52 protein-coding genes and 1 pseudogene (1 of these 53 only partly in view) are annotated in these 57,671 nt (G+C 42.2%); 30 read left to right on the top strand and 23 right to left on the bottom strand.

The genetic code is table 11. From position 1 onward, the window contains the following. Positions 1–1,988, top strand: partial view of an ATP-dependent Clp protease ATP-binding subunit ClpA gene (gene clpA, locus MY523_RS08120; RefSeq protein ID WP_250658285.1) — the 3' portion only. It extends 283 nt beyond the left edge of the window; the window shows 1,988 of its 2,271 coding nt (coding positions 284–2,271); its start codon lies off the left edge, out of view; the stop codon is at positions 1,986–1,988. Positions 1,989–2,117: 129 nt separating this feature from the next. Here the strand turns inward: clpA and infA are convergent, their stop codons facing one another. The 9 genes from infA to MY523_RS08075 form a co-directional block, all read right to left on the bottom strand. Beyond that, positions 2,118–2,336 carry a translation initiation factor IF-1 gene (infA, locus tag MY523_RS08115; RefSeq protein ID WP_250658284.1) on the bottom strand — a complete coding sequence of 73 codons (219 nt, stop codon included), beginning with the start codon at positions 2,334–2,336 and terminating at the stop codon, positions 2,118–2,120. Between the two features lie 112 nt (positions 2,337–2,448). Further along, positions 2,449–3,171 carry an arginyltransferase gene (locus MY523_RS08110; protein ID WP_250658283.1) on the bottom strand — a complete coding sequence of 241 codons (723 nt, stop codon included), beginning with the start codon at positions 3,169–3,171 and terminating at the stop codon, positions 2,449–2,451. 37 nt (positions 3,172–3,208) lie between these two features. Next, entirely contained in the window at positions 3,209–3,937 is a 729-nt protein-coding gene (gene aat / locus MY523_RS08105) for a leucyl/phenylalanyl-tRNA--protein transferase (protein WP_250658282.1), read from the bottom strand. 149 nt (positions 3,938–4,086) lie between these two features. Then, entirely contained in the window at positions 4,087–5,037 is a 951-nt protein-coding gene (gene trxB / locus MY523_RS08100) for a thioredoxin-disulfide reductase (RefSeq protein ID WP_250658281.1), read from the bottom strand. A gap of 166 nt (positions 5,038–5,203) precedes the next feature. Continuing rightward, positions 5,204–6,109, bottom strand: coding sequence for an AAA family ATPase (locus tag MY523_RS08095; protein WP_250658280.1), 906 nt, complete (start codon positions 6,107–6,109; stop codon positions 5,204–5,206). Positions 6,110–6,152: 43 nt separating this feature from the next. Beyond that, on the bottom strand, positions 6,153–7,076 hold the full coding sequence (locus MY523_RS08090; protein ID WP_250658279.1) for a carbon-nitrogen hydrolase: 924 nt from the start codon (positions 7,074–7,076) through the stop codon (positions 6,153–6,155). Beyond that, entirely contained in the window at positions 7,073–8,158 is a 1,086-nt protein-coding gene (locus tag MY523_RS08085) for an agmatine deiminase family protein (RefSeq protein ID WP_250658278.1), read from the bottom strand. Before MY523_RS08085 ends, MY523_RS08090 begins: the two co-directional genes overlap by 4 nt. Next, the gene (locus MY523_RS08080) at positions 8,151–8,468 is read right to left on the bottom strand and encodes a hypothetical protein (protein ID WP_250658277.1); all 318 of its coding nucleotides are present in this window, start codon (positions 8,466–8,468) and stop codon (positions 8,151–8,153) included. The genes MY523_RS08085 and MY523_RS08080 overlap by 8 nt, the downstream gene beginning before the upstream one ends. A 157-nt stretch (positions 8,469–8,625) precedes the next feature. Beyond that, entirely contained in the window at positions 8,626–9,192 is a 567-nt protein-coding gene (locus MY523_RS08075) for a PilZ domain-containing protein (RefSeq protein WP_250658276.1), read from the bottom strand. Positions 9,193–9,379: 187 nt separating this feature from the next. On the opposite strand from MY523_RS08075, the gene MY523_RS08070 reads away from it, so the two are divergent. Further along, a complete protein-coding gene (locus MY523_RS08070; protein ID WP_250658275.1) occupies positions 9,380–10,621 on the top strand; it encodes a lipoprotein-releasing ABC transporter permease subunit in 1,242 nt (413 codons plus the stop codon). Further along, positions 10,614–11,297 carry a lipoprotein-releasing ABC transporter ATP-binding protein LolD gene (lolD, locus tag MY523_RS08065; protein ID WP_250658274.1) on the top strand — a complete coding sequence of 228 codons (684 nt, stop codon included), beginning with the start codon at positions 10,614–10,616 and terminating at the stop codon, positions 11,295–11,297. The genes MY523_RS08070 and lolD overlap by 8 nt, the downstream gene beginning before the upstream one ends. A gap of 110 nt (positions 11,298–11,407) precedes the next feature. Here lolD and MY523_RS08060 read toward each other — a convergent pair whose 3' ends face one another. Next, positions 11,408–11,932, bottom strand: a complete 525-nt coding sequence (locus tag MY523_RS08060) for a DUF2062 domain-containing protein (RefSeq protein WP_250658273.1) — start codon at positions 11,930–11,932, stop codon at positions 11,408–11,410. A gap of 116 nt (positions 11,933–12,048) precedes the next feature. Between MY523_RS08060 and MY523_RS08055 the strand changes: the two genes are divergently transcribed. From MY523_RS08055 to murB, 9 genes are all read left to right on the top strand, one after another. Next, on the top strand, positions 12,049–14,439 hold the full coding sequence (locus tag MY523_RS08055; RefSeq protein WP_250658272.1) for a DNA internalization-related competence protein ComEC/Rec2: 2,391 nt from the start codon (positions 12,049–12,051) through the stop codon (positions 14,437–14,439). 88 nt (positions 14,440–14,527) lie between these two features. Further along, on the top strand, positions 14,528–15,154 hold the full coding sequence (gene pocA, locus MY523_RS08050; protein ID WP_250658271.1) for a flagellar polar localization protein PocA: 627 nt from the start codon (positions 14,528–14,530) through the stop codon (positions 15,152–15,154). A gap of 5 nt (positions 15,155–15,159) precedes the next feature. Beyond that, the gene (locus MY523_RS08045) at positions 15,160–15,582 is read left to right on the top strand and encodes an ExbD/TolR family protein (protein ID WP_250658270.1); all 423 of its coding nucleotides are present in this window, start codon (positions 15,160–15,162) and stop codon (positions 15,580–15,582) included. A 147-nt stretch (positions 15,583–15,729) separates the two neighbouring features. Next, positions 15,730–17,490, top strand: coding sequence for a lipid A export permease/ATP-binding protein MsbA (msbA, locus tag MY523_RS08040; protein WP_250658269.1), 1,761 nt, complete (start codon positions 15,730–15,732; stop codon positions 17,488–17,490). Positions 17,491–17,504: 14 nt separating this feature from the next. After that, entirely contained in the window at positions 17,505–18,542 is a 1,038-nt protein-coding gene (gene lpxK / locus MY523_RS08035; protein ID WP_250658268.1) for a tetraacyldisaccharide 4'-kinase, read from the top strand. 15 nt (positions 18,543–18,557) lie between these two features. Further along, positions 18,558–18,743: a Trm112 family protein gene (locus MY523_RS08030; protein ID WP_250658267.1), complete on the top strand. Its 186-nt coding sequence runs from the start codon at positions 18,558–18,560 to the stop codon at positions 18,741–18,743. 106 nt (positions 18,744–18,849) lie between these two features. Further along, positions 18,850–19,638 carry a 3-deoxy-manno-octulosonate cytidylyltransferase gene (gene kdsB, locus MY523_RS08025; protein WP_250658266.1) on the top strand — a complete coding sequence of 263 codons (789 nt, stop codon included), beginning with the start codon at positions 18,850–18,852 and terminating at the stop codon, positions 19,636–19,638. Beyond that, entirely contained in the window at positions 19,639–20,121 is a 483-nt protein-coding gene (locus MY523_RS08020; RefSeq protein ID WP_250658265.1) for a low molecular weight protein-tyrosine-phosphatase, read from the top strand. Positions 20,122–20,164: 43 nt separating this feature from the next. After that, positions 20,165–21,178 carry a UDP-N-acetylmuramate dehydrogenase gene (gene murB / locus MY523_RS08015; RefSeq protein ID WP_250658264.1) on the top strand — a complete coding sequence of 338 codons (1,014 nt, stop codon included), beginning with the start codon at positions 20,165–20,167 and terminating at the stop codon, positions 21,176–21,178. Between the two features lie 82 nt (positions 21,179–21,260). Here murB and MY523_RS08010 read toward each other — a convergent pair whose 3' ends face one another. Then, complete coding sequence (locus MY523_RS08010) at positions 21,261–21,995, bottom strand: PEP-CTERM sorting domain-containing protein (protein WP_250658263.1); 735 nt, start codon at positions 21,993–21,995, stop codon at positions 21,261–21,263. A gap of 324 nt (positions 21,996–22,319) precedes the next feature. After that, the gene (gene tviB / locus MY523_RS08005) at positions 22,320–23,597 is read right to left on the bottom strand and encodes a Vi polysaccharide biosynthesis UDP-N-acetylglucosamine C-6 dehydrogenase TviB (protein ID WP_250658262.1); all 1,278 of its coding nucleotides are present in this window, start codon (positions 23,595–23,597) and stop codon (positions 22,320–22,322) included. Between the two features lie 357 nt (positions 23,598–23,954). On the opposite strand from tviB, the gene MY523_RS08000 reads away from it, so the two are divergent. The 17 genes from MY523_RS08000 (at position 23,955) to MY523_RS07920 (ending at position 44,071) form a co-directional block, all read left to right on the top strand. Beyond that, positions 23,955–25,367, top strand: coding sequence for a TIGR03013 family XrtA/PEP-CTERM system glycosyltransferase (locus MY523_RS08000; protein WP_250658261.1), 1,413 nt, complete (start codon positions 23,955–23,957; stop codon positions 25,365–25,367). 722 nt (positions 25,368–26,089) lie between these two features. Further along, entirely contained in the window at positions 26,090–27,709 is a 1,620-nt protein-coding gene (locus MY523_RS07995; RefSeq protein WP_250655547.1) for an IS1182 family transposase, read from the top strand. A 330-nt stretch (positions 27,710–28,039) separates the two neighbouring features. Then, the gene (locus MY523_RS07990) at positions 28,040–28,672 is read left to right on the top strand and encodes an XrtA/PEP-CTERM system exopolysaccharide export protein (RefSeq protein WP_250658260.1); all 633 of its coding nucleotides are present in this window, start codon (positions 28,040–28,042) and stop codon (positions 28,670–28,672) included. 22 nt (positions 28,673–28,694) lie between these two features. Next, positions 28,695–30,212 (top strand): XrtA system polysaccharide chain length determinant, encoded by a 1,518-nt coding sequence (locus tag MY523_RS07985; RefSeq protein WP_250658259.1) that lies wholly within the window; start codon positions 28,695–28,697, stop codon positions 30,210–30,212. Beyond that, positions 30,205–31,056 (top strand): P-loop NTPase family protein, encoded by an 852-nt coding sequence (locus MY523_RS07980; protein ID WP_250658258.1) that lies wholly within the window; start codon positions 30,205–30,207, stop codon positions 31,054–31,056. Before MY523_RS07985 ends, MY523_RS07980 begins: the two co-directional genes overlap by 8 nt. Beyond that, on the top strand, positions 31,049–32,365 hold the full coding sequence (locus MY523_RS07975) for an outer membrane beta-barrel protein (RefSeq protein WP_250658257.1): 1,317 nt from the start codon (positions 31,049–31,051) through the stop codon (positions 32,363–32,365). Before MY523_RS07980 ends, MY523_RS07975 begins: the two co-directional genes overlap by 8 nt. Positions 32,366–32,394: 29 nt before the next feature. After that, the gene (locus MY523_RS07970) at positions 32,395–33,297 is read left to right on the top strand and encodes an XrtA system polysaccharide deacetylase (RefSeq protein ID WP_250658256.1); all 903 of its coding nucleotides are present in this window, start codon (positions 32,395–32,397) and stop codon (positions 33,295–33,297) included. Between the two features lie 134 nt (positions 33,298–33,431). After that, positions 33,432–34,580 carry a glycosyltransferase family 2 protein gene (locus MY523_RS07965; RefSeq protein WP_250658255.1) on the top strand — a complete coding sequence of 383 codons (1,149 nt, stop codon included), beginning with the start codon at positions 33,432–33,434 and terminating at the stop codon, positions 34,578–34,580. Further along, entirely contained in the window at positions 34,580–35,929 is a 1,350-nt protein-coding gene (locus tag MY523_RS07960; RefSeq protein ID WP_250658254.1) for a phenylacetate--CoA ligase family protein, read from the top strand. The genes MY523_RS07965 and MY523_RS07960 overlap by 1 nt, the downstream gene beginning before the upstream one ends. A gap of 25 nt (positions 35,930–35,954) precedes the next feature. Beyond that, on the top strand, positions 35,955–36,839 hold the full coding sequence (locus MY523_RS07955; protein ID WP_250658253.1) for a glycosyltransferase family 2 protein: 885 nt from the start codon (positions 35,955–35,957) through the stop codon (positions 36,837–36,839). Between the two features lie 20 nt (positions 36,840–36,859). Beyond that, complete coding sequence (locus MY523_RS07950) at positions 36,860–37,819, top strand: polysaccharide deacetylase family protein (protein WP_250658252.1); 960 nt, start codon at positions 36,860–36,862, stop codon at positions 37,817–37,819. Between the two features lie 5 nt (positions 37,820–37,824). Continuing rightward, on the top strand, positions 37,825–39,477 hold the full coding sequence (locus MY523_RS07945) for a glycosyltransferase family protein (protein WP_250658251.1): 1,653 nt from the start codon (positions 37,825–37,827) through the stop codon (positions 39,475–39,477). Continuing rightward, positions 39,467–40,630 (top strand): glycosyltransferase family 4 protein, encoded by a 1,164-nt coding sequence (locus MY523_RS07940; protein WP_250658250.1) that lies wholly within the window; start codon positions 39,467–39,469, stop codon positions 40,628–40,630. Before MY523_RS07945 ends, MY523_RS07940 begins: the two co-directional genes overlap by 11 nt. After that, positions 40,617–41,723, top strand: a complete 1,107-nt coding sequence (locus MY523_RS07935) for a glycosyltransferase (protein WP_250658249.1) — start codon at positions 40,617–40,619, stop codon at positions 41,721–41,723. The genes MY523_RS07940 and MY523_RS07935 overlap by 14 nt, the downstream gene beginning before the upstream one ends. Beyond that, positions 41,720–42,097, top strand: a complete 378-nt coding sequence (locus tag MY523_RS07930) for a GtrA family protein (RefSeq protein ID WP_250658248.1) — start codon at positions 41,720–41,722, stop codon at positions 42,095–42,097. Before MY523_RS07935 ends, MY523_RS07930 begins: the two co-directional genes overlap by 4 nt. Beyond that, positions 42,094–43,077: a glycosyltransferase family 2 protein gene (locus tag MY523_RS07925; RefSeq protein WP_250658247.1), complete on the top strand. Its 984-nt coding sequence runs from the start codon at positions 42,094–42,096 to the stop codon at positions 43,075–43,077. Before MY523_RS07930 ends, MY523_RS07925 begins: the two co-directional genes overlap by 4 nt. Positions 43,078–43,117: 40 nt before the next feature. Then, positions 43,118–44,071, top strand: coding sequence for a glycosyltransferase family 2 protein (locus tag MY523_RS07920; RefSeq protein WP_250658246.1), 954 nt, complete (start codon positions 43,118–43,120; stop codon positions 44,069–44,071). Positions 44,072–44,241: 170 nt separating this feature from the next. Here MY523_RS07920 and MY523_RS07915 read toward each other — a convergent pair whose 3' ends face one another. The 5 genes and pseudogenes from MY523_RS07915 to MY523_RS07895 form a co-directional block, all read right to left on the bottom strand. After that, entirely contained in the window at positions 44,242–45,336 is a 1,095-nt protein-coding gene (locus MY523_RS07915; protein WP_250658245.1) for a hypothetical protein, read from the bottom strand. 135 nt (positions 45,337–45,471) lie between these two features. Further along, positions 45,472–46,839 (bottom strand): O-antigen ligase family protein, encoded by a 1,368-nt coding sequence (locus MY523_RS07910; RefSeq protein ID WP_250658244.1) that lies wholly within the window; start codon positions 46,837–46,839, stop codon positions 45,472–45,474. A 119-nt stretch (positions 46,840–46,958) separates the two neighbouring features. Then, a protein-coding gene (locus tag MY523_RS07905) for an IS3 family transposase (protein WP_370301450.1) occupies positions 46,959–48,106 on the bottom strand; the annotation gives its coding sequence in 2 pieces (ribosomal slippage) (positions 46,959–47,866 and positions 47,866–48,106; 1,149 coding nt in all). A 123-nt stretch (positions 48,107–48,229) separates the two neighbouring features. Continuing rightward, complete coding sequence (locus MY523_RS07900) at positions 48,230–48,928, bottom strand: hypothetical protein (protein WP_250658242.1); 699 nt, start codon at positions 48,926–48,928, stop codon at positions 48,230–48,232. Between the two features lie 509 nt (positions 48,929–49,437). After that, a pseudogene (locus MY523_RS07895) lies at positions 49,438–49,635 on the bottom strand (IS982 family transposase); the annotation flags it as partial. 41 nt (positions 49,636–49,676) lie between these two features. Here MY523_RS07895 and MY523_RS07890 point away from each other — a divergent pair. Further along, complete coding sequence (locus MY523_RS07890; RefSeq protein WP_250658241.1) at positions 49,677–50,834, top strand: GNAT family N-acetyltransferase; 1,158 nt, start codon at positions 49,677–49,679, stop codon at positions 50,832–50,834. A 320-nt stretch (positions 50,835–51,154) separates the two neighbouring features. Here MY523_RS07890 and MY523_RS07885 read toward each other — a convergent pair whose 3' ends face one another. The 6 genes from MY523_RS07885 to MY523_RS07860 form a co-directional block, all read right to left on the bottom strand. Then, a complete protein-coding gene (locus MY523_RS07885) occupies positions 51,155–52,171 on the bottom strand; it encodes an ATP-grasp domain-containing protein (protein ID WP_250658240.1) in 1,017 nt (338 codons plus the stop codon). A 314-nt stretch (positions 52,172–52,485) separates the two neighbouring features. Next, a complete protein-coding gene (locus MY523_RS07880) occupies positions 52,486–53,082 on the bottom strand; it encodes a PEP-CTERM sorting domain-containing protein (protein WP_250658239.1) in 597 nt (198 codons plus the stop codon). Positions 53,083–53,125: 43 nt separating this feature from the next. Further along, positions 53,126–53,551, bottom strand: a complete 426-nt coding sequence (locus tag MY523_RS07875; RefSeq protein ID WP_250658238.1) for a hypothetical protein — start codon at positions 53,549–53,551, stop codon at positions 53,126–53,128. Between the two features lie 404 nt (positions 53,552–53,955). Beyond that, positions 53,956–54,936 (bottom strand): glycosyltransferase family 2 protein, encoded by a 981-nt coding sequence (locus MY523_RS07870; RefSeq protein ID WP_250658237.1) that lies wholly within the window; start codon positions 54,934–54,936, stop codon positions 53,956–53,958. A gap of 38 nt (positions 54,937–54,974) precedes the next feature. Further along, on the bottom strand, positions 54,975–56,507 hold the full coding sequence (locus MY523_RS07865) for an oligosaccharide flippase family protein (protein WP_250658236.1): 1,533 nt from the start codon (positions 56,505–56,507) through the stop codon (positions 54,975–54,977). A 19-nt stretch (positions 56,508–56,526) separates the two neighbouring features. Then, positions 56,527–57,504, bottom strand: coding sequence for a glycosyltransferase family 2 protein (locus tag MY523_RS07860; RefSeq protein WP_250658235.1), 978 nt, complete (start codon positions 57,502–57,504; stop codon positions 56,527–56,529). Positions 57,505–57,671: the final 167 nt, after the last annotated feature.

Below are 57,671 nucleotides of genomic sequence, written 5' to 3'. Positions count from 1 at the left end.
TCCAGTCCTCTGGCAAAAAAGAAGTAACCGGCGCCAATGTGCTGGTTGCAATATTTAGCGAGCAGGAAAGCCAGGCCGTATACGTTCTGAAAAAACAGAATGTGGCACGTATTGATGTCGTGAATTTCATATCTCATGGGATTTCCAAAGTACCAGGGCATCATGATCATGACCACGAACACCCCGGTGAGAATGAAAACCAGGAAGAAGTCACAGAAGACGGAACAGCAGCAAACCCTCTGGAAAGTTTTGCAACCAATCTGAACGAGTTGGCAAATAAAGGAAGGATCGACCCTTTAATTGGCCGAGAGTCCGAGGTCGAGCGTGTTGTTCAGATACTTTCAAGGCGGCGCAAAAACAACCCACTGTTGGTCGGTGAAGCCGGTGTTGGTAAAACAGCAATTGCAGAAGGGTTGGCGAAGAAAATAGTAGATGGTGATGTGCCGGATATTATAGCGGATGCTGATGTTTACTCGCTGGATTTGGGAGCGCTGTTAGCGGGTACCAAGTACCGTGGTGATTTTGAAAAACGATTCAAGCAGTTGTTGGCTGAATTGAAGAAGCAGGATCACGCCATCTTATTTATTGATGAAATACACACCATAATCGGTGCAGGCTCAGCGTCAGGAGGTGTGATGGATGCGGCCAACTTGCTGAAGCCACTATTGAGTTCTGGTGAGATTCGATGCATCGGTTCTACTACGTTCTCTGAGTTTAGGGGGATTTTTGAAAAAGATAGTGCGCTGGCACGACGTTTTCAGAAGATTGATGTGAATGAACCTGATGTCGAAGACACCTATAAGATTCTAAAGGGGTTAAAGACACAATTTGAAGCGCATCATGACCTAAAGTACACCGACAAAGCGCTTAGAGCGGCATCTGAGCTGGCTGATCGCTATATTACTGATCGTCATATGCCTGATAAGGCGATTGACGTTATTGATGAAGCGGGTGCTAGTCAGCGGCTGAAGCCTGCCAACAAGCGTAAAAAGGTGATAGGTGTTCAGACTATTGAAGATATTGTTGCTTCTATAGCGAGAATTCCACCGAAAAGTGTGTCAACGTCAGATAAGGATCAGCTGAAAAATCTTGAGCGTGATTTGAAGATGGTTGTGTTTGGTCAGGATCCCGCTATCGAGTCATTGTCGACGGCTATAAAGCTGGCCAGAGCTGGTCTCAAGTCGGTTGAGAAACCTGATGGTGCATTTTTATTCTCAGGTCCTACCGGAGTTGGTAAGACTGAGGTGACAAGACAGCTATCGAAAGTGCTGGGTATTGAACTGGTTCGATTCGATATGTCCGAATATATGGAGAGACATACTGTTTCTCGCTTGATCGGGGCACCCCCAGGTTATGTTGGTTTTGACCAGGGTGGTCTATTGACCGAAGCAGTTAACAAAAGCCCTCATTGTGTTTTGTTGCTGGACGAAATTGAAAAGGCGCACCCTGAAGTATTCAACTTGTTGTTGCAGGTAATGGATCATGGCACGCTGACTGATAATAATGGAAGGAAAGCCGATTTCCGTCATGTGATCTTGGTCATGACAACTAATGCCGGGGCTGATCTGATTAGCAGGCGCTCTATGGGCTTTAGTGAGCAAGATAACAGTACAGACGGGCTGGAAGCTATCAACAAAATGTTCACGCCAGAGTTTAGAAACAGGCTTGATGGCATTATTCAATTTGCACCGTTGGCCAAATCATCGATTACTTATGTTGTCGATAAGTTCTTAACGGAATTACAGGCTCAGCTTGACGACAAACGTGTGGTTTTGCATGTTGATAACGAAGCAAAACTGCTATTGGCAGAGCGTGGTTACGATGTCAATATGGGAGCGAGACCGATGGCGAGAGTGATACAGGATGTTATCAAGAAGCCTTTGGCAGAAGAGATCTTGTTTGGCGATCTGTCCGAAGCGGGTGGAGATGTGTTTGTAACGGTAAGGGATGGTGAGATTGTCTTTAATTATGAGGCTGTAGCAGTTTAGCTTCTATATAGATCAGGCAAAAAAGTAGATAAAAGAAAAGGGTGCGAACGCACCCTTTTTAATTCTAACCGTTAAAATTAATTGAACACGGTTTTCGTACTAATGTATTCAGATCTTAACGTCTAGGTATTAACGCGCTCTGTATACTATACGGCCTTTACTCAGATCGTAAGGCGTTAGTTCTACTTTCACTTTGTCGCCAGTCAGGATTCGAATATAGTTCTTTCTCATCTTGCCGGAAATGTGAGCCGTTACGATGTGGCCGTTTTCCAGTTCTACACGAAACATGGTGTTTGGAAGGGTATCGACAATTGTCCCTTCCATTTCGATCACGTCTTCCTTCGCCATTAAGCAAAAACCTCGTTCAACAATTCGGTCAGAAGCAATGGTCTAATTGACCACGGCCTGAAAAGAGCGACATTTTGCCTGAATTAGATTGAATTGGCAAAATATTTGTTGATTAAATGGTTTTATCAGGGTTATAGAGAGTCCACTGGCCATTTATTAAGAATTCGACGGGCTTATAGAGTGTTTTATACTCCATTTTACGGCAGTTTTTGATCCAGTAGCCCAGATAGAGATGATTTAGAGCGCGGCGTTTACACTCTTCAATCTGCCATAAAATTGAAAAAACGCCCAAACTTCTATCTGACGACGCTGGGTCAAAGTATGTATAGACCGATGAAAGGCCATCAATCAGCTCATCAATGACGGACACACCAATCAATTCGCCCTTATATTTAAATTCCAGAAAAAATGTTCCCGGGTTGCATTCCACTAAAAAGGATCGATATTGCTCTTCATTGGGCGGATACATATCTCCGTCCGAATGCCGTGCAATAATATATTTCTCATAAAGGTCGTAATGCTTCTGGTAAAATTCCGGGGGGGTTATTGATGTTTCGATGCCGATATTTTTCTTTAGGTTTCTCTTTTGATTGCGACTTGGTGTAAAGCTATTTACCGGGAGCCTGATTGGGATACACTCTTGGCATTGCCCGCAATGCGGCCGATAGTAGTGGTTTCCACTTCGCCTAAAACCAAGCACTGACAGCTTGGAGTATAGATCTTTATTGATCTTTGCCCTGGGGTCTACGAACATGGTTGTTGCCTTTTTTCCTTCAAGGTAACTGCAGTCATGTTCTGGCGTTGCATAGAAAATAAGTGTTTGAAGGCTAGACACAGTAAACCACTCTCACTATTTTAGACCACTTGAACCACTATTTTTGATCACTTGCACCCGTATTTCTTGGCCACTCCCAATCAAATGCCCATTTGTGTTGAGCAGGGTGAGCATTAACGTTGTTATCTAGTATAGTTTGAAATTCCGTGCGTTGAATAGTTTCTGCACCAAGGGTCAGTAGGTGTGGGTTTTGAACCTGGCAATCAATGATACTGTAGCCCCAGCTATCTAGCTGCTTACATAGATAGACAAACGCAATTTTTGATGCGTCGGTGGCATATGAAAACATAGACTCTCCAAAAAAACACCGGCCGATGCTAAGCCCATAAAGACCGCCAATTAGCTGGCCCTCTTGCCATACTTCTACTGAATGAGCGACGCCTCGTTGGTGTAAGGCAATGTATGCCTCGAGCATGTCTTCTGTAATCCAGGTTCCGGCTTCTTCGCTACGTGAGTCTGAGCAGCATTGAATAACGGCCGGAAAATCCTTATCGAACGTAACGGTAAAGCTTTGCTTGTTAAGTTTTTTTCTAAGGCTTCTGGATATGTGGACTTTCTTGGGAAAAATGACGCAGCGAGGATTAGGTGACCACCAAAGTATTGGTTGATCGTCGCTAAACCAGGGGAATATTCCTTTTTTGTAGGCTTTAATGATACGGCTTGGAGAAAGGTCTCCACCCGCTGCCAACAAACCATCCGGGTCGGTCAAGGCGGTAGAGGGATCAGGGAACTCAAGAGAACTTGTTAGCCAGGGAATATGAGACATAAATGTTGCGATCTATATTACAAGAGCTGGTCTTGTATAAATAAAAGCCTGATAGTCAGAAAGAGATTATTTATCTCCCTCTGACTATGCACTTAAAGCCCAAGTACGTTAAACCTGGCTACTTAAAGTCAAAGCACTTGAAACCCGGTTTATTCCGAGTCCAGGAATTTTTCAGCGTCAAGTGCTGCCATGCAGCCAAACCCTGCTGATGTGATGGCTTGACGGTAAACCTGATCGGTTACGTCTCCCGCTGCGAACACCCCTGGAACGCTGGTCGCGGTCACATTCCCGTTCAGACCGGTTTTGATCGTAAGGTAGCCATTGCTCATCTCAAGCTGTCCTTCGAAAAGATCGGTGTTGGGTTTGTGTCCAATTGCAATAAAAACGCCTGATAGATCGAGATCTTCCGTTTCTCCGCTTTCCGTGCGCTTGATTCTGATTCCGGTTACACCGGTCTCATCACCCAACACCTCATCAAGTGTTGTGTTCCATTCAATCTTTATATTGCCGTTTTTGGCTTTTTCAAATAACTTGTCCTGTAAAATCTTCTCGGAGCGAAGCTTGTCTCTTCGGTGAATAAGCGTGACCTCGCTTGCGATATTCGAAAGATATAGTGCTTCTTCAACGGCTGTGTTACCGCCACCAATAACGGCGACCTTTTTGTTTCTGTAGAAAAAACCATCGCAGGTAGCGCATGCACTAACACCTTGCCCCTGGAATTTCTCTTCGGATTCAAGTCCGAGATATTGTGCAGATGCCCCAGTAGCGATTATTAATGCATCACATGTGTAGGTGCCTGAATCACCTTTTAATGTAAACGGGCGTGAGGATAGGTCAGCTTCGTTTATGTGATCAAAAATAACTTCGGTGTCAAATCGCTCTGCATGCTCTTGCATGCGCTGCATCAATTCAGGGCCTTGAACGCCTTGGGCGTCACCCGGCCAGTTGTCGACATCAGTCGTTTGAGTCAGCTGGCCACCTGCCTGAATACCTGTAACGATAACAGGGTTTAGATTAGCCCTGGCTGCGTATACTGCTGCGGTATAGCCGGCAGGGCCGGACCCTAGAATTAGTGTTTTACAATGCTTAACTGCGCTCATGGGGGTCTATCTTCTCCGAGTAATGTTGGTCTAGCAGGTGGTGCGATAATAAATGATCGTGGCCATTCGCGTCAAAGTAGTCGCTGCTTGGACATAACCTGTGTGCCATTGCCATGGGCTTGAAACTAAACTGTTCTCAAGCTAATGCTATTAGATGGGTTCTATATTAGAAAATATCAACAGTTTGAATAATTTTATTTGATGCGGCTTGGCTTATTGAGCTATTAGAACCGAGTCTATGCTCAACGACACTGGGCAGAACGGCTTGAACATCATCCGGTAATACGCTATTTCGCCCTTCGACTAGGGCCCATGCCTTTGACGCCTTAAGTAACGCTAGTCCGCCTCTGGGAGACAGCCCTTGACCGTAAGGTGCGTTTTCCCGAGTATATAGAATTATTCGCTGTATATAATCAATTAACGGTTCTGTAGCAGTAATGCTGTCAACTTTTGTCTGGAGCTCAACCAGCGAGTCATATGTTAGCAGCGTCGACAGGGTTTTGATTATATCCCTTCGGTCTACGCCGAGGAGTAACTCTTTTTCTGATTGAGGAGCCGGGTAGCCTAGACTAATTCTCATTAGAAAACGGTCGAGTTGTGATTCTGGAAGCGGGTATGTTCCAGACTGCTCTAGAGGGTTTTGGGTAGCTATAACAAAGAAGGGAAGTGGTAACGACCTGGTTACACCTTCAATCGTAACCTGGCGCTCCTCCATTGCTTCTAAAAGAGCGCTCTGTGCTTTAGGGGTCGCTCTGTTTATTTCGTCTGCAAGCACTATTTGAGAAAAAACGGGGCCAGGGTGAAAAACAAACTCGGCCTTGTTCTTGTCGAATATATTGATACCCAGTAGATCAGACGGCAAAAGGTCACTGGTAAACTGAATTCTGTTGTAGCTTAGGCCAAGGCAGCTTGCGAGTGCATGAGACAGTGTGGTTTTGCCAAGTCCGGGTATATCTTCGATTAGAAGATGGCCTTTTGCCAGTAAGCAAGTAAGCGCAAGTTTTACTTGATGACTTTTTCCAAGCAGTACCGTGTTAAGTGTGTCTATCGTTTGTTTTAGTGGATTAGACATGGTTGTCCCTATTTCTTAAAGGATGGGCGTTTAGTCTGGGGCTTCAGTCTATATACCGACGCGTTATTTGAGCATAAGCATCGACTCTTCTGTCTCGAAAATATGGCCATATCCGCCTAACATTCTCAGAGCGGTCCATATCGATATCTGCAATCAGTACATCTTCATTGTCTGAACTGGCGCGGTTAAGTACCTCTCCTTGTGGGCCGGTAATAAAGCTGTTTCCCCAAAACTGAATACCTTCTGATTGCCCGGAAGGGTCTTTTTCGACGCCCACTCTGTTTGGCGTAATAATAGGGAGGTTATTCGCGACCGAATGGCCTCGTTGTACGGTAACCCACGCATCTAACTGGCGTGCCTGCTCGTCTTTATCATCGTTTACGTCCCACCCAATAGCCGTTGGGTATATCAATATCTCTGCGCCAGACAGTGCCATTAAACGAGCAGCTTCTGGATACCATTGATCCCAGCAAACCAACACCCCAAGCTTTCCAACGCTTGTCGAGATAGGAGTGAAACCGCTATCTCCTTCATTGGTAATCGCATCACCGGGGGTAAAGTAAAATTTTTCATAGAAACCAGGGTCGTCAGGTATATGCATCTTTCTATAAGTGCCTGCGATGTTTCCGTCGGTCTCAATGACCACTGCAGTATTGTGATATATACCAGTGGCTCTTTTCTCGAATACTGACGCGACAATGACGATATTGAGTTCTTTTGCCAAGTTGGACAGAAACGCGGTGGTATAACCAGGAATCGTTTCTGCGAGATCAAACACGCTAACATCTTCTGTTTGGCAAAAGTAAAGTGTTGCGTGAAGTTCTTGTAGTACCACTAGTTTTGCGCCTTCAGCGCTAGCGAGTCGAATTTTTTCCTCGGTTGACTTAAGGCTAATATCTTTATCGCTAGAGCAGCGTTGTTGAATAGCTGCAACTTTAAGTCGTTTCGTCTTTGCGGTAGTGGTCATCCGTTGGGGATCTCCATAGCAGGTTTTTGCTGAGCTCTAATTTGGGTCGTGTTCAGTTTAGGTGAGGGAATTTGCATGGTTATACAATGCAAACTTCCGTGCTGTTTTATTAAGGTTTTGCAGTTGATGGGGATTATTTCCCGGTCTGGGAAGCAATGCTGTATCGCCTTTATCGCTTCTTCGTCTTGTTTTACACCGTAAACAGGAAACAAGACGGCCCCATTGATAATAAGAAAGTTTGCGTAGGTTGCAGGTAATCGCTCTCCTTTTTCAATAATGGGTTCTACCATCGGGAGCGGGACTAAACGATATGGTTCTCCCCCTGGTTGCCTGAAAGACATTAGTTGCGCTTCCATGTTGCTTAGTGCTTCAAAATGCTCGTCATTTTTGTCATTACACTTAACGTAGCAAATGAGGTCGTGCGCACAAAAGCGAGCGAGGGTGTCGATGTGGCTATCGGTGTCGTCACCAGAAAGGTAACCATGATCTAACCACAGAACCTGCTTTACACCTAACAGCTCTTTTAGCTTATGCTCGATCTGGGATTTAGATAGTTCGGGGTTTCTGGTTGGTGACAGAAGACACTCACTTGTTGTGAGTAGCACGCCTTCTCCGTTGGACTCAATCGCTCCGCCTTCCAAAACCATATTAACTTTACTGTCTTGGTATTGCTGCAAAGCATCTATCTTTGCAAGGTGGGTGTTGATAAGGTTGTCTTTTTCGAAACTGAACTTTCCGCCCCAGGCGTTGAAATTGAAGTCAAGAAGCCTGGCCGTTTCTTCATGGTATACGGTGATAGGGCCATGATCTCTGGCCCATGTATCATTGGATGGTATATAAGATACATGCAGCGAATGAAAAGCGTGCTTGCTTAGCACGGATTTAATAACATCAACCTTTTCACTGTCACCGCAGCTGATAATTAAACTTTCTCTCTTTAGAATTTCCTTGGCTAATTGGAAATATAGTGTTTCCACTTCATCCAGAATAGGCTTCCAATCAGTATTTTCGTGTGGCCATGTTAGTAAAACTGCGTTTTGATCTGTCCACTCGGGAGGGAGTTGGAGTTTAGCGTTACTCATTTTGTTTCTTTTCTGTTTTTGAAGGGTGGAGGACACTGTGTATCACGTATTCTCCCTCAAAATAGACGGTAAAGTCAGCATATTTCCACTGATAAATAGCAGGTTTTCCCGTTGGGCCACTTATTTTGACAGGGTTGCCAAAATACTCTTTCACCTTTTCCATCGTCATGCCAACTTGTGGCCGGTTAATACTCTTGTTCTCAGAAGCTTGTTCGGACACGCCGATTTTTATTGTTTCTGCAACGCTAGTCATTGAAAAAAGGCAGGTTGATAATATTCCGCACGCAATCAGCGTAATTTTTTTGTTCATGGGATGCTCGTTATTATGTGAAGTTGTTATGTTTGCTTACTAGCAAACTGATAAAGCTAAGTATACGTTTTATATAGGATCTTCTAACATCAGAATAGATGCTATCTAAAACATTGTGTAACTTTTTGTGCTGGAAATAGCGGTATAGTGGAGGGGGCTAGTTAATTCTCGTAACTTTTCTGTCTCTACTCTGCTTTCGGATTATATGCCTGGCGATGAGTTGCTGGTTGAATTTGTCTGGTTCATGGAATTTAACGTGGAGGGTGTGGCCGTCGCTTTGATCGTCGCTACTGATAATGACGCCTTTCAATATGAGGCTAGTGAAGGATGGCAATAAAATAAATTGAATGGCGACGGGGGTGTTATCAGGTAGCGGGTTGGTGGTGCGAACAGATACCCCACCTTCACTCAGGTTTATATCGGTTAGGTTGGACTCGTCAATAGAGTGATTATTAAGCGCAATGCCTCTTGCGAGTGCATCCAGCTTTGTGTTCAGACTTTTTAAGTACAAACCCAGGCTTTTGTCCTTGTCGCTAATCTGGCGAAGAAGGTGTTTTGACTCCAGGTCTACTTGATGAAACTCCCGTAGTACCGAAAAAGTCGGAGTTAGACTAAATTGGGACTCCGCATCAGCATCAATAGTGTCCAATTTTTTAATGTCTACTATTGCTCTATCACTTACCCGATAGAATTGTCGTCGCTCGATAGCTTGTGGGTTAGACATGGTGTTTCATACCGCAAAATTCTTGGTTCTTAATATTGTGAGTGCTTAAAATTGTGAGTTCTTATTTGTTAAACATCGACGATTTTAGCTGGGATGTTATTTTCGAATAACGCCTAACTAAAGTTTAACACTTATTTTTAAAAGTAAAGGTCTATTGTTTTGAATTTATGTGTGTTTTAATTCCGCCATGTTTAGACCTTACCCTATATTTATCGGCTTACGCTATACAGCCGCAAAGCGAAGTAACCACTTCATTTCCTTTATCTCGTTAACGTCAATGATCGGGTTGACATTGGGGGTAGCGGTTCTCATTACGGTCATGTCAGTGATGAATGGATTTGATCGGGAGCTGAAGGAGCGCATTCTCGGCATGGTTCCTCATGCGGTTATTAAGCACTATGGCAACATGGAAGAGTGGCAATCTATTGATGAGGCCGCGACTAAAAGGCCGGATATTGTTGCTGCGGCTCCTTTTATTAAAGCCCAGGGAATGGTAACTCATGGCAGTGGTGTTCGAGGGATTCTGATGAACGGAATCCTGCCAGAACAGGAAGATGAAGTCTCCATTATATCTGACCATATGGTGGCAGGCTCCATACATGATCTGCAAGCAGGTGAGTTTGGAATCGTCATTGGTAACCTCCTGGCCAACTACCTTAGGGTAGATTTAGGCGACAAGATTACTATTGTGTTGCCTGAAGCGTCGATAACGCCAGCGGGTGTTTTCCCCCGACTAAAGCGCTTTACGATTAAAGGTATATTCAAAGTAGGTGCTGATCTTGATAGTACGTTGACGCTGGTGCATATGGAGGATGCGGCAAAAGTACTACGGCTGCAGAATGAGGTTCATGGTATTCGTCTTAAAATGATTGACTTGTTTAAGGCTCCGAGGATTGCCAACGAAATTGCCAAGGAGCTGCCTACAGGCTATTTCAGCAGTGACTGGACCAGAACGCACGGCAACCTGTTTCAAGCGATTAAGATGGAAAAGACCATGATTGGATTGCTTCTAATGATGATTGTTGCTGTTGCGGCGTTTAATATCGTCTCAACGTTGGTGATGGTTGTCACCGATAAAAAGTCGGATATCGCAATTCTTAGAACAATGGGGGCAAGCCCCGGTGCGATCATGACTATATTTATTATGCAGGGTACATTTATTGGCTTAATCGGAAACTTGCTTGGTACGGCGGCGGGTATTTTGCTCTCACTTAACGTTAGCTCGATTATTAAGTGGGTGGAAACGGTTATGGGGCATCAGTTTTTAAATGCAGATGTTTACTTTATTAGCTATCTGCCGTCCCAGTTGCTGTGGAGTGATGTCTTTCTGGTCTGTGGTGCGGGCTTCGCTATGAGTGTATTGGCGACTATCTACCCCGCGTGGCGTGCTTCAAAGGTGGATCCGGCTGAGGCGTTAAGGTATGAGTAACTATATTCTAAGAGCTCAGGGACTGTCTAAGTCGTACAAAGAAGGGAAGGGAAGACTCTCTATATTCGATGCAGTTGACTTTTCCCTGAATGAAGGAGAGTCTGTTGCAATTCTGGGGAGCTCCGGGTCTGGCAAAACAACGCTGCTAAACCTGTTGGGAGGGCTTGATAAGCCTAACAGCGGCAGTGTTTGGGTTAATGGTCATGATGTTCATGCGTTGACCGAGCGGAAAAAAGGGCGTGTTCGAAACGAGTATCTGGGGTTTGTATACCAGTTTCATCACTTGTTGCCAGAGTTTTCCGCGCTTGAAAATGTTTGCATGCCGCTACTTATTGGTAAAACACGCAAAGAGCATGCGATAAATAAGTCAAAAGAGTTGTTGGCCCGTGTTGGGCTGGAGGAACGCTTTGACCATAAGCCTTCCGAGTTATCAGGGGGGGAAAGGCAGCGGGTAGCCATTGCTAGAGCGTTGGTTAATGACCCGAATTGTGTGCTGATGGATGAGCCTACGGGGAATCTCGATGAAGGAACCGCAGATAAAGTTCAGGCGCTTATACTTGAACTTAAAGCGCAGCTGAAGACAAGTTTCGTGGTGGTTACCCACGACCTGTCGTTGGCTAGAAAGATGGATCGCGTTTTGCACTTGGAAGACAAGTCACTCACAGATATTACTTGAACTACTGGCTTGTATAGCTAACCAGCAATTAAGCGCTGTTAGTTTGTTAGAGACTTTTTACTAACGCCAAGCTTTTTCAGTTGGTCGTTTGGTTTGATTATTTATGATGGTCAGGCTTGAGACCGACGCTTCTGTTGACGATCGTGCCAGTTTTTTCTTACCTTTTTCTTCCAAAAAAACTGCACCAGCGTATAGCAAGTGACTGCGAAAAATACTCCGCAAATAATTGACCCAAAATAGAGTGGAATTCCAACTTCAATAACCTTATCGCTGATCCATTGCCAGCTTAGCTCAAACTCATATCCTATCAGTGGCTTGTTAAGGATTGCTGCTCCAACCCAGTAATTGAAATAAAACATAGGGGGCATGGTTAACGGGTTGCTGATCCAAACGAGCGCAACTGAAATCGGTAAGTTGCAGTTAAGCCAAATTGCAAATACTGCTGCGACAACCATTTGAAAAGGGATAGGGATGAAGCACCAGAAAATCCCTACTAGAAAAGCTTTAGCTACTGCATGGCGGTTTATATGCCACAAATTAGGTTCATGAAGAACATCACCTAAAAAATGAAGCGCTTTAATCTCTTTAATTTTCTGTGGATCAGGGAAAATACGTTTGAGAATTCTCTTTGGCATATAAAATGACGCATGGTTGTTAGTAAGGTTAACCCAATTTTAGAGTTACAAAACAAGATTGGCTATTGGTTTTAGTCAATATTTACTATTTATCTTAAATTTTTTGAGGCCCAACTATGCGCTCATGGATGATCGCGTACTTGGCTGGCGTAGTTGCTTTTCATCTGTGGGGAACGCTTCTACCGGCTGCTTGCAATATTTCACTTCTTATCTCATCAATAGTTATTTTTTTGTTTTTGGCAAGAATCAGGTGGGTATCATTTTTTCTATTGGCCATAGTCTGGTCCAGTTTTTATTCTGAAACAATCAAAAACGATGCAATAGAATCCCAATACGAGGGGGTTGACCTTTACGCTACTGGCTATGTTTGCTCTGTCCCTAAAAGAAAGGAGCTGGCTACCGTATTTGAATTGTGTGACGTTTCTCTTCGTTTAGCCGCTGGCGCAAGTGATAGTAGTAATGGTGATAGTAGTAATGGTGATGGTAGTAATGTCGCAACCGGTCTCCGAATAAAGTTGTCGTGGTACACACGCGACCAGATTGACTTGGAGGGCGCTAAGGAGCTGGTGGTTCGACTAAAAAGGCCGCACGGTATGGTAAATCCATACGGGTTTATATATGAAAAGTGGCTTTTCCGAAAAGGAATAAGTGCTGTAGGTTATGTAAGGAAACCCACGGCCGATGCAGACTCTCTTCCTACTGCTAACAGTTGCTTGAGTCGATGGCCTGGGTGTCAGATAACAGCATTAAGAATACGCGTTAGTTCATATCTGGAGAGACTTTCGAATGATATCGAACATGTTGCGCTCATTAAGGCGCTGTCGATTGGTTTTCGTGGTGATATAGATTCAAATCACTGGGCTACACTGAAGAGTACTGGCACACAGCACTTGATAGCTATCTCCGGGCTACATATCGGGCTGGTATTCGGCTTCGCTCTGGGGGCTGCGACGATGATATGGCGCAGTTTGAAACGAGTGGTAGGCGATGCCGTTTATTCGAAGGTGTATTTTCTAAAACCTCTATCCTGCATATCATTTGCCTTGCTGTGTGCGCTTGCCTATGCAGCAATGGCCGGTTTTCTTGTCTCCACGCAGCGGGCGTTGATCATGTTGCTTGTTTATTCGCTGTGCGGTTTGGCCAGGCGGCGGCTTCGCCCAAACACTCGGTTGTTATTTGCAGCCGCAGCGGTTTTACTCGTAGACCCCAATGCAGTCCTGGATTATGGGTTTTGGCTGTCATTTATCGCTGTTTGGGCACTATTCTTTGCATTCTCTATTACCATCAAAGCTGGCTCAAAAAATAATATTTTGTGGATAAAGCAATCAGCTCTGATGCAGTGGGTTATTTTTGTGGGCTTGAGTCCTGCGCTATTGGCTACGGGAATTGGTCTTAGCTATACGTCTTTGATTGCTAATTTTGTTGCAATCCCTTTAGTTGGCGTGGTGACCGTGCCTCTGATTTTCGCGGGGCTTATTGCTAGCCCGTTTTCAAGTTGGGTTTCTGTAAAGCTGTTATATATGGCAGATAAGTCTTTAGAGGTGTTGTTTCATTTTCTTGAGTTATTTGATGGTTTCTCCGTGCTTGAGGTTGAGGCTGCACCGCTGCTGCTAGTTGCACCCGTGGCAATCTTTACGCTATGGCTGTTGTTACTGCCGACGCTTAGAGGTGTTAAAGTCTGGTTGGTGCTGGTTGCAGGGTTTCTGTTTTGGTTTAAGTCAACTACTAGCCATGAGAACGTGACAGAACTTGTGGTTTTTGATGTTGGGCAAGGGTTGTCTTTTGCAGCTGTAAATGGTCGTAGCGCGCTGGTATATGATACGGGGCCAGCATACCGTCAGGGTAGTGCGTCACAAAGATCACTGATTCCATACTTAAAGGCTAGAGGGATAAAGCATATCGACGCGATGATTATAAGTCACGGAGATGAGGATCACGCAGGCGGGTTAAAAGATGTCGAATCTGAGTTTACAATAGGGAATTTGATATCCGGTCAGCCAGAGCGACTTGAGACGTCAAATAAGACTAAGTATTGTAAAGATGGTGAATACCAATCAACAGGCTGGTATTCGGTGCAGTTTCTCTATGTTCCTGGTTTCTTAAACAGACCGCTATCAGCCAACAACCACTCCTGTGCTGTGAGACTCGAACTGAATGGCATATCCATTCTTTTGATGGGAGATATTGAAAAGAAAGCCGAAAAACTCATCGTCAACCGTTACAAAGAAAGGCTTAAGGTCGATATCTTGGTAGCAGGCCACCACGGGAGTAAGAATGCGACAAGCAGCGCTTTGTTAAACTATGCCGACCCTGATGTAGTTGTTTTTTCATCAGGCTATAAGAACAGGTTTCATCATCCCCACCCTGATGTTATTGAGCGAGTTGAAAATTCTGGCGCAAGAATTTCGAATACTGCGACAGATGGCGCTGTTGTTTTTCGAAAGGAGAATGATAGCTGGTTGTTTGAAAAACAAAGAGAGCTAAAAAAAGCATTTTGGCTATTTTAAAAGTTGGATTCAGAGAGTCAAATAAGCTACTGTTAACAATTAACTTTATGGTAGAGTATTGCCGAAATCTTATCTAGGGAGATAGTGTGTGTTTGAGTTGTTAAGGCCTGGTGGCGCCATAATGATCCCCATATTGCTTTGCTCTGTGTTGGCGCTGGCAATTATATTGGAGCGTTTTTGGACCTTGAGAATCGGCAAGGTTGCGCCCAAGCAAGTTGCTAATGAGTTGTGGGGCTGGATTAAAAATAAAGAATTAAACTCAAAAAAGATGAAGGCTCTTAAAGAGTCGAACCCCCTAGGGCGTATTTTGGCAGCTGGCTTAAGTAATGCAAAGCATGGCCGGGATATTATGAAAGAGAGTATCGAAGAGGAAGCCAGTCATGTGGTGCATGAGCTGGAACGATTTTTAACGGCTCTGGGGACTATCGCTGCTGTTACGCCTTTACTTGGACTGCTCGGTACGGTCATTGGTATGATAAAGGTCTTTGCTCAGTTGCAGCTGGAAGGGACGGGCAATGCAGCTGCATTAGCAGGGGGGATCTCCGAGGCGTTGATTACAACGGCGGCGGGTTTGGCAGTAGCAATCCCTGCGCTGATTTTCCATAGATACTTCATTCGGCGAGTGGAAGAAATTGTAATCAGCATGGAGCAAGAGGCGGTAAAACTCGTTGAAGTGGTTCATGGTGACCGCGAAATAAACTCAAATGGAGTTTGATCGTCGTGAAATTTAAACGTCAGGTCGATGAAGATGTATCCGTTAACCTAACACCGCTGATAGATGTTGTGTTTTTGCTGTTGATATTCTTTATGGTATCAACCACTTTTACTAAAGAGAGTCACCTCGAGATTGAACTGCCAGAAGCATCGGGTGAAAAAAGTGCGAGTAATGTAAAAGAAATAGAGTTGATTATTAGCCATAAGGGAGAGTTCTCAATTAATGAACGTCCATTGGTCAATAACAAAGAAGATACCATCAAGAAAGCGGTGATGAAAATTTCAGGTGGTGATAAGAAGTTACCATTTGTGATTACTGCGGACGCCAAAACGCCTCATGAATACGTTGTCAGGGCAATGGATGTAGCAGGTAAACTCGGGTTTGTTCATTTGAGCATTACAACACAGAGGTCGGGCTCTAGCGAATAGTAGGCGCCGTCCTGTTACGGATAGCAATGCATAGCAGAATGCCAGAAACATAAAATCTGGCATTTTTTCGTTAATAATTCGTCTAATTTGCTACTCAGTAGCTTATCTTTGCATGCTATTTGTTAGTGTGCCATAGAGCAGTTAAATATGTCGACACAAGAAACAGTAATGCCAAATAATGCATCTAACTGGCAGGTGTATAAACGCCTTCTGGTTTACTTGAAGCCTTTGAAAGGCATTTTCTTTTTAAGCTTGCTTGGCAATGCTATATACGCTGCTGCGAGCGCCTTGATGCCCAAGTCGCTTGATTATGTTGTTACAGCTGTGGAAAACCCCACTGACCAAGACCGCTTGTTTGTGCCGGCATTGATCGTTGGCATTTTTGCGTTGAGAGGGGTGGGTACGTTTCTGGGAGGCTACTACATAGCCAAAGTTGGACGCCAAATAGTGCACACTTTGAGAACAGAGATATTCAACAATATTCTGACGCTTCCTAATCGTTTTTTTGATGGAAGCTCATCAGGCCATTTGGTGTCCAAAATTACATTCAATGTTGAGCAGGTAACCGGGGCTGCGACCAATGCGATTACCATAACTGTTCGCGAGGGGTTGACCGTTGTGGGCCTGCTCGGTGTAATGCTTTATGAAAACTGGAAACTAACGCTTATTTTTATCGCAATAGGGCCAATAATTGGTTTGGTTATTAGTGCAGTGAGTCGGCGTTTTAGGAAGCTTAGCCAGCGGATCATGAACTCTATGGGTGATGTAACTCACGTCTCGTCTGAAGCGGTAAGTGGGTACAGGGTTGTTCGCATATTTGGTGGTGAGGCTTATGAGCGTGAAAGGTTTAATCAGGCTAGTCGCTATAACTTGGTGCAGAGCTTAAAAATGGAGCTGACAAAATCGTTAAGCACTCCCGTCGTGCAGCTGCTTGTTTCATTTTCTATCGCGATACTCGTTTGGCTTGCTTTAGCTCCAGAAGTTAGAGGCAATATGACCGCCGGTGGATTCGTGGCGTTTATTGCAGCAGCTACTACCATGGCAAAGCCCATTCGCCAGCTAACGAGCGTCAATGCAACTATCCAGAGCGGAGTCACTGCTGCTAAAGATTTGTTTACAGTCATAGATGAAGAAACAGAAGTAGATAATGGCAGTGTGGTTGCTGAGCGCGTTAAAGGAAATATCGAATTTAAAAATGTTAGCTTCAGCTATGCTGATGATAAGCCGTCAGTTTTGAGAGATATTTCATTAAGCGTCAATGAAGGGGAAACAATCGCCTTAGTAGGGCCTTCTGGTAGCGGAAAATCGACACTTGCAAACTTGCTTCCTCGATTTTATGAACCTTCCTCGGGCTCTATTACATTAGATGGCGCGAATATTAATGACTATCAGCTATCATCGTTAAGAGATCAGATTGCTCTGGTTACGCAAAATGTAACCCTATTCAATGATACTGTTGCAAACAATATTGCATACGGGGCTCTAGCCGGGGCAAGTGAAGAGGATATCATCGAGGCGGCTAGAAAAGCACATGCACTTGAGTTTATAGAGGAAATGCCAGACGGCATACACACTCTAATTGGTGATAATGGGGTTTTGTTGTCGGGAGGACAGCGCCAGCGTTTAGCTATTGCTCGCGCGCTGTTGAAAGATGCGCCAATATTGATACTTGATGAAGCAACATCTGCATTGGACTCCCACTCTGAGAAGCTGATCCAGGACGCGTTAGAAACCGTAATGAAGGGGCGTACAACGATCGTTATTGCTCACCGTTTGTCAACGATTGAGGGGGCAAATACCATTGCAGTTATTGAAGGCGGTAATTTGGTTGAGTCAGGCAGTCACGAAGCGCTATTAGAGCGTGGTGGATTGTATGCTCAGCTACACAAGCTTCAGTTTAGTGAATAGGTTGATTGAATTTTATGTCAACAATCTCGGAAGCTGTTACACGAGCATGGTACCAGAATAAAAAATGGGTGCTTTTATTTCTACCTCTTTCCTTTCTGTTTGGCATTGTCAGTGCAGTGAGAAAGATGTGTTATCAATGGGGCTGGCTTAAGCGTGTAAGAGTCTCTGCGCCTGTTATCATTGTTGGAAATATCTCGGTTGGAGGGACGGGGAAGTCTCCAGTCACCGGGTATTTAGCTGCTGAGCTTAAACGAAGGGGTTATAAACCAGGGATAGTTAGCCGGGGCTATGGGGGTAAAAGCAACCACTATCCAACCATAGTCGAAAAGGGAGCACTGGCTGCTGAGGTTGGGGATGAGCCCATCATGCTACATCAAATGACCGAGTGTCCTGTTGCGGTTGACCCTGTTCGTTCGCGTGCTGCTGAAAAGCTCTGCGTCGAATATGGTTGTGACTTGATCATCTGCGATGACGGTTTGCAGCATTATGCGCTTCACCGGAATGTAGAGATATGTGTAATTGATGGTGAACGAGGGTTAGGTAATGGTCATCTATTACCTGTCGGGCCCTTAAGAGAGTCTGAATCAAGAATATCCAGTGTTGACTTTGTGATTGTGAATGGCAGGAGTGGCCCGCTGTCAGTATTTGAAAATATGCCTCACAAGCATACTGTATTCGAAATGTCCCTAAAGCCTGTGAAGCTGGTTAATGTGTATGATGACAGAGAGCTTCCTATAGCGTACTTAAAAGGAAGAGAGGTTCATGCAGTAGCAGGAATTGGTAATCCCGAGCGTTTTTTTCTCGCGTTGAAAGGGCTTGGTGCTAATGTAAATCCACACAGTTTTCCTGATCATCACGATTTTGGTTGTGAAGACCTACAGTTTGATGATAACAAAGACGTTATCATGACTCATAAAGATGCAGTTAAATGTAAATTGTTATTCCGGGGAAACAAACCTGAAAATGTTTGGTACATGCCCGTCGCTGCCGAGTTGAATAACACCTTTATGGATACCCTTTGTAATAAACTAGATACTATCGACGACGGTTAATACCCGGGAGAAGAAATGGATAAGAAGCTTTTAGCAATATTGGCTTGTCCTTTGTGTAAAGGCGAAGTTAATTATGATCGAGATAGAGAAGAGCTTATTTGCAGGGCGGATGGGGTCGCTTACCCTATTCGAGACGGAATACCTGTTATGCTTGAAACAGAGGCAAGGACATTATCCACAGACGAAAAGCTTGGAAAGTAGCTAAAGTTATCTTACCGGCCTCTCATCAACCTGGTTGGGCGATATAAGCGCTTAACTCAAGTTTTGAAATAATACTTATCATCAATATATACATCAGGTTTTATCTATGTCTTTTTCAGTTGTCATACCTGCTCGCTATGCTTCAAGTCGGCTCCCTGGAAAGCCTTTGCTGGATATCGCCGGAAAGCCCATGATTCAGCATGTATATGAGCAAGCTTGCCTGTCTGAGGCTCAAGAAGTTATTGTTGCGACTGACGACGAGAGGATTCGCAGCGTGTGCGAAGGTTTTGGCGCAAAAGTCGTTATGACATCGCCGGATCATCCTTCAGGTACAGACAGATTGGAAGAGGTTGTATCTCAACTAGGTTACTACCTGGATGACATTGTTGTAAATGTACAAGGGGATGAGCCTCTTATTCCGCCGCGAATTATTAATCAGGTCGCTCACAACCTGGCTGCTGAACAAACGGCAAGCATCGCGACTCTTTGTGAAGACATTGGTGACTTAGAGAGCGTACTCAACCCCAATGTCGTTAAGGTCGTGTTTGATGAAAAGGGGCTGGCATGCTACTTCAGTCGAGCGCCGATACCTTGGGCTAGAGACCATTTCGGGCCCTTGTCAGATATCAAGCATCAAGCAATGCCAGATGGTGTTAACTATTATCGCCATATAGGTATCTATGCATACCGGGTTAAATTCCTTAAGGCCTATGTAAAGTGGGATCCGTGCCCAATGGAGATGGTGGAGTGTCTTGAGCAATTAAGGGCACTTTGGAACGGTGAAAAGATACATGTCTCAATTGCGGACGAACAACCTCCAGCGGGAGTTGATACGCAGGAGGACTTGGATCGGGTGAGACGTATAATTGAGAGCCAGAATGGCGGGCGTTCATAAATGGTTAGGGTGCTGTTTGTCTGCTTGGGAAATATATGCCGATCTCCAACTGCGCATGGAGTATTTGAACATCTGCTTGAGCGGGAAGGGCTTGCTGGTGCGGTTATGGTTGACTCCGCAGGAACCGGTGCTTGGCATGCCGGAAACCCGCCAGACAAGAGGGCTCAGCTTGCAGCTCAGGAAAGAGGGTATGATCTATCAAGTATCAGGGCGCGCCAGGTAGAAGAGAAAGATTTTGAGGTGTTTGATTATATCCTGGCGATGGATAAGTCTAACCGCACAGACTTGTTTGAAATGGCTGATCACTCAACCAAGGAAAAGATTTCTCTACTGTTAGATTTTGCTGACAATGCAGCGCAAGAAGTCCCCGACCCTTATTACGGTGGTGATAGGGGGTTTAATACGGTGCTTGACCTTGTTGAAGAGGCCTGTGAGGGGCTGCTTCGAGACATAAAGAATAAATACCTATTGGATTTAAAGTGATTGATTTGTGCTGCTTCCCTTATTGCTCGTTGTGCTGGCTTGAATGATGCTGTGTAAACGAAATGTTGACTTAACGACCTTAAACACCCTGTCTGTCCATTCAACTGCTGAGTATTACTGCGAGGTTCATGATCTTGAGCGGTTATGTGAGGTTATTTGCTTTGCAAGGGATAATGGCTTGGCGCTTCATCTGCTTGGAGGAGGGAGTAATGTAATTCTATCTCCATATATTTCAGGTGTTGTGATCCGTATGTCAATTATGGGGCGTGAAATCGAGCATATTGATAGCCATACTGCAGACTTCACTGTCGGGGCGGGCGAGAACTGGCATGATTTTGTGCTTTTTACATTAGGTCAGGGCTACAGTGGCGTTGAAAATTTATCGCTAATCCCCGGAACTGTTGGGGCTGCACCTGTTCAAAATATTGGTGCCTATGGTGTAGAGATTAAAGACGTACTGGTTGAAGTGTCTGTTGTCGACCTTGAGGCCGACAGTTTGGAACCGATTACTTTAATAGGGGCTGATCTTGACTTTGGGTATAGAGACAGTCTGTTCAAAAGGCTGCCCGGTAGATTTATTATTGTCTCTGTGAAGGTGCGGCTTAATAAAAATGGCCAGCTAAAAACGTCTTATGGTGATATTAAGAACAGGCTGCCAAAGGCGGCAATAACGGCTAAAGATGTCAGTAATGCAGTTATTGAGGCAAGGAAAAGTAAACTGCCTGATGTGCAAAGTACGCCCAATGCTGGGAGTTTTTTCAAGAACCCGGTGGTAGAGAAGGCTAAGCTGGACTTGCTGCTTGAGACATATCCCGATACGGTATTTTATGATATCGGCAGTGGGTTGTATAAGTTGGCTGCTGGCTGGCTCATTCAGGAGGCAGGCTGGAAAGGGTATCGTGAAGAACGAGTGGGGGTTCACTCGATGCAGGCGCTAGTGCTGATAAACCATAATAGCGGCTCATCAACAGATATTCTTAATCTCGCCGAGCGGATAAATAAATCTGTAAAATCTAAATTCGGTATTTCGTTAGAGATTGAGCCGGTTTTATTGTAATTAGGTTTTTATGCAATGGCGGTCGTTGTTTTTAAAGTAAAAAACCCAGCATAAAGCCGGGTTTTTACTATCCAAGTGCTGATTAAGCTTTCTTGTTGCGACGAGCCATGCCCGCTCCAAGAAGGCCTAAGCCTAAAAGAGCGACACTGCTTGGCTCTGGCACTTTACCAACGATAATGTCGTCAATACCCCAGCCATCGTTATCAGCCCAGCTACCGTCTGCTAGCAAGTTGTTAAAAACAATTTTTGCATAAGTTACGCTTGGGTCAAAGTGCGCAGTGACGTACTGAAGATTACCGTTTGGTGTGTTACCCAAAAGGTCGATTGATTGAGTGGTTCCATCGTCAAACTCAACATTTAGGAATGCTTCAACATCGCCTACATCGCTTAAGTAGAAGCCGATATCGCTGAAAGATGAAACAGGATCAAGAGCCAGTTCCCAAACAACCTTGGTTGAATCGTTGCTGTCTAGCCAGTTTGTACCGCCTGCTGTAGTGTTTTTACGGCCAGAGAATACTGTTGTAGATGCTTCAGAAACAGCCAGTGTTGCCCCATATGACCCTGGTGTAGCAGTTGCTTCTGATGTAAACGAGCCAACTGAGGTGTTTACCGTTGTACCGCTGTTGTCTGCGCCGCCAGCAACGGTTGTAAAACCATTTTCAAACGTTTCTTTCGTCGAAGTTATAAAGTTGCTTTCGTAAAAGGCACCGTATGCAAGTACTTCTGCATCGGTTCCTGTTATTACGTTGGTAATTACTGATGCGTTAGTAGCCGCTGATGCTGCAGTGATTGCTGCTGCCAGTACTAGTCTTTTCATGTCTTTAATTCCTTTTTTAGTTATGAGGATTATGTTTAATCCACTGCTTTATACATAACCTAATTAAGCAAGTCATGGGCCATAATTGTAAAATGCAATGAATACAGCTAGATAGGTTTGTTTTTTTGTTGAGGTAGGGAGTGGTAATTGTCTGGGTGTAAAAAAAGCTGACTGCGGTTGGTTGGGCAATGAAAGGCTTAGGGCGAGTGTTACCAGGGAGTGTGAAGGTGTATTACTAGGGTGTGTGAAGGTGGGAGTTAATAGAGAGGGTGCAGTGTAGGTATTTTCTGCACCCTCTCTTTGTTCCCAGGTAAACTTATTGGTTTAAAGTCTTGCGTCTATCTGTTCTTTATCAAGCAGTGATTTTACGTCATAAAGGACTGAGTTCGTGTGGCCAAGCGCTTTGATTGCCGACGTTCCCATGTTTTTAAAGTGGTCATGTGATACCGCCAGAATAACAGCGTCGTAGGTGTCTGCCTCAGGTTTGCTAATGAGGTCGTAGCCATACTCTTCGCTTACTTGCTCTTTGTTGGCCCAAGGGTCAAAAATATCGACATTGGCGTGATATGTTTTTAGCTCTTCGACTATGTCGGTCACTCGCGTATTGCGAATATCCGGGCAGTTTTCTTTGAAGGTAAGGCCTAAAATCAATACCCTGGAATCGACTACGTGAATTTTACGTTTCATCATCAGTTTTACAACTGATTCAGCAATATGGGCGCCCATTTGATCGTTAATTCGTCTTCCAGAGAGGATTACCTCTGGATGATAACCGATAGCCTGTGCTTTGTGGGTAAGGTAATAGGGGTCAACACCGATGCAATGTCCGCCAACCAGTCCGGGCCTGAAAGGCAGAAAATTCCACTTTGTTCCGGCGGCTTCAAGTACTTCAAGGGTGTCTATATTTAGCTTATTGAAAATCAGAGAAAGTTCATTAACCAGTGCGATGTTAACGTCGCGCTGTGTATTCTCGATGACTTTGGCGGCTTCTGCGACTCTTATGCTGCTGGCCAGGTGTGTGCCAGCTGTGATGACGGATTTATATAGATTGTCAACGAACCGCGCGATTTCCGGTGTGGAGCCTGAGGTTACTTTCAGAATATTGGTGACTCTATGCTCTTTGTCGCCAGGGTTTATCCTTTCAGGACTATAGCCTGCAAAAAAATCCTCATTAAACTTGAGTCCGGATGCAGCTTCCAGAACCGGAATACACTCTTCTTCAGTCGCTCCAGGGTAAACGGTTGACTCATATATGACGATATCGCCTTTTTTTAATACTGCGCCAATCGTTTTACTGGAGTTGATAAGGGGGGACAGGTCTGGGGTTTTGAATTCGTCAATTGGAGTAGGTACGGTGACAATGAAGACGTTGCACTCTTTTATGTCATCGGCTGAGCTTGTAAAGTTGAGTTGCGTTGCTGTTGATAAAAGCTCACTTTCCACCTCAAGTGTTGAATCAACACCGCTTTGGAGTTCATTAATTCGAGGCTGGTTTATATCAAAGCCAGTGGTAGGGTACTTTTTACCAAATTCTACCGCAAGTGGAAGCCCGACATAGCCAAGTCCGACCAAACATACCCTGACGCTACTAAGATCCTTCATGAAGTGTAAGCTCCTGTGTAAAGCTTTGCATATTTAATAAGATGACTGTGTTCTGATTAGGTTTGCAGTGTGCGTAGTCTTTGCTACCCCTAAAACTCCAAATCTTTTGATAAAAGGAGCCGGATTATACCCGAGAATAAATAAAAACTGTAAGGTAGTGACTGAAATTTAATTTTATATTTTAGAGTTGGTTGGAAATGAAAAAAAGAATTGTAAAAAAATGAAAACAATTACCAATTACAAATTGCATTCTTGATGTAGAGCTATAGAATTGTCTACGGTTTTGGTATGCCTTATTATTAGAGCCGCAAATGTAAGGCAGTGTTGATAATGGATTTCCACTAACTAGGAGTTGCAGTGGCTCATATACGAGTTTTTAAGCATTACGTTCACCTTCCTTTCATTGTTCTTGGGTTCATCGATTTTGCCGTATTGATGAGCTGTTTCTATGTATCTGCTTTTTTTCTATTTTTTACCGATGCAGGCTTGTTCATAAAGTACTGGGATCAAGTGGTTTATTCGGCCCTTTTTTACACTCTTTTGATTCAGCTCATCATGATTGCCACCGGTGTTTATGAAGCGCAAATAGAAGAGGGTCTAAGTGGCATGATGCTTCGTAGTATACTAAGCATCATTATTGCAATAGCCATGTTGTCATTCTTTGTTTACGTTTCTGGCGATACACTTTGGTATTTTACTAAGGGGCAGTTATCTTTAGCCTCCGTCTTGGCGGTATTTAGCGTTGGTATTTTTCGCGCGCTATTTTTTCTTTTTGCCAATGAGGGTTTTTTCAAACGTAGAGTGGTCGTTCTCGGGGCTGGTGAGCGAGCTCGCAACTTAGCCACAGATCTAACAGCCCCTCTCGATCGAAAAGGGTTTGATATCATCGGTTATATTCCTATGGTTGATGAGCAGGTTAAGGTAGATGAGCACTGCCTGTTACCTATGCCTTCAAATATTCAGCAGTATGCAGAAGATAACCGCATTGAAGAGATAGTCGTTGCCGTTGATGACCGCAGAAAAACCTTACCACTCGATGATCTTCTCAACTGTAAGATGGAAGGCATCAATGTTATTGATGGATCCAGCTTTTATGAGCGTGAAAGCAAAAAGGTTCCGCTTGAGTTGATTCAGCCAAGCTGGATGATTTTTTCTGACGGTTTTAACGTAGGGAGTTTTAACGCACTGGTGAGACGGTCGTTTGATATCTTTGCCAGCTTGCTTTTGTTAGTGGTTTCCTGGCCGCTAATGTTAATAACGATTGTTTGTATTAAGCTAGAAGAAGGACTTAAGGCGCCCGTTATCTATAGCCAAGAGCGAGTTGGTTTAAACGGGCGCTCGTTTTTTGTTCACAAATTCAGAAGTATGCGTGTTGATGCGGAGAAAAAAGGTGAGGCCATCTGGGCACAGAAAAACGATAGTCGGGTAACGCGAGTAGGGGAATTTATCAGGAAAGTGCGAATAGATGAGTTGCCACAGATATTTAACGTGTTGGTGGGTGATATGTCTTTTGTCGGGCCTAGACCAGAAAGACCTGTATTCGTAAACCAGCTAAACGAAAATATCCCCTACTACAGCGAGAGGCACCGTGTAAAACCAGGTATAACAGGGTGGGCTCAGCTCTGTTTTGCCTATGCTGATAGTGAAGAAGACAGTAGAGAGAAGTTGCAATATGATCTTTACTATATAAAAAATCAAAGCTTGCTACTGGATATACTTATACTGATTCAAACCGTAGAAGTTGTTTTATTTAAGAAAGGGTCGCGGTAAATAGTTGTAGCCCTGATGAAATGAGGTACGACTGTAATCAGGGTTGGGTTATTTGAGATTTTAGTGTAGCGGGCTCCTTGATTCCGCTACGCTGCATCACGGCTACGGGTATCTCGGAGTCTTTGGTGCGTAAGCGTATATGAGTTGTAGCCTTGATGAATGGAGGTACGACTGTAATCAGGGTTGGGTTATTTGAGATTTTAGTGTAGCGGGCTCCTTGATTCCGCTACGCTGCATCACGGCTACGGGTATCCCGGAGTTTTTGGTGCGTAAGCGTATATGAGTTGTAGCCTTGATGAAAGGAGGTACGACTGTAATCAGGGTTGGGTTATTTGAGATTTCAGTGTGGCGGGCTCCTTGATTCCGCTACGCTGCATCACGGCTACGGGTATCTCGGAGTCTTTGGTGCGTAAGCGTATATGAGTTGTAGCCTTGATGAAAGGAGGTACGACTGTAATCAGGGTTGGGTTATTTGAGATTTCAGTGTGGCGGGCTCCTTGATTTCGCTATGCTGCATCACGGCTACGGGTATCCCGGAGTCTTTGGTGCGTAAGCGTATATGAGTTGTAGCCTTGATGAAAGGAGGTACGACTGTAATCAGGGTTGGGTTATTTGAGATTTTAGTGTAGCGGGCTCCTTGATTCCGCTACGAGGCTGTGAAAGTATCCATAGGCTCCCCGCTGTATAATATCGTCGCCTAACGACTTCGAAGATATAAGAAAATGGGAAGACAATACAAGAAAACACACTCCCGCGATCAAGGGGATTTGTTTCCGAGCCATATGGATGACTACGTGCATGAGAGGCATCCCATCAGAGCCCTTGATGCCTATGTTGAATGTTTAGACTTAGGAAAGCTCGGCTATCAACATACCTTAGAAAACAAGGTTAATAGCGGGCAGCCTGCCTACCCTCCCGGTGCGTTACTCAAGCTTTACCTCTACGGATATCTAAACCGCATTAAGTCGAGTCGTCGGTTGGAACAAGAGTGCCACCGTAATATAGAGGTGATGTGGTTAGTTCAAGGGCTTAAGCCAAGCTATAAGACGATCGCTAATTTTCGCAGCCAAAACCGGCGTGCGATTCGGGAGACTCATAAAGAGTTTATTTTATTCTGCAAGAAACTTTCGTTGTTTGGAGGCCAGTGCATTGCTATTGACGGCAGTTTCTTTAAAGGAAGCGCGAGCCGCAAGAGCTTTACGACCACCACAGGTCTCAAGAAGAAGCTCAAAAAGCTAGAGGCGCATATCGAGCAATGGCAGAACGAGCTAGATCAGCAAGATGCGCAGGAAAAGGAAGAAGAAAACAAGCCCAGTGATATTGAACTGGAAAAAGTGCTTCAGCAACTCGAAGACTGGAAAAAAGAAAAACAAGATAAAGAGAGCGAATTAAAAAGGTTAGAAAAATCTAAAAAAACACAAGAGAGCAGTACAGACAAAGATGCCCGTTTACTGAACAAAGGAACTCAAAAGGTATCCGGCTACAGCGTACAGATAGCAGTAGATAACAAGCATCACTTGATCGTTTGCGAAGAAGTCACAACGGAGCCAAACGACCTTAAACAATTGCACCCAATGTCGCTAAAAGCAAAGAAAATACTGAATTCAGATGAGTTAGAAGTGCTTGCTGATGCGGGCTATTACAGCGGGGCGCATATTGCTAAGTGTGTAAAAGATAAGATAACACCTTATGTTCCCAAGCCTAAAACGGGGGGTAAAGGGAAAAAGGGAAGGTACACAAAAGACCAGTTCATATATGATGCGAGGAAAAATCATTATGTGTGCCCTGCAGGAGAGTCATTAAACCAACGAGGGTCGCCCCGCACACAGAACGGACAAGTATTTCATCGCTTCAGTGCATCAGAAACAGTCTGTAAAAGCTGCCCCCAAAAAGCAAGCTGTCTTGGGGAGAAAATACCTTGCCGAGTCGTGTGGCGAAGTGAGAATGCAGACCTGCTCACAGCTCATCAAGAACGAATGAAGGTAAGCAAAGGAAAAATGCGCGAGCGAAGTACACTCGTTGAGCACCCATTTGGCACGATGAAATCTAGAGCAGGTTGGAGCCACTTCCTGCTAAGAGGCCAAGAGAAGGTAGCGGCTGAGTTTAGTTTAATGGCGTTATGTTATAATCTCACACGTGCACTTAATGTGTTGGGGTTCGACAGGCTCCTTGAGGAGATAAAAAATAAAGCTCTGTTTCGCCTTAATAGAAGGAGCCCAGAGCTATATTTAAAGGCCTATAAGTATTACCTGTTTCTACAGACAATAATTATAAAGGCCGTTGTAATGACGCCAGATTCGCTTCGAGTTCGTTTTGAAGTCAAAGAATCTCTTGCTTGTTAATACTTTCACAGCCTCTACGCTGCATCACGGCTACGGGTATCCCGGAGTCTTTGGTGCGTAAGCGTATATGAGTTGTAGCCTTGATGAAAGGAGGTACGACTGTAATCAGGGTTGGGTTATTTGAGATTTTAGTGTAGCGGGCTCCTTGATTCCGCTACGCTGCATCACGGCTACGGGGCTCGGAGTTTTTGGTGTGCAGCACATCCTGTAAATTTGAATAACTTGGCTTAAGTAAGTGTCATTCGGACCAGAATAAATTATTAGCATAATGAGCCAATTTACCCGTTAGGGTAATAACTTACGAAAACTAAATGATTAAGAGGCTATATAATGAAAAGGAACCTGTTTAGTGTCACGCTGATGTCTGGTGCTATTCTGTTATCAGGGTGTGCGAGCACCCAGTTTTCGTCAGATGAATTAATAGAACAGGCGTTGAACTCAAAGGCCGAATTAATATCGGCGTACAAGCTTGGCCCGACAGATGTTGTGAGTGTGAATGTCTGGCGAAATGCAGAGTTGTCGATCAGTGTTCCTGTTCGGCCAGACGGTATGATCTCTGTGCCTCTGGTGGGTGATATCGAGGCAAGCGGAAAAACACCTGAAGCACTGGCGGATGACGTTGCCAAAGCGCTGTCCAAATTCGTCAAGAGTCCTAAGGTAAGTGTTGTTGTTAGGAATATGGGGAGTTATGAGTATATTGGCCGGGTACGTGTAACAGGGGCTGTTAACAATGCAATATCTGTTCCTTATAGAGAGGGTATGACGGTTATGGATTTAGTGCTGAGTGCGGGTGGTTTAAATAACTTTGCGTCAGCGAATGATTCGGGGCTATATCGGAAGTTCGGTGATACTGTGGTAGCTATACCCGTTAAATTAGACGATATATTGTTGAAGGGTGATATATCCACAAACTATACCGTCAACCCCGGTGATATCATCACAATCCCAGAAAAGACATTTTAATTTAATTGGTTGGAATTGATTAATGCAAGCTCCGTTGGGTAGTGTTGTAAGGGAAGTCATTCGCGAGTTGAGAGGCCGAAAATGGTCTTGTCTATTTGTTTTTATGCTGGTTAGTGCCACTGGTTTAGTGGTCGGGATGTTTTGGCCGCATCAGTACAGTGCCTCGGTCACCATATACATAGACGACCAAAATATAATAACGCCTTTAATGAAAGGCTCTGCTGTAGAGTCAAAAGCTAAAGACAAGGTAGCAGAAGCGAAAGATATCATAATGGGAAGAAAAAGCCTGGGTAGGCTGGTCGATTATATCGAACAGATGGAAAATAAAGCACTAACCGAGGAAGGGCGGGAAAAAGAGATTCTCCGGCTAAGAAGGGCTATCACTGTTAGGAAAAGAGGGCGACAGTTTTTCCAAATCTCTTATACAGACCGAAAACCAGATATTGCCTTCTTGATAACACAAAAGATAGGTCAGCTTTTTCTGGAAATACAAGAAGAAAATCGCCGCGAGGAAAGTCGCAATGCATACTCATTTGTGGATAAACAGGTCAAAGCATATCAAGCACAATTGAGTCAGTCCGAAGATCGCCTAAGGCAGTTTCTGTCCGAGAATGCAGATGGAACAGAGGGGTCTGTGCAGGCTAAAATCTCACAGCTGAAGTCTCAAATTGAGCTTGGCGAACTAGAGCTGGAAGAGCTGATCTCGAAGCGAGAGTCAATAGGGAAGCAATTAAGAGGCGTCAACGCATCGATTTCAAATAAGGTTGTATCTGATAAAAGCAATGATCGGATCAAATCACTTCAAGAGCGTCTCGAGGTTCTCCAGCTTTCATATCATGACTCCTATCCCGATATCGTAGCGATAAAAAAACAAATGAAAGATATTCGCTCCGAAGCTAAAACTAAAAGCCCTGAAGTTAGTGGCGATGAAGAGATTGTCAGTTATGAAAACCCTTTGTATGTTGAGCTATCCAGTGAAAGAGCAAAAACTGAAACCGCTATTACCGCTGTAAAAACAAGAATTGACTCACTTAATAATCTGCTGGATAAGACACTGTTGAGAATGGAGAAAGTCCAGCAAAATAAAGCTGAATTGGCAGAGCTTACACGTGACACTGATGTTAACAGGAATATATATAATGATCTGCTAAGGCGAAGAGAAACAGCTCGTGTCTCAATGCACTTAAGCTCTGAGGGGCAGGGGGTCACGTATGCGATACATGATCCTGCCGTATACCCATTGAAACCTAAAGGGCCGCAGTTTATTCATTTTGCGCTGGGGGCGATATTTCTTGGTATGCTCGCTCCAATAGGGTTAGCAGGGGTCTATGTTCAGCTGGATCCACGAGTTAGGGATGCGTCGACTGTCCAGGAGGGCATTGGTATACCCGTTCTTGTGACTATTGGGCAAGTGGTCACGCCCAGAGAGCACAGACGAGAACGCCATAAAACGATTTTAATTTTTATTCTAGGTGGTTGCTTTGTTGCTGGGTATTTAATAGTTGGCTGGTTGAACTACACAGGGGCTGTAAATGGGTAAGGATACAGGTGAACAGGAGTTTAAAGAAGGCGAAAACAAAAAAGTAGCCGACAACGGTTTGGAAGGCTACGAGTTAGAGCGTCACAATGAGTTTTTGGAGCGTTCAAGTGTACTGGTTCCCAGCTCAATGGAGTTAGGGTCCGGTGGCGTTGAAAAGTACATTATTAGCAAGCAAATTGCGAAAATGGACGAGCCCAAAAACTTGAATAAAGATGACTTGATAGAAAAAAAGATTATCTTTCCCGACTCGCCTGATAAGGTAACCGTAAATAAGTTTAGAGCCCTTCGAACTAAAATATTGGAACGAAGCGGAAATAATAACTTCGCGTTGCTTGTCGCCTCAGTTAAAGAGGGGGGGGGAGGCTCTTTTGTAGCCCTTAATTTGGCCGCTTCTTTCGCGTTTGATGCCGGTAAAACAGCGTTAATCATTGATTGTAATTTGGGGCGACCAGAGCTTCATTCAAAGTTGGACCTTATTCCGGATATTGGACTCACGGATTTTCTTAATGATCCTAATATGGATATCGCAAGTATTATTTATCCTACCGGAATACCGAGGCTTAGGCTTATACCCGCGGGCACAAGAGCGGAGTTTGCAGGGGAGTATTTCTCTTCGTTCAGAATGAAGCAATTCCTGCATGCATTAAGAAAACGTTATCCCGACCGCTACATCATTATTGATGCGCCGGACTTCGAAACATCACCCGACTCAAGAATATTATCCGATTTGTGTGATTATTCCATGTTAGTTGTTCCTCATGGCGTTGTGGGGGAGACAGAAGTGGCAGATGTGGCTGCCTCATTAAGTAAGGAAAAGCTGTTAGGTGTAGTTATCAATGGATAATAAGTTACGGTTCAAGGCCTGCTTGTTTTGCCTGCACAAAGCCTTAGCTACCGTTAGGCTGGCACTTCCATTAATTGCCGTTTGGTCATTGGCGCATGCTGTTTATGCTGACCCTGGATCATTGGAAGTGGCCTTCGATACCGAATACACCGATAATGCACGAAAGTCAGCATCTGGTGAGGTCGATGACTTTAAAAATACAGCCTCGTTAACGATCAATAAAACAGACAGGTTTGGTCGTTTGGACTCATCCATCGTAGGTGATATCGAGTATTATAGCTATGCTAATGACACTTACTCTAATAATCTGGATAGCAACCTGCTCTGGGACGGCCGGTATCATATACGACCTGGTACATTAACGTGGGGTATTTCAGATGAGTTAAGTGAAGTAACGATTGACTCATCTCAGCCAGACACACCTGACAACCGAACAACCCGTAATATATTTACTACGGGGCCGTCGTACACGATGCAATTCAACAAAGTTGATTCAGCGAACCTGACTGCCGAGTATCAGCGGATCGATTATAAAACCGAAGGCGACGATAACGACAGATTCCGTATCTTGCCTTCTTTCACTCACTTATTATCGGATCATCAGCAAGTATCGCTCAATTACGAATGGACTAAAACGCTGTTCGGCAGTGAGCGCGAGCTATATAGAAATGAGTTGTCTCTCTCTTACCGCTATAGTTATTTAAACTATTATTTTGATGGTTCTTATGGCAAGACACACCTAAAGGGACGGGCGGGGTCGACAACAGAGGAGACTGACTCCAATACCTGGAATGCAACACTCAGCACAGATTTAACTCGCACATCCAGCTTAGCGATCACCTATAACCGCGAACTAAACGACTCAGCGAGCGGGTTTGACCAACGGTTTGAAGATGCGGTGATCAGTATAAACAATACAACCGTTATACTGCTCACTGAATGGTCTCTGACGTATGATAAAGCTTTCTCCAACAGATCCTCTTTGAATGCGCGTATTTATCATAATATCAGTGAGTATCTTATTGATAAATCTGAAGAGGAGCGTAACGGGGTTGAAGCGGGTTACAACTATCCTCTGATGCCCAGATTGACTGTTAACGTCAACGCAGAGTACCAGCAGTTAGACTATACCCCCTCAGCCAGGTCAGATGACTTATACGAGATCAGTATAGGAACAGACTATGAATATATTCGAAATTTATTTTTTACAGCCGAGCTGGCCCACACGTTACAAGAGAGTAATTCACTGATTAATGAGTATGCAGAAAATAGAGTGATGCTGGGTGTTCGATACATCCCAACATTCTAAAAATTAAAGTTTAAAGGTAGGTAATTCCATTGCAAGGAACGCGATCAAAGATCAAAAACGCACTAACTATTGACGTTGAAGACTATTTTCATGTTGCCGCACTCGCCGAGAGTATCCCGACTTCAAAGTGGGACTCGCTGGAGTGTCGTGCCGAAAATAACACTGATAAATTGCTTGAACTTTTTGCATCTAACACTGTAAACGCTACTTTTTTTACCCTCGGTTGGGTTGCAGAGCGATACCCGAATATTGTTAAAAAGATTGCGGCCGCCGGGCATGAAGTGGCCTCCCACGGATATAGTCATCAACTGATTTATAACCAAACACCAGAGGTTTTTAAAGAAGAGACTTACAAGTCGAAAGTTATACTTGAAGATATTATCCAGAAAGACGTAATAGGATACAGGGCTGCAAGTTATTCGATTACCAATAAGTCAAAATGGGCGCTCGACACGCTGTGTGAATTGGGCTTTAGGTACGACTCCAGTATATTTCCGGTTAAGCATGATCTCTATGGCATTCCTGGAAGCCCCCGCTGGCCCTATAAGCTGGAAACAGAACACGGCAACTCAATTGTCGAGTTTCCCATATCTACTTTTAATATCGCAAACTACAAACTCCCAATAGCAGGAGGGGGATACTTCCGGTTGTTCCCCTACTGGTTTACAAAGCTTGGTTTAGGCTCGATAAATCGAGTTAACGAACCTTTTGTGTTTTACCTTCACCCCTGGGAAGTTGACCCTGAGCAACCCAAAGTTCAAGCAAGCTGGTTTTCAATGTTCCGGCATTACAATAACTTGGACAAATGTTATTCACGGCTAGAACAACTGCTTAATGACTTTGAGTTCACAACGGTAGAGGACGTACTGGTTAATAAGCAATTGTTATTACCCAGAGCTAATAAACCCGTTTCAGCTGAGGGGGTTGGTTAGTGTTTTTTATTAAATGCTCCCCTTACGTCATACCTGTGAAGGCGGGGATCCATGTTTCATCGAAAAATTTAGTCTCGCCTGCAAAGGTGAGAGTGAAAACAATGGCTATGTATTTATCTATGGGTGCTAATTAGATGGAAACGTTGTTCTGGTTTAGTTTGTTCTTAGTGGTGTACATTTATATCGGGTATCCCATTGTCATTAAACTGTTAGCGGTGAAGCCTAAAAAAATAGCGTTTGATACAACATATCAACCCACGGTATCAATTCTCATCGCCGCTTTTAACGAAGAAAAAGAGATAGAAAGTACCATAAGGAACAAAATGTCGCTGGATTATCCCGCCGACAAGCTTGAAATCATTGTGGTATCAGACGAATCAGAAGACAGAACAGATGAGATCGTTGAAAGTCTGGCGAAAGAGTCATCTATTCCAATAAAACTAGTCAGACAGGTTCCCCGCAAGGGCAAAACATCCGGGCTCAATCTAATCGTGCCTGAAGCTATGGGCGATATTATTGTCTTCTCTGATGCTAACTCTCTCTATGCCCCCAATGCACTGTCTGAACTGGTTAAAAACTTTGCAGACACGCAAGTGGGCTATGTTACCGGAAAAATGGTATATACCACCGAAGATGGCTCGCTAGTGGGTGATGGTTGTAGCAGCTATATGAAATATGAAAACTGGCTACGAGAGCAAGAGACTCAGGTGGGGTCAATCGTTGGTGTCGATGGCGGGATTGATGCCATGCGACGAGTGCTTTATGAGCCCTTAAACACTGACCAACTCCCCGATTTTGTGCAACCCTTAAAGGTCGCAGAAAAAGGCTATCGAGTTGTTTATGAGCTCAATGCATTGCTTAAAGAAGAAGCCCTAGACGACCCTGACCGCGAATACAGTATGCGTGTACGCGTGTCATTAAGGGCGTTATGGGCTTTACATGATATGCGTCAACTGTTAAACCCATTCAAGCATGGCGTGTTCTCGTTCCAGTTAATATCCCACAAACTATTGCGTTACTTGGCATTTGTCCCGCTTATTTGGGTTTTTATTGCCAATTGCTACATTCTCGATGAAGGCGCCATCTACGTACTGGGTTTCATTGCGCAAATTGCATTCTATGGCTTGGCTTATAAGGGCAAGCAACATTCAGCGAACGATGAAGCGCCTGTATATTACACACTGCCTTATTATTTTACACTGCTAAACGTTGCCTGTTTACATGCGACCTGGCGCTATATCAAAGGTGAGAAACAAGTAATCTGGAAGCCAAGGGCGGGCTGATGAGTAAGTTAATAGAAGTACTATCAAGATATATATTTTATCCAATATGGGATGTTTGGGATAATAGTATTAAGTTAAAACACGTCCAACAGCTTGAGAAAAGCCAGTGGTTCGGTGCCGATTCGCTGAAACAAAAGCAATGGAAATCTCTCAAAGAGACAGTCAAGTACGCCTATGATTATAGCCCCTATTATTCTGCACTATTTAAGTCATTAGGCATCACTCCAGACGATATCAAGACGCCAGAAGATTATTTGAAAATACCGGTTACAACTAAATTGGATATTAGAAATAATGCCGACTCATTTATTAGTACTGAATACGATAGGCAAAATTTAGAGGTCGCTAAAACAGGTGGGTCAACTGGGGTATCGCTTAACCTCTATTTTGACAAAGTCTGCCAGGAAAAGCGAAATGCAGCAGCAATGAGAAGTGATCGCTGGGCAGGGTGGAATATGGGAGATATGCGAGCGTCTCTATGGGGCAACCCTCATTTACCTAAGACTTTCAAACAAAAGGTAAGACACCATTTATTGGATCGAACCATCTACCTGGATACCATGGCACTGAATGATAAGTCTATGGGGGCATTTGTAACTTTGTGGAAAACTGAAAAACCTAAATCTATATTTGGCCACGCACATTCAATCTATATGTTTGCTAAATATGTAGATTCAATCAATAACAACACCATACGCCCGCAAGCAATAGTTGCCACCTCCATGATGTTACTCGATCATGAAAGGGCCTTAATTGAGTCAGTGTTTAAATGCAAAGTCACTAACCGCTATGGGTGTGAAGAGGTTGGATTGATTGGTTGCGAGTGTGAACAACACGAAGGCATGCATCTAAACACTGACCATTTATATGTTGAGTTTTTGGATGATACCAATCAACCGGTTTCATCAGGTCAGCCAGGTCGAATTATACTGACTGATTTTAATAACAAAGGTATGCCGCTGTTACGCTATCAAATTGAAGATGTTGGAATTCCTAGTGATCGTGTATGTAAGTGCGGTCGAGGTTTACCATTAATGGAGGGGTTACAAGGGCGTGTGGCAGACTTTTTGAAGGGCCCAGACGGTACATTAGTAGCAGGAATTTCTTTAGTCGAGCGTACACTAACTCTAATTAAAGGCTTAGAGCAGATTCAATTAGTGCAGCCTCAACTAAATCTCATTGAGATCAATCGCGTTAAAGGTATTGATTTTGACGAGAATACTGACCCCCGCTTACTAACCGAACTAGAAACAGTATTTGGGCCAAATGTTAAGCTTGTCATTAATGATGTTTCAGAAATTGCGCAAGAAAATAATGGCAAATATCGTTTTTCAATTTGTAAAGTATGACTGTAAATAGGCAGGTTAATTGTATATGAAGCACCCATTAGTTAGTGTTGTTATCGCCAGTTATAATATGGGGCAATACCTTCCTCAAGCCATTCAGTCCATATTGGATCAAACATATAAAAACTTAGAAGTTATCGTGATTGATGATGGCTCTACCGATAATACTGAACAAAACATTAGGCCTATGTTGTGTGATTCCAGACTTTTCTACGTTAAGCAACCAAACTTGGGGCAGCCCAAAGCCAAAAATAATGGCTTAGCTCAATGTAAAGGAGAATTTATTGCCTTTTGTGACGGTGATGACTTATGGGAAGAGAATAAGCTAGAGCTACAAATCCCGTTGTTTAACCGTCCAGAAGTGGGTGTTGTTTACAGTGAAGTTTCTTATATAGATGAAAATAACAAGACTTATGACAAGCAACCCCCTTACGTGCGATATGAAGGAAAAGTTACAGAGCAACTATTGGAAAAAAACTTTGTTCCGTTTGGTACTGCAGTTATTAGAAAAGAATGCATAGAGAAAGATGGTGTGTTTAATGATGAGTACAGAATGGGCATCGATTGGGACTTATGGTTAAGGTATTCACTTAATTGGGAGTTTTTGTTTTGCCCCTCTAAGACCTATATCTACCGAGAGTGGTCAGGACAAATGTCTAACAACATGAAAGGCCGATATGACTACGCGTTTAAAATATTAAGAGAATTTGAAGCAAAGCATGGATCAAAAATACCTGAAAAAGCAATAAAGCACTCGTGGGCTGACATGTTTATTAGTCGAGGCGTGGCGATGGCAAGAGCTGAACGAACATTTATTAACCCACTGAAAGATATAGTCAAAGGCATATCGATGGAGCCATCATCTATTTATGGCTGGAAAGCACTCGTTAAACTCTTTCTTCGCAGGATATAGATAAATACGGATTTGTAGATATGAAGAATCGAGTAAAGAATATTGTATATAGAGCGGGTGTATTAAAGATTTTGTTACTTGTTCATCGGATGTTTTTAAAAACACCGTTCATATTGATGTACCATCGTTTAACCCCCGATAAAGGCTCTTCTATTTCAGTCGCGAACTTCGAGCAGCATCTTCTTTTCTTAAAAGATAATTGTGAGTTAGTGTCACTAGCTGATGCCATATCCCACCGCAATAATGCAACAAGGGGTAAACTAAAAGTCGCTATAACGTTCGATGATGGATACGATGATTTTTATCATCTAGCTTGGCCTTTATTGAAAAAATACAATGTACCCGCCACTTTATTCATCACAACGGGATTTATTGACAAGGTTGTGTGGCTCTGGCCAGATAAAATTGATTATATTTTAAATAATGCAAGTTGCTTTTCGGCTGAGTTGGAAGGTTTTGGTGTTCTGGAGTTTACAAAAGATACAGTGTCAGAGGCTTGGCATCAATTAGGTGATTACTGTCTAGTAAAGCCGTGGGAACAAAGAGATAAACTCATAAGCCAGTTAGCTGAACAGTTAGAGGTTGATATACCTTCATTACCAGTTGAAGGCTATCAAGGGCTGACGTGGTCTCAACTGAAAGAAATGGCAACTGAAGGCCTGGATATTGAAAGTCATACAGTCACTCACCCAATATTATCGATGTTGAAGCCAGATGAGCTTAAACAGGAGTTAAGTGTTTCAAAGCAAGTAATAGAAGAAAATATAAATAAGAAAGTGAATGTTATTTGCTACCCAAATGGTTTTGCTCGCGATATATCACCACTGGTAGAAGAGCTTGCTAAGTCTTGCGGTTATCAATACGGCGTAATGGCATGCTTAGATAAACATTCTTCAGTTAATCCATACCGTATAGGCAGAAAATCTGCTGTCAAAGACATATCTTCACTCGCTTTTGGACTATTAAGGACGCCTACATAGCTATTATGAATCAAAATATTCGTTCATTTCTTACAAGCCCACAAGGATTGTTTTCATTTTTTGTGCTTCTGTCTGTGGCGCTAAAATTATTCGTTATTGATGTGGGGGCACCCTACATAATGATGGATGACGCCAACATGTTTTCCGGAGGTTTTTTGGTCTGGTTTGGTCAAGCACCTCCGCAAAGAATGTATATTGAAAGTTGGTTCAGTGGACTGTCTTCAATGACCGTTTATATAACTAGCCAACTTCTCTCAGGTAATGCTTCTGCCTTAAATTTAAATATCGTGGCGGAAGCCTATGCTGACTTCAATCAAAACCCTTACCCTTACGTAACAGGGTACAGGTATCTCATGTTGCTATTTGACATGCTTACAGTGCTATTTGTTTTCAAAACTGCACAAATTGTTTTCGCCACAAAGCAAAATGGTCAGTGGTTTGCCGCGTTGGCCGCCTCCCTTTATTTAATGAGCTATAATACGCTGTGGTGCAATGTTGTTTCTAGGCCTGACACCGGAGCGGCCTTATTTGCTTCAGCTGGCCTATATCTATATTACAAATCCAAATTCGGCAATATACAAACAACGTTATGGTGTTCCGCTTTATTAATGGGTTTATCGACAGGGTATAAACTTCACTGTGCATTATTTGTTGTTTTTATCTTATTCGATATGTGGCGAGTTTTAGGGTTTAAAACTGCCTTTAAACGGTGCTTTCAATTTGGGCTTATATCGTTCGTAGCATTTCTAGTAGCTTCTGGTTCGGCAATATTTGACCCGCTTTTATACGCAAAGTTACGTGCGTTAAATGTAAAAGATGACGCCTCGCCCTGGATAGAGTGGGGAGATCAGGTTGCCGTTGTATTCAATGGGACGGGTTGGCTAGCGCTTCCACTATTGATAGGTGCAATGGTTCCTGCGTGGAAGAATCGAAATAATCCTGAGTATAAGGCAATTACTAGTATCGTATTCTTGGCGACCTTTTGGGTAATTTTGTTCCTGAGCATACGGCAGCTAAGAGCATACTGGATGCTGCCGGCGCTTCCATTAATCTATATGGCTGCAGTGAGTGTTTTTACTACCGTAAAAAGCCGTGCCATCATAGTGGGTGTATCAGTTATTGCACTGTCAATTGTTTCGTTTCAGACAATTAAACAAGCATATGACTTGAAACAAGTAAAATATAATGAATTAAGTGAATGGATTGAAACCAATGTTGATTCAGAGTCTGCTATTTATATTTATGGCTACGAAGCACTCAACCTACCTAAAAATACGCAAGCAATCAACAATATGCGAAAGGGGATAGAACGAAAAATAAACAACACTTTGGCAAGTGAAAAATTTACTTATAGGCATATTCGAAATTGGGAAGAACGAGCTACGCTAAAGCTATATAGTATGCTTGAGTTTCAATCTAAAGGTTATGAATATTATGGTTACTATGTGGCCCCTTTAGATGAGTTTAAGGGTATATTGAGCCTTGATGATATGGATTACGTAATATTTCTTGAAGGGTTCATGTTTCCTGAAATTCAAGAAGTAAAACGTGTTCTTGAATATGAGTTTAAAGAAGTTGCTTCAGTGGTGGGGCCTGGTGGAGGCAGCAAAGGGTTGAGATATCAGGTGTATAAAAGGAAAAGTTTCAATGCCCAATAGCAAGAAAAGAATTTTGCATTTTGTTGATAGTGCAGGGGTTTACGGTGCAGAGCAAGTCATGCTTAACTTATCTCAGCAGATGAAAAACAATGAGCATTACGAATCAGTTATCGGTTGTATTGTTGGTAAAGAAAGTGACCAAAACGACCTTTTTGATGCTGCGCAGCAACTAAATATAGAAGCCATTAAAGTCCCGATCGCTAATGCATTATTCTTTAGAGATATTCCGCGCGCAGCTCGATTAATCAAAAAAGAGAAAATCGATCTTATTCACTCTCATGGTTATAAGCCTTCAGTTTACGGATCTATTATTTATTTGTTGACCTTAATACCGATTATGGCTACTTGCCACTTGTGGTTTGAGTCATCAAAAGGACCCTTAAAAATGAGGGTGATGACCTGGATAGAAAAAAGACTCTATCGTCTTTTTCCTAAAGTTATAGCGGTTTCGAAGCCTATCCAAGAAATTTTGCTTACCCATAAAGTCAAAGAAAGAAAAACGGCTGTTATCAAAAATGGTGTTGAAATACCTACTAACGCGCTATCAGATCATCAAAAGGAAACACTCAAGGCAGAGTTAGGAATCAATAAAACAACTCACTGCGTTTTAAATGCAGGGCGCCTAACGAGACAAAAAGCACAATGGACGCTGATAGAGTCAGCTGCATCATTAAAAGCTCAGGGTAAACAAGTGCGTATTTTAATTGTAGGAGAGGGCGGGTTAAAACAAGAGCTAGAAACGCTGATACAAAAACTTAATGTTAGTGATGTCGTGTCGTTACTAGGGTTTCGATCAGATATGGATCACTTGCTAGAAATAGCAGATGTATTTGCACTTCCTTCTCTTGATGAAGGTATGCCTATGGCTTTATTGGAGGCCTGTGCAGCTAAAACTCCGGTTATAACAACACCGGTTGGCGATATCCCTAAGCTAATAAAAAATAATGAAACGGGATTGTTGATTGAGCCTGAGGACGAACCGGCACTTACATCTGCTATTACACAAGTATGCGAAAACAAAAATAAGGCCAGGGTAATAGCTAATAATGCATTTATCAAATTAGAAGAAAACTACTCTAGTTCAGCTATGTGCAAAGACTATATCCAAATATATTCAGAGTTGTTAAGCGATAAAGAATATGCAGCCTGTTAAAGTATTGTATTGTATCGATAGCTTAGTCCGAGGCGGGACAGAGCTACAGCTGATAGGACTAATCGAAAGGCTCGATAGAGACAAGTATACGCCGTACTTGTTAACCATTAGAGACTCGGATCCTGGCCTTGTACCAAAAGATTGCCATTATTTAAATTGGAGCGTGCCAAGCCTGGTGTCGGCAGGAGGTGTTTCGTCTTTAGTAAAGTTGGTGTCGTTACTTAAGGGTGAAAACATTAGAATTGTTCAAACATTCTTTCAAGACTCAACTATCTTTGGAGGTTTGGCGGCTAGACTCGCAAACGTGCCTGTACGGGTAGCATCGTTTCGTGATATGGGTTTTTGGCACACCTCGATCCAAGGTTTTGTTCTGAAAAAAATTTACTCGTTAATGACCGGCTATATCTGTAATGCAGATATTATAAAAACACATTTTTCATCATTGTATGCAGTAGACGAAGATAAAATAAAAATCATTCGTAATGGTATTGATACAGAAAAACTAACATATATCGAGCATAGTGAGGATACGTTGCATATAGGGATCGTAGGCAATATGACTCGGCACGTCAAAAGAATCGATTTATTTATAGGTGCTGCAGCCATTGTTTCTAAACGTTTCCCGAGCATTCAATGGCATATTATTGGCGATGGCCATCTCATAGACGAACTTAAGTCGCAGGCAAAAATAAATGGCATAACAGATCAATGTTCCTTTACAGGACGTATAGACAACGTTGTAAATTATCTTGAAAAACTCCAGGTTGGAGTGATCTGTTCAGACTCTGAAGGTCTTAGTAATGCCATACTTGAGTATATGTTTAAAGGTGTGACTGCCGTGGTTACCGACGTAGGTGGTAACCCCGAATTGGTGAGGGATGGAGAAACGGGGTTATTAGTCCCCCCCGATGACGAACAAGGGCTTGCAGAAGCATTAATAAGACTTATCGAAGACAATACGTTGAGAGTAGCGTTAGCAAAAAATGCGAGACAAGCGGTTGAAAGAGATTACGGGTGGCATCAATGCTTAGTAAACCATGACTCTTTTTATCAAAGCCAGTTTGGCCCTGTTAAAAAGGGGGCTTCTTTATGAAATTTTTCAAATTTGTCGGTGTTGGCGGTGTTGCCACCGCTATACAATATGTGTTGCTTATACTATTGGTAGAGCTTACAAGTGCGAGTGTCGTGTTACTCTCAGCCATTTCTTTTATGGTAAGCGCTGTTTTTAACTACCTAATGAATTACTACTTTACGTTTGAGAGCAACGCCAAGCATGGGGTCGCCACTATTAAGTTTGCACTAGTCGCGAGTTGTGGGCTGTTATTAAATACCGCCATCATGCACATAATGGTTGAAATGCAGAACATCCATTACATCGTGTCACAAGTATCGGCGACAATAGCAGTGCTATTTTGGAACTTCTTTATACATAAATACTGGACATACAATACAGGTCAATTGAAATGACACAAGAAGAAAGGTTAAGAAAGAACGCAGCCCTTGCGATCGTCATACCTTGTTACAACGAAGAAGAGGTACTGCCTGAAACTATCAAGCAAATGTCTCTTTTGCTTGATGATATGCAAGAGACAGGCCTTATCGATGATGGAAGTGGTGTCTGGTTTGTTGATGATGGCAGCTCAGATAAAACCTGGGAGTTGATCACAGAAGCAACAGTTAACAACAAATATATCAATGGTATTAAATTATCACGAAATAAAGGACACCAAAACGCGCTATTAGCTGGATTGGAAACAGCCGAAGGTGATGTTTTAATCAGTGTAGATGCAGACCTTCAAGACGATATTACTGTCATGAAAGAAATGATGGAGCAGTATCATGCAGGGTACGACGTAGTATACGGCGTTCGCAAAGCAAGGGAGCTAGACACGCCCTTTAAGCGGATAACCGCTGAAGGATACTACCGAGTTATTCAAAAACTAGGTGTAGATGTTGTATTTAATCACGCTGACTTCAGGTTAATGAGCCGTCGAGCTATTGAAGCATTAAAGCAGCATGAAGAAGTGAATTTATTTTTGCGCGGAATGGTGCCCGCTATAGGTTTTCCGTCTACGTCTGTTGAGTACGATAGAGCAGAACGTTTTGCCGGTGAGTCAAAATACCCACTTAAAAAGATGCTAGCCTTAGCGGCCGACGGCGTCACCTCATTTTCTGCGTTACCGCTTCGTTTTATTGCTCTTTTAGGGCTATTAATATTTTTATTTAGTGTTGGTTTTTCAACCTGGGTACTTTGGGTTCGTTTGTTCACTGATAGCGCCATTCCTGGTTGGGCATCATCTGTACTTCCTATGTATTTTCTGGGTGGAATACAGTTGTTAAGTATTGGTGTTCTGGGTGAGTATGTTGCTAAAACGTATATGGAAACTAAAAAAAGGCCACGATATATTTTGGATAAGGTTGCTAGGCGACAACCGGAACAGATTTAAGTAAATTACTATCTTGTATATTATTTAAAAGGAATGGCTTATGGATATATCTGTCGTTATCCCAGCTTATAATGAAGAGAAATATATTTCAAAAACTATACACTCGCTTCAAAATTGTATGCCTGATGAGTATACATATGAAATTATTGTTGTTGATCATGGCTCAGTTGATAAAACAGCAAGGTTGGCAACTTCTTCTGGTGCTACCGTTATTAACGGCAAGGAGGCTCCAACTATAGCTGCTCTTAGGAATATAGGGGTTGAACACTCCAAAGGGAAGGTGCTGTTCTTTATCGATGCAGACGTAACCTTTACAGCACAGTGGTCTGCTAATATAGGCAAAGTCGTTGAGGGGATTATAGAAAGCCCCAATAGAGTGTGTGGTTCGCTACCTAAAATCCCTAATGATTCATCTCTGTTGATGAAGTATTGGTTTGACCCAAAATCCAAATATGATAATCCTAAATATATCGGCTCATGCCACCTTCTAACTTCAAAAAAGTTGTTTAAAGCTGTAGGAGGATTCCCTGTGGAAATGGAAACAGGTGAAGATTTTACTTTTTGCATGAATGCAAGGCAGTTTGGCGCTCAGATAGTCGCATTTCCCGAGCTTTCTGTTATTCATAATGGCTCACCCGCTAGTCTGGTAAAATTTGCTGAAAGGGAAGTTTGGCATGGACGTGGAGATTGGACTAACCTAAGCACTCTATTTTCATCAAAAGTTGCTCTCCTTACTTTAGTGTTTTTAGCGACCCATGTTGTCCTTCTATTGTGCTTAGTATTCAACTACAAATTATCAACAATAGTGCCTATTTCACTAATTCTTATTGTTTTAATTTGCTTGCTGTCATCTACGGTGAAATTTTCTACTTTTGGACCCAAGGTTGTATTAGTAAATTCATTTACTTTTTATATATATTATGTTTCTAGGGCTCTGTCCTTACTTTCTGCATTAACGTCTAAAGAATACATAAAAAGAGAGCGTAAGGGATAGTGCATTAGCTATATTTATCAGCATACCGTTACACATCTTCGATGGAAAAGGGCTACTAGTCTGAACTTTATTCGACCCATAATCCTAAATTTTAGACTAGTAGTCACACTTTAAGAATTCCTCAAAACTCAATGCTCTATTAGAATATAGAGTCTTCTCGCTGTTTTGTACTACTCAATACCTAAGGTTGGGGCTTCTGGGCATTTTGAGCATAGTTTTACGCCAACTGGTACAGTTACGCCTGTAGAATCTGTAATGAACAGAAATTGGTTTAGCGTGTCATTTTGAGAATATAATTTTGCCTTTACATAACCGTCTTCCCAGACGACCGGGGGGTATATAGTTAGCATATTGTTATCTTGGTACCGATCAGATTTACCAAGTTCGATTCTTGCCTGTGAATTTTCTCCTACTGCTATGTATATATTGTCGTAGATGGCATTTGAGTTACTGTGATCACCGTTACCTGACCAGCCATGAAAGCGTATTCTATCAAACGAGTTTGACGCTAAACCGGGTTGGAAAATAGGTTTATCGTCTTTATAAGTCCTATACGGTTTTTTCTCTTCACTCATCCCTCTAAAGAAATATTCTCCACTTTTGTTGGCCGGGTCGGACTTATTAGCCTTCTTCCAAAATGAAATTCTGTTTACCGTATCATGTGAAAACCAGCTACTTCCTATCCAGCCAATAGTGAACTCATTCCCGCCGACCAAGAATCCTCCTCCCCCTACGTGAGTAGGCACGACCATATCGTATATACCGTCGTTAGATATGCCGTCACCATCGATTAGCCAGGCAAACTTCCAAGAGCTAACTGAAGGGAATGTGTTTTCTGTAGAGGCCCCAGGAAAGGTGCGGCCATCAGGTAGAAAAACATCGTAGCTGACAAATATTTCAGTGTTATCTCCAAATATTGCCTCTAGTTGAGCAATTTTCCTTCTACCAGACTCAAAGTCATTCATTAGAAAGCCGTGGTTAGAGCCTGTTATTGCTGCATATTTAGGTATCCCTCCATAATAACCATAGCTATCCCAAGTACCTATTTCTGGGCTTGTGAAAGGAACTTTATCTCCAACTTTTCCATTTGAAAATGTATCAAACAAAATGACATTTGGTCCATTGCCGAACCCGCTACCTCTTACCTCAATAAAAGTATCGCCCCCCTCAGAACTAAGTGTTACTTTATTTATCGTGGGGCTAGCTATAGATAAGCTAGAGAAAAGCATACAGAAGTAGAAATTGTGAAACATATTGTACTTCATAATATTTTCCTTTTAAAAAAATTACACGCTACAATGCTTACATTATAGGCTAAATAAGGGTTATATTCATTCTACCAGTATAATTACAGGTTGCTTGTTTGAATATATACACCTAGTTCATATTATTACAAATGTTTACATGGCTACATTTTCTTTATGGGTTAAGAGTTCAACTCTTAACAAATATGTGACTACAAGGTTAATAGACTCTGAGATGGACTTGATGGCTAAAATTAGTCCTATTGCCAACCACCAGTATATCTCATATAAATCCATGCCAAATATTCCCAAAAATAATCGAACAATAATAAAGGCGCTAACTGCCTTCCCTAAAGCTACGGAAAACTCAATATGATTTATTAGTTTGTCTACGGTTGTAGTTTCAAACACTATCTTGTCAGGTGGAATTCTAGACAAGACGGCGTAGTTTTTTTGTAGGGACAATTGATTACGCTTTATTGTCTTAAACATTTGAATTATCAAAACTATAAATACAACTAAGCCTTGTACTCCAAGGTTTGTTAATATCTCGAAATATAAGTTATGGGTATCTTGTTTTCGGTCAAAATACTGCTCGCGAACAATAGGGAAAGCACCAACACCAACACCAAATGGATGACGTAGTGAAATTTCTAACGCATCTTCCAATATCGTCATTCGGGTTTTTTTTGAATTGCCCTCATGCTCTTTTCCTGCATAAATTGACTCAAAACGTTCGAGGTATTGCTCGGGAATGAAGGGAATAGATATAATCAATAATAATGTAAAGCTTACGGCAGCCTTTGTACGATATTTGGAAGTATAAACGGCATAAGCAACGAACCCAACTGAAGCAACATAACCTGTTCTCGATCCAGTAAATACAATTATGACAATTGAAAATATCAAAAGTAAGCCGAGAAGCAACTTGTATGGCTTATTAACTTGTGGAAAAAGGTAATATATGAATGGGAGTAGGCCGACACCAAAACCAGAAAAAGAATTCGGGTGGCCCAGCATTGGTACTGATCCATGCAGTCTCATTATCCCCTGGTTTTGCCAAACTAAACCGCCTGTGTACCAGCCTAAAAACCCCTCATAGCCCAGTCTTAAGCAGGCAAATAGAAATGCGGTAATAAATAGTTTAAGGGCGGATGGAGATCTAATGAACGTAGCAATAAAAACAGCTAATAAAGAATATTTAAACGCGCGATCGATGAAGATGTTGTATGAATGCTCGATGCTAGCAGAAAGAGGGACTTGTATTATCATCAAGAATAAAAATAAATATACACACTTTGTAAGTGATGTTGTTGCTGTACTGCTCTGAAGTTGTTTAAATAATGCAGATAAGGCTAGAAATGCCCCTAGAATAAACTCGAATCTAATAGCTCCTAGAAATGAGCTTCTTGTACCAATCTGAAGGTACCAAACTATAATATACAGAGAAGTCAAATAGACGAATATATTATTTTTTGAAAACAAGTCGAGTTTAGCTAATTTCGTTGATTGTATAGAGTGCATTAAATTCTCGTGTCAGTAAATATAAACCGATTCTAGCATGTTAGTAGGCGCATTTTAGAGACTTATTAATGAACAGCAAATTCAAGGTGACTCTCTCATCTTGAATCGACCAGCTTTAACTAAACACTTTTCTGTTTGAATTCTTCTAACTTTTCATAAGCTAGTGGAGGCATACTATTAGCTTCTCCATGCTTACGTCTAGAGTTATAAAACATTTCGATGTAATCAAAAATATCTGCTCGTGCATGCTCCCTTGTTGGGTAGATTTTCCTCTTTACTCGTTCACGCTTGAGAAGCTGAAAGAAGCTCTCAGCCACGGCATTATCATGACAATTTCCTCGCCTACTCATGCTGGCCTTGAGATTATGAGCAGTTAGGAAGTCACTCCATTCATAGCCTGTAAATTGACTACCTTGGTCAGAATGGATTAACACTTGTTGTTGCGGCTTTCTGCGCCATACTGCGGCGAGCAGAGCTTGAGTAACCAGTTCAGACTCCATCCTAGAACTCATCGACCAACCAACTACGGCACGAGAATATAAATCCAGTACGACGGCAAGGTAAAGCCAACCTTCATGCGTTCTGATGTAAGTGATATCAGTAACCCAGGCTTGGTTTGGTGTTGCCACAGAAAACTTACGATCCAATATGTTACTTGCCACTATTGCTGGCTTTCCACCGTAGTGGCCTTTGTGTTTTCTGTAGCCCACCTGTGCCCTGATGCCTTCTTGCTTCATTAAGCGAGCGACTCGATGCTTACAGCACTTCTCTCCTAGGTCGCGAAGGTCGCTTGTCACCTTCCGGTACCCATAAACACAACCACTCTCCAGCCAAGCGTGCTTGATTAGGCCAGTCAGCCTTTCGTCTTCAATCTGGCGCTTTGACTTAGGTTGATTAAGCCACGCATAAAAACCACTTCGCTGAATCGACAGCGTCTCGCACATCAGTTTCGCCGGGTAATTGTTGAGCCTTGTTTTTACGAACGCGTATTTTTCTTTGACTCTCCCGCGAAAAATACGGTTGCTTCCTTTAGAATGTCGCGTTCCATGGTTACGCGTTTAAGCTCTTTTTCTAACTGCTTAATTTTGTTTTCATGGTCGAGGGATTTTTTGTGTTCTACGCTATCTGGGCCATGAACTTTTATCCAGTTGTATAGCGAACTGCTAGTTATGCTAAGTCTTTCAGAAACACTGGCGACTGAATAGCCGTGCTCGGTAACTTGTTTAACTGCTTGTATCTTGAACTCTTCGGTAAATCTCTGGGACATGGTTTCTCCTTAGTACACATAATTATAAAGCAATTAAGTGTCTAGAGAAGACTGGTCGATTCATCTCTTGTCTGTGGTCAACTGAACTCGCTTGATAAATAATTTGAGAGGGTTCAGTTGAGGTTATTTTAGTTTTCTAAAGGTCACTCTCATAATCAGGAATCCTATGCATAGCAATATTAATGGTGAAGGGGTTGGAACGGTTGCATGGCGAACAGAAGCCGATATGTGTTCATATGTTGCTGTCCAGCTCATATCGATACTCATATAACGGAAGGAACCATAACCTCCAAAGCTAAAACCAGACATGAAATAAGACACAGGGTCATCGTTAGTAGTTAAATCATCTAACAGTATGCTTTTTCCGCAGCACTCTCCGGCTAAATTTAATAAATAAAATGCATCTTCGGATCCATCATCTCCAATTCTTAAAAGGCTGTCGTTTATGCTTCTTGTGTCGGTAGGAGGAGCTCCGTTTTCGCCTATAATCAGTTCGTTACTGAAGCTGGCTCCGTTTTTAATTGTGCTCGACTCAGTCGTTAGTGAAAAACTACTTATACCACCGTTCGTCCTAAAACTTGTGACAGCTTGTCGTCCACTAGTGGAAGAAGGAGCCGTACTTAATATTTCGTAGCTCTGTACTAAACTTGTATCGAATGACCAAGAGGCCGTTACCCTATCTCCTTCTGATAATCCTACTAACTCCCACGCCCCGTCTAGCGTGGTCACTGTACCAATGGCAGAGTAGTCAATAATTAGGGCGTTGACATGACAAGATGCAATTAGAGTACAAACGCTTAATAGCAATTTTATTAATTTCATGGTATGTCCTTATCCATATATTGAACAATATCTATTATTTAGCTCGTGTCGTAAAAAGATCTCATTGTCAAATACTAGTTCATTTTTTTATCGCTGTTAATTAATTAATAGCCATTTTATTTGAATGCAGGGGGTAACATGAGGAAAAATTGGATGAATTGCTAAGGAGATATGAGTCCACTAAGAGCGTATGTAAGCAAATTGGGGCGAACCATACGGCGAAATTATGCAAAATCTTTTACGGGTATTTCTCGTAGAGTTGTTATAAAAATGGCTTCCTTGGCGCTGGTTCAGTGGTTCTACCAGCGACAAGGGAGCAAGTTAAATAACTTAAAGGTGGTCATTTCCTAAATGCACCATGGGTAAACAATGGTAGAGTTTTATGAGTTGTTGTGTAATTCTGAGAGGTTAATGTGCTACTTGGTTTCAAACCGCCGTGCTAGCTTACTATGTTGTTGCTTCTATAAAGCTAAAATACGTATAAATGGTAAAGATAACCCGTGGTGCATTTAGGCCACCACGATTTTAAAATTGTTAGTGTTTCGACCGCTACGCTTGTTAATCCACTGTATCATGGTGAGTGCAGTCAGTTTTGATAGTATTCTCGTTGCAAATCCAGTAAATGACTTCGCATAATACCGGCGTATCATAAACTGATCACATAGCTGCGAGAACAACGTTTCAATTCGTTTTCTAGCCTTTCGATATTGTTCTAACAGAATGACAGCCATATTTTAGAGACTTATTAATGAACAGCAAGTTACAGGTGACTATATCATCTCAAATAACTGGTAGTGGTACTCATTTTGAGAGTTATATTTTAGGGCTGTCTGCTGATCCTCTGTTTAACAGTAATACTTGGCAAAATGCTTGGTGGTCAAGGTGGGGTGAAAGTTTTGATCTCATAGACACGCAGGTTAATGCCGGTGAAGAAACTGTTTGCAGGTTACCGCTATATATTGACTCGTTTAACTTAAAAACTATATTTCCTATCAAACGGTTACAGTTTATAGGGACTAATTACCAAAATATTTCAACGCCCCGAACTGAATATTTGGCTTTTATGACTAAACATGGCTTTGAGCATGCAGTCAACTTAGGTTTTGATGCGCTTGAAAGCATTCAATGGGATGAGTTTGTAGCTAGAGATATTGTGAAAGGTGACTTAACAGATATTGCGATTAATAGATGGGCAAAAAACAATTATTGGTTAACGCGGGTTATTCATACCGATACGGCTTACAGTATTAATACTAATACACCTTTTGAATACTATAAAAAAAACTTGGGCTCTAATACTCGCCTTAAACTGTTTAATAGGCGTAAACTTCTAAATACACTCGGTGAGTTAAAGATCGAAAACTATTACCCAGATAGAATATTTGAGTTTTTTAATCTAATGAATGTATTTCACCAAAAACGCTGGGGTGATACATTTTCACCCAATACGTTATCTTTTCATCAAGAAATTATTAACAGCAGCAAACCTGGCACCTTAGGGGTGGAGCTTTCAGTATTAAAAGTCAATGGAGTTTGTGAGTCAGTTATGTTTAATTACGTTTTAGGAGGCCGAGTATACAATATAAACTCTGGCTTTAATGACCGCTTCCATAAAAAAATAGCGATAGGCATGCTCCACTTTGGTTATATGATAGAAGCTGCTTTTGAAAATCCAAACATTGGTGTTTTCGATTTTTTGGCTGGGCATGGGAAAAACTCAAACTATAAAGCTCGGTTGGCTACCGACTCAACAGAGTTATATTCGTTACAGGTTGTTAGGTCAGTTAAATTACGTTGCCTATACAGAATTAACGACCTTTTAAGAAACGCACTTGTTTTTGTTAGGGCTGTTACAAAGAGAGGCAAATTGAGAAAAGATCTTTGTCAAAGACGAAAGCAAAATTAGCGAGGGCAGGGGGGAATCCATGTTCACGTTCGTCGGAATATGCACATAATCTTAAAGTACGCATAATTACGTTCCACTATGAACGTGCGAATAGCATCCTCCTTAAACTCTTTGAGGTATTGATTATATGTTCGTTTTTGACCACGTTACACCTTACTGGCTGACGTTTATTGTCTCTCGTTAAAGTGTCTGTTTCCATTTGACCAGAACAATGGCGCTAGGTTTAGTGTTCACTATCGATCAGAAATAGGTGCCCACTTTGTGCCAAAGTATGCAGCAGCTCTTCGCGCACTCACATATAAGGCTCCCTACCTTGATATCTAATTACTTTGAACAATCTGGTTTAATACTAGAGCTAGCTCTTTTTCGAAACACACGGGCTTATAGACCAGCTCCCAAGCTCCGTCAATAAGCAGAAAGTGCTTCTTGCTTGCAGTAACTGTATAAGGCCCAAAATGTATAGATTGGTATTCTATAACAAGGTATCCATTGTTAGACTCAATTATATCCAATGATACCCAGGGAGCATTGAGTTTCTTTTTTATACCATACGCAAAATCAACCAATTCAATAGGCGGAGTTTCGTCACCAGAAAAATTTCCACTACCTGACGCTCTAAAGTCATTTTTTCTTGTGTATCGTTTTAAAGAAAACACTTTATTGCCAATCACTAACACTTTCCAGTCATGAGTCTGTGCAGGAATAAACTCTTGCAACACAATACTACCTGTCCGCATTGGGTATTTATCAGTATATTTCTTTATCGCTTCTTTGTATTTGAATATATTTTTACGAGGTTTTATGGTCGGTACCAGGTGTTCGTTAGCATATTTTTTTAATTCATCTATATTATCGACTTTTGATACAGTGCTACTACCAAAACCATGGGGCAGTTTTGCGATAACTGGGAATTGTAGGCCATTGTTTATCAAATACTCTATATCCTCGACACTTCCAAGCAACCAAGACTTAGGAGTTGCTATGCCTAACCTGTCTTTGTGCAACTCTTGGAATAGCTTATTTTCATGACACCTTAACAGTTCTAACGAGGGGATTAATATTGCCCCCCTGCTTGCAGCGTCGGTCATTGTGTCATAGATATAATTGTAATAACTTGGGTATTGAGAGCTACAATAAAATATATATACAGGGTTGTTATTGGCAGTGATCAAGGGGGCGACAATACTTTGATATTCCGCATATAGAGCTTCGACAACATTGATTTTGCTAGAATCCAATGATTTATAAAACGATTCTGTTAAAATTGACTCCACTTCGTCCAACAACTGGGGGAAACCGCCCGCAGAATTTTTTAGTATAACCAATGTACTTTTCATATATAAATCGATCCGTGACCGACTGCATAGTCAATCACTAACGCTCCTGAATAAAAAACAAGCTTAAGAACAGGTATGCTACCAATCTGGCTAAACATACTGAACTTCTAACAAATAAGTTAGCGTACAAGGATAATGTAAATCAATGCACAGGCTAATGCAGACAATGTCACTAGTTCTCATCGACAAATCATGGCTGCAGTGTAAAGTATGTATAATAATACAAGCTTTAAGCACAAGTCTTGTCATCTCCTGTGTGCGGAAAACCCAAAGGAGCACAGCCTAATAAGGAAGATATCTAGAATGACTAATGCTTAGCCCAACCTTGAGCGACTATACTTAAATCGATCCACAAGTCGAGCTCTGCCTCTACTTTTCTCTTTTTGGCTATAGCGTCTTCGAATAGAAAGCCCCAAAAAACCTAAGCACAGCAGTGCCAATGTGCTTGGCTCTGGAACTTTGTAATAGAACGGAGTTCCCATATACGCTTTATCTTTAAGCTCAATTGAAAAGAAGTTTTCAACGGAAAAGTCTGCCTCCATATAAGAGAACAACCCTCTCGGAAACTCAAGGTGAAGCCCCCACTGAATTGCCGTATCACCAAGCGAACTGAGAAACAGCCCGCTTGCGTTTAACGTAGTAAACCCACCAGGTGGTTCTATTTCATGCTGATATGAAATCCCGGAGGCCTTATCCAAATAGTAATTTACATTATCAATATTCAATACAAGGTCGAATATCTCTAACGGTTTTTTGCTATCAACTCGCATTTTCATATGCCCAGCAGTTTGGCCTGATGGACTTCCATTGCTACCGAAGGATACATAATTACCATTGCTCTCTAAAGCAATAATATGTGAGTGGCTTAGAGAGGGAGCCAACAATATCAGCGCAAAAATAATTTTATTCATAACCTGGTCTTCCTTGTTCGATATCCAATTTCAAGCGCTATTTCTATATATTGTTACAAGCGTCTATTACTTGGGAAAGATTCAGCTCACTATACGCATTAGGGTAACGATGGTCATTTGGATCCGCGCTAAACCACATTTGAACAGGCCATTGAGGGATAGAACAGACTAATTGGTAATCGCCAACATCCCCTTTTGCTAGCACGTAAAAAGAGGATGGTAACCAGGCATCACCTTCATTCGGCGGCTCTACATTAATGCTAATATCCTTAGGAGTAATGTCTTCCAAATTTTTAGAGCCATTTGCTGAAAGCTGAACTACAGTCGTTCCTCCAAGCTCACTAGAAGCGAGCCTCACCTCTCCAGCGGCTAACTGCGGTATTGTAAAACCGCTAAACTGATTTGAGTTCGAGTATTTAAGAGTATTTGTAGACGCTATTATAAGAAGTGAAGTAACGGGGATAGACATATTATAATTCCTTTTATTGATGAATATTTAGAGTTCTAATTGTAGTCAATAATTTAAATGCTGATACGTAAATTGTCTCTATTTGGCAAAAAAACTTAAAACACGTAGGGAAAATTAAGTGACTGGAATAGACCAGAGCCGATGGTCAGAATCACCAGAATACGCACACTATAAAGACCAAGAACCCTGTACGCGAGCAATCAGGTGTCCATGATCGACCAGAATCTATGTTCATGTTCGGCGGAATATGCAGCTGTAGAGCAGTGCAGCAAACTTTCAATCTTGTCCCATGTAGCTAACGGAGCTAGGCCTCCGTTAACAGTTTCATTGTATCTACTTCAGCGTCGATTTAAAACGAGAGGGTAGCACATGAGATTAGGTTATAGAGAGCGTGATCGACTAGTTTACTTAGAAGGTGTTTTTAATCCTGCGGCGATCATTAGTATCTTGATATTATTTTTGAAGAATAACTTAATGGTCGTGAGTTTAAAGTGTTTCCAGTAGTTTAAGCTCAATACGTTATATTTCAATGCTTTTTTAACGTCACCTATGCCACTAAAATTATAACTTAGAGATAGATAATTTCGTAGTATGCTAGTGTTTATTAGTAATATATTATCTTTTCGTTTTTCTTGGGTTAACAGTTTGTGTTTAAATTTAATGGCATTTTCTAACATTCGAGTAGGGGACTTCGTCATATTATTTTCATGGAGTCTCCTTTTGAAGCCTATCTTATTGATAACCCCGATATTATACTTGTTTGAAATGCTATAGTTAAGATAGAAGTCTTCTCCCGCCTTAAGGTCTTCATCATATCCACCAACGGACTCGACAGCTTCTCTTTTATAAATTTGTGAGCATGCGCTTACAAAACTCTCATTTAAAAGGTGTAAGGTGGATTCATTCGGCGACATTATAATATATTGATTTTTTTTAATGTTGTTGTTTTTAAACTTAGCCAAAAGCAATTTGCAGCTTTCGTAGTGTGAATGATTGCTTGCCCCCTCTCCGAAATCTTGATAGTCGCTTACGACCATTCCTAAGTCTTTATTATCCAATAAAACGGACAGCAGGGTTTGAATTTGGTTTGGTAGCATGACGTCATCTGCATCAAAAAAAACAATGTAATCTGCTGTTGAAAACCTCAACCCATTATTTCTAGGGGAGGAGCAGCTACCACTATTCTTTTGATAGATATAATGAACTTTGTCTCCATAGCCTAGGATTATATCTTTGGTGCCATCAGTAGACCCATCATCAACCACAATTATTTCTAAATGAGTGTAAGTTTGATTTATAATTGAGTCTAACGCTTCTGTAATGAAATCTTCAGCATTATATGCTGGAATTATTACGGACACTAATGGCAATTCCTTTTTACGCAAAGCAAACTCTCCTCTTGATCAAATATCTAGTTTGATTTTTATCTTAAAATGGTTTGGATTGGGCGCTTTAGCTTTTCAGGCGCAGCACTTACAAACTTTTCCTTTTCCTTGGAGTTAAATACAAGACTCATACAGGCTACGAAGCTAATACCGCTAAACGGAATAATAATGATAAGTGCCGCCCATTCTGGAATGGCGCTCTTAATAAAATATATTGGCATCAATACGAGGATGTTAATTATCGTGGCTATGGTAACGCCTTTGTATAGCGCGATAAAAAAGCCGCTTTTTGAAATACCAATTGAGTTGCACATCACTGCTGGCAGCCCATAGGTTCTAAACAATATAATGGGGATCAATGTGGCCAACGCAACACCGTTCATCCCAAACTCTGTCACCAATAAAATACTTAGAATAAGGTTTATCGCAACCTCTGTAGAGTCAAGTATCGCCACCCACTTGTGCTTAGATGTTGCGTATAGAACTGAGTTCATGGGGTTGTTTATAAAACCGATTATCTTTGCCGCCAACAAAATTTGCAGCGCAATAATAGCGTCAGTGTACTCTTCTCCCATCCAAAGAGTTATGAACTCTTGGCTAATAAAAATCAGTGCAAAGGCAGCGGTGATACCAAATACAGTGTTAATTTTTATGGCGAGAAGTAAATTTTCTTCCAATTTGTCCTTTTCGTTGTTTGCGATATATTTGGTGAACACGGGAACGAACATATTGGTCGCTTGATATAGAAACGTTACCAGGTACTCCACTAGGCGAACTGCAATATAGTAATGAGTAACAACGGCAGCTGACAGATACGCGCCAATCACAAATACGTCCACTTTGTTTCGTAGGTTGTAGGCGACAGAAATACAGAATGACCAGATACTATAGTCAAAAAGTTCTTTAGCCTTCGCTTTTTCTACGAATATTGTGGAAAATTTTATATCGGGAAAAGCCCGTTTGCAGATAACGTAATATAGGATGTTCGATATTCTAGCGACAATAAATGAGACAACGGCTATCGCTATTATTCCATAGCCCATTTTAATTACGGTGATATTGAGGATAGCGCCAAGTACGTTTGTAAATGTTCTTACGTAAGCCACTTGATGGAACTTTAGCTTGGCACCAGCGATCCCGGCAAATGAGTTAAAGGGGAGTTCAAGAGAAATCGACACACCTGCAAGCAATATTAATAGTGAAAATACTTCTTTCCTTGCAGGGTCGTCGGTAAAAACATCTGCGAAGTTATAGATTGTAAATGTGATACAAAGTGCTATAAATGCAATGAATGCGTAGATAGCAAGAGAAGTATTGATAACAACGTTTGCCATGTGGCTGTCATTTTTTGCAAGCGCATGGCTAACGTTGCGGGTAACGGCCGTAGCAAAACCGAAGTCCAGCAAGTGATATGTGGCAACCAGGCTCCCCACAATCGCCCATACACCATACCAGTCATCACCTAGGTTGGTTACCAGAAAAGGCATCATAAAGAAGCCGACACCAATTGAAATTAGTGTTTGAGATACGCGAGTAATCGATCCTTTTAAGAGTGCTTTTCCTGTGGACATAGTAACTACTGAATTTTATTTAGTTAGTTTGAATTCGTGTTTTTAAACGTTTAATTATCGATAGCAATGTTGATGGTATCGTTGTTGCGATGAGCATTTTAAATGTTTTGATACTTTTATTTAGCCTTATTGATTTGTAAAAGTAATAGCGCGCTAGCGGCCTATTATCTTGCTCGTAGCAGGAGTATCCTGCATTGTAGAAATGAAGTGCTTTTTGTTGATTCAATAAATCAATTAAGGAAGGTTCCAGTTTGCGCGAGAACTGTTTATCTATTACAGATATGATTCCATCAACCCTTTTCTCATAGCCTCTGAAGGTAATACTGCCACTTCTTAGCCTGTACTGATGCAATATCTTATCTACGAATACAATGTCGTGGTCATATGCAAGCTTTAACCACATCTCTTTGTCATCTGCATTTTTCAATTGTTCATCAAACAGATCATTAAGACTTAGGTGCTTTTTGTTCAAAATCACACTTGATGTCGCGATGAAGTTTGATTGAACAAGTCCCCGGTACGCGTCAGTTTTATCTATTAGGTGATAGCCCTGGTTCGAGCTTTTTTTGGGTAGAGATTGGAGGGTGTGGTAGTCAGCCAGAACATTGTCGCGAGATATTTCGCCAGTTTCTGTAATCATTTGGTAGTTTGTTAGCGCCAGTGCTGCACCAGGGTTATTGATCAGCGCTTGCACGGTACTGGATAGTTTTCCAGCTAGCATGAGATCATCAGAGTCAAATATTGATATATATTTGCCGCGCGCCATGCGTATGCCTACATTTCTAGGTCTTGCAGGGCCGCCGCTGTTAGTCTGATAGACATATCGAATGCGAGAATCATTCATCGCTTTAATCATCTGATGAGTTTGATCTTTTGAGCCATCATCAACGATTATGATTTCGAAATTATGATAATCCTGAGAGAAAATCGAACGTAATGTTTCTTCTATATAACTGGCTGCGTTATATGTGGGGATAATAATTGATAGTTCGCACACGTCCTTTTGCCCCTATTAAAAGAGACGTGATGATATCACAGCTATTTTATAGTTTAAGTGGCGTTTTAAACTTTTTATTAATGGAAGAGAAAAATGTTTATCGGGATATTAAACAGTGCCTGTTAAAATGCGATCTTCAGCCAAATATCGACATATTTTATTGTACC

This window comes from Alkalimarinus coralli, assembly GCF_023650515.1.
Lineage (GTDB): Bacteria > Pseudomonadota > Gammaproteobacteria > Pseudomonadales > Oleiphilaceae > Alkalimarinus > Alkalimarinus coralli.
The sequence above is the reverse complement of the archived record's forward strand: the minus strand, read 5'-3'. Positions and strand labels throughout refer to the sequence as shown.

What these genes read in the sequence shown, in the direction of transcription:
- infA (WP_250658284.1), bottom strand. Translation starts at nt 2,336, where the DNA reads ATGGCGAAGGAAGACGTGATCGAAATGGAAGGGACAATTGTCGATACC.
- aat (WP_250658282.1), bottom strand. Translation starts at nt 3,937, where the DNA reads ATGTCTCATATTCCCTGGCTAACAAGTTCTCTTGAGTTCCCTGATCCC.
- trxB (WP_250658281.1), bottom strand. Translation starts at nt 5,037, where the DNA reads ATGAGCGCAGTTAAGCATTGTAAAACACTAATTCTAGGGTCCGGCCCT.
- MY523_RS08095 (WP_250658280.1), bottom strand. Translation starts at nt 6,109, where the DNA reads ATGTCTAATCCACTAAAACAAACGATAGACACACTTAACACGGTACTG.
- MY523_RS08090 (WP_250658279.1), bottom strand. Translation starts at nt 7,076, where the DNA reads ATGACCACTACCGCAAAGACGAAACGACTTAAAGTTGCAGCTATTCAA.
- MY523_RS08085 (WP_250658278.1), bottom strand. Translation starts at nt 8,158, where the DNA reads ATGAGTAACGCTAAACTCCAACTCCCTCCCGAGTGGACAGATCAAAAC.
- MY523_RS08080 (WP_250658277.1), bottom strand. Translation starts at nt 8,468, where the DNA reads ATGAACAAAAAAATTACGCTGATTGCGTGCGGAATATTATCAACCTGC.
- MY523_RS08075 (WP_250658276.1), bottom strand. Translation starts at nt 9,192, where the DNA reads ATGTCTAACCCACAAGCTATCGAGCGACGACAATTCTATCGGGTAAGT.
- MY523_RS08070 (WP_250658275.1), top strand. Translation starts at nt 9,380, where the DNA reads ATGTTTAGACCTTACCCTATATTTATCGGCTTACGCTATACAGCCGCA.
- lolD (WP_250658274.1), top strand. Translation starts at nt 10,614, where the DNA reads ATGAGTAACTATATTCTAAGAGCTCAGGGACTGTCTAAGTCGTACAAA.
- MY523_RS08060 (WP_250658273.1), bottom strand. Translation starts at nt 11,932, where the DNA reads ATGCCAAAGAGAATTCTCAAACGTATTTTCCCTGATCCACAGAAAATT.
- MY523_RS08055 (WP_250658272.1), top strand. Translation starts at nt 12,049, where the DNA reads ATGCGCTCATGGATGATCGCGTACTTGGCTGGCGTAGTTGCTTTTCAT.
- msbA (WP_250658269.1), top strand. Translation starts at nt 15,730, where the DNA reads ATGTCGACACAAGAAACAGTAATGCCAAATAATGCATCTAACTGGCAG.
- lpxK (WP_250658268.1), top strand. Translation starts at nt 17,505, where the DNA reads ATGTCAACAATCTCGGAAGCTGTTACACGAGCATGGTACCAGAATAAA.
- MY523_RS08030 (WP_250658267.1), top strand. Translation starts at nt 18,558, where the DNA reads ATGGATAAGAAGCTTTTAGCAATATTGGCTTGTCCTTTGTGTAAAGGC.
- kdsB (WP_250658266.1), top strand. Translation starts at nt 18,850, where the DNA reads ATGTCTTTTTCAGTTGTCATACCTGCTCGCTATGCTTCAAGTCGGCTC.
- MY523_RS08020 (WP_250658265.1), top strand. Translation starts at nt 19,639, where the DNA reads ATGGTTAGGGTGCTGTTTGTCTGCTTGGGAAATATATGCCGATCTCCA.
- murB (WP_250658264.1), top strand. Translation starts at nt 20,165, where the DNA reads ATGATGCTGTGTAAACGAAATGTTGACTTAACGACCTTAAACACCCTG.
- MY523_RS08010 (WP_250658263.1), bottom strand. Translation starts at nt 21,995, where the DNA reads ATGAAAAGACTAGTACTGGCAGCAGCAATCACTGCAGCATCAGCGGCT.
- tviB (WP_250658262.1), bottom strand. Translation starts at nt 23,597, where the DNA reads ATGAAGGATCTTAGTAGCGTCAGGGTATGTTTGGTCGGACTTGGCTAT.
- MY523_RS07995 (WP_250655547.1), top strand. Translation starts at nt 26,090, where the DNA reads ATGGGAAGACAATACAAGAAAACACACTCCCGCGATCAAGGGGATTTG.
- MY523_RS07990 (WP_250658260.1), top strand. Translation starts at nt 28,040, where the DNA reads ATGAAAAGGAACCTGTTTAGTGTCACGCTGATGTCTGGTGCTATTCTG.
- MY523_RS07985 (WP_250658259.1), top strand. Translation starts at nt 28,695, where the DNA reads ATGCAAGCTCCGTTGGGTAGTGTTGTAAGGGAAGTCATTCGCGAGTTG.
- MY523_RS07980 (WP_250658258.1), top strand. Translation starts at nt 30,205, where the DNA reads ATGGGTAAGGATACAGGTGAACAGGAGTTTAAAGAAGGCGAAAACAAA.
- MY523_RS07975 (WP_250658257.1), top strand. Translation starts at nt 31,049, where the DNA reads ATGGATAATAAGTTACGGTTCAAGGCCTGCTTGTTTTGCCTGCACAAA.
- MY523_RS07965 (WP_250658255.1), top strand. Translation starts at nt 33,432, where the DNA reads ATGGAAACGTTGTTCTGGTTTAGTTTGTTCTTAGTGGTGTACATTTAT.
- MY523_RS07960 (WP_250658254.1), top strand. Translation starts at nt 34,580, where the DNA reads ATGAGTAAGTTAATAGAAGTACTATCAAGATATATATTTTATCCAATA.
- MY523_RS07955 (WP_250658253.1), top strand. Translation starts at nt 35,955, where the DNA reads ATGAAGCACCCATTAGTTAGTGTTGTTATCGCCAGTTATAATATGGGG.
- MY523_RS07950 (WP_250658252.1), top strand. Translation starts at nt 36,860, where the DNA reads ATGAAGAATCGAGTAAAGAATATTGTATATAGAGCGGGTGTATTAAAG.
- MY523_RS07945 (WP_250658251.1), top strand. Translation starts at nt 37,825, where the DNA reads ATGAATCAAAATATTCGTTCATTTCTTACAAGCCCACAAGGATTGTTT.
- MY523_RS07940 (WP_250658250.1), top strand. Translation starts at nt 39,467, where the DNA reads ATGCCCAATAGCAAGAAAAGAATTTTGCATTTTGTTGATAGTGCAGGG.
- MY523_RS07935 (WP_250658249.1), top strand. Translation starts at nt 40,617, where the DNA reads ATGCAGCCTGTTAAAGTATTGTATTGTATCGATAGCTTAGTCCGAGGC.
- MY523_RS07930 (WP_250658248.1), top strand. Translation starts at nt 41,720, where the DNA reads ATGAAATTTTTCAAATTTGTCGGTGTTGGCGGTGTTGCCACCGCTATA.
- MY523_RS07925 (WP_250658247.1), top strand. Translation starts at nt 42,094, where the DNA reads ATGACACAAGAAGAAAGGTTAAGAAAGAACGCAGCCCTTGCGATCGTC.
- MY523_RS07920 (WP_250658246.1), top strand. Translation starts at nt 43,118, where the DNA reads ATGGATATATCTGTCGTTATCCCAGCTTATAATGAAGAGAAATATATT.
- MY523_RS07915 (WP_250658245.1), bottom strand. Translation starts at nt 45,336, where the DNA reads ATGAAGTACAATATGTTTCACAATTTCTACTTCTGTATGCTTTTCTCT.
- MY523_RS07910 (WP_250658244.1), bottom strand. Translation starts at nt 46,839, where the DNA reads ATGCACTCTATACAATCAACGAAATTAGCTAAACTCGACTTGTTTTCA.
- MY523_RS07900 (WP_250658242.1), bottom strand. Translation starts at nt 48,928, where the DNA reads ATGAAATTAATAAAATTGCTATTAAGCGTTTGTACTCTAATTGCATCT.
- MY523_RS07890 (WP_250658241.1), top strand. Translation starts at nt 49,677, where the DNA reads ATGAACAGCAAGTTACAGGTGACTATATCATCTCAAATAACTGGTAGT.
- MY523_RS07885 (WP_250658240.1), bottom strand. Translation starts at nt 52,171, where the DNA reads ATGAAAAGTACATTGGTTATACTAAAAAATTCTGCGGGCGGTTTCCCC.
- MY523_RS07880 (WP_250658239.1), bottom strand. Translation starts at nt 53,082, where the DNA reads ATGAATAAAATTATTTTTGCGCTGATATTGTTGGCTCCCTCTCTAAGC.
- MY523_RS07875 (WP_250658238.1), bottom strand. Translation starts at nt 53,551, where the DNA reads ATGTCTATCCCCGTTACTTCACTTCTTATAATAGCGTCTACAAATACT.
- MY523_RS07865 (WP_250658236.1), bottom strand. Translation starts at nt 56,507, where the DNA reads ATGTCCACAGGAAAAGCACTCTTAAAAGGATCGATTACTCGCGTATCT.